This window comes from Streptomyces sp. NPDC017993, assembly GCF_044328065.1.
Classification (GTDB): Bacteria; Actinomycetota; Actinomycetes; order Streptomycetales; family Streptomycetaceae; genus Streptomyces.
This window is the reverse complement of record NZ_JBIRGO010000005.1, coordinates 170,183-227,853: the sequence shown is the minus strand read 5'-3', so window position 1 is coordinate 227,853 and position 57,671 is coordinate 170,183. Positions and strand designations below refer to the sequence as shown.

44 protein-coding genes (2 of these 44 running past the window's edge) are annotated in these 57,671 nt (G+C 71.4%); 28 read left to right on the top strand and 16 right to left on the bottom strand.

The genetic code is table 11. The annotated features are described in order from the left end of the window. Both ACH4FH_RS10595 and ACH4FH_RS10590 read right to left on the bottom strand, forming a co-directional pair. A protein-coding gene (locus ACH4FH_RS10595) for a GMC family oxidoreductase (protein WP_398555397.1) crosses the window boundary here: on the bottom strand, positions 1–375 show its 5' portion. It extends 1,191 nt beyond the left edge of the window; the window shows 375 of its 1,566 coding nt (coding positions 1–375); it begins with the start codon at positions 373–375; its stop codon lies beyond the left edge, outside the window. A 175-nt stretch (positions 376–550) separates the two neighbouring features. After that, positions 551–2,059 carry an aldehyde dehydrogenase family protein gene (locus tag ACH4FH_RS10590; protein ID WP_398555396.1) on the bottom strand — a complete coding sequence of 503 codons (1,509 nt, stop codon included), beginning with the start codon at positions 2,057–2,059 and terminating at the stop codon, positions 551–553. A gap of 365 nt (positions 2,060–2,424) precedes the next feature. Between ACH4FH_RS10590 and ACH4FH_RS10585 the strand changes: the two genes are divergently transcribed. Then, positions 2,425–3,057: a dihydrofolate reductase family protein gene (locus ACH4FH_RS10585; RefSeq protein ID WP_398555395.1), complete on the top strand. Its 633-nt coding sequence runs from the start codon at positions 2,425–2,427 to the stop codon at positions 3,055–3,057. A gap of 259 nt (positions 3,058–3,316) precedes the next feature. Continuing rightward, a complete protein-coding gene (locus ACH4FH_RS10580; RefSeq protein ID WP_398555394.1) occupies positions 3,317–3,526 on the top strand; it encodes a DUF5988 family protein in 210 nt (69 codons plus the stop codon). A 34-nt stretch (positions 3,527–3,560) separates the two neighbouring features. On the opposite strand, the gene ACH4FH_RS10575 is transcribed toward ACH4FH_RS10580, so the two are convergent. Genes ACH4FH_RS10575 through ACH4FH_RS10565 form a run of 3 tightly spaced genes read right to left on the bottom strand, consistent with a single transcriptional unit; the run spans position 3,561 to position 6,641 of the window. Beyond that, on the bottom strand, positions 3,561–4,424 hold the full coding sequence (locus tag ACH4FH_RS10575) for a hypothetical protein (protein WP_398555393.1): 864 nt from the start codon (positions 4,422–4,424) through the stop codon (positions 3,561–3,563). Between the two features lie 2 nt (positions 4,425–4,426). Next, positions 4,427–4,801, bottom strand: coding sequence for a hypothetical protein (locus ACH4FH_RS10570; RefSeq protein ID WP_398555392.1), 375 nt, complete (start codon positions 4,799–4,801; stop codon positions 4,427–4,429). Then, the gene (locus ACH4FH_RS10565) at positions 4,788–6,641 is read right to left on the bottom strand and encodes a hypothetical protein (protein WP_398555391.1); all 1,854 of its coding nucleotides are present in this window, start codon (positions 6,639–6,641) and stop codon (positions 4,788–4,790) included. The genes ACH4FH_RS10570 and ACH4FH_RS10565 overlap by 14 nt, the downstream gene beginning before the upstream one ends. Positions 6,642–7,115: 474 nt before the next feature. On the opposite strand from ACH4FH_RS10565, the gene ACH4FH_RS10560 reads away from it, so the two are divergent. Then, positions 7,116–7,706, top strand: coding sequence for a hypothetical protein (locus tag ACH4FH_RS10560; protein ID WP_398555390.1), 591 nt, complete (start codon positions 7,116–7,118; stop codon positions 7,704–7,706). A 37-nt stretch (positions 7,707–7,743) separates the two neighbouring features. Next, positions 7,744–8,694, top strand: a complete 951-nt coding sequence (locus tag ACH4FH_RS10555; protein ID WP_398555389.1) for a transporter substrate-binding domain-containing protein — start codon at positions 7,744–7,746, stop codon at positions 8,692–8,694. A gap of 134 nt (positions 8,695–8,828) precedes the next feature. On the opposite strand, the gene ACH4FH_RS10550 is transcribed toward ACH4FH_RS10555, so the two are convergent. The 3 genes from ACH4FH_RS10550 to ACH4FH_RS10540 all read right to left on the bottom strand — a co-directional run bounded on the left by ACH4FH_RS10550 (position 8,829) and on the right by ACH4FH_RS10540 (position 11,684). After that, positions 8,829–9,818: a malate dehydrogenase gene (locus tag ACH4FH_RS10550; protein ID WP_398555388.1), complete on the bottom strand. Its 990-nt coding sequence runs from the start codon at positions 9,816–9,818 to the stop codon at positions 8,829–8,831. Positions 9,819–10,338: 520 nt separating this feature from the next. Continuing rightward, positions 10,339–10,779 (bottom strand): DUF3017 domain-containing protein, encoded by a 441-nt coding sequence (locus tag ACH4FH_RS10545; RefSeq protein WP_398555387.1) that lies wholly within the window; start codon positions 10,777–10,779, stop codon positions 10,339–10,341. A gap of 50 nt (positions 10,780–10,829) precedes the next feature. Continuing rightward, entirely contained in the window at positions 10,830–11,684 is an 855-nt protein-coding gene (locus ACH4FH_RS10540) for a bifunctional methylenetetrahydrofolate dehydrogenase/methenyltetrahydrofolate cyclohydrolase (protein ID WP_398555386.1), read from the bottom strand. A gap of 232 nt (positions 11,685–11,916) precedes the next feature. Between ACH4FH_RS10540 and ACH4FH_RS10535 the strand changes: the two genes are divergently transcribed. Both ACH4FH_RS10535 and ACH4FH_RS10530 read left to right on the top strand, forming a co-directional pair. Continuing rightward, positions 11,917–12,714 (top strand): RDD family protein, encoded by a 798-nt coding sequence (locus ACH4FH_RS10535; protein WP_398555385.1) that lies wholly within the window; start codon positions 11,917–11,919, stop codon positions 12,712–12,714. A 270-nt stretch (positions 12,715–12,984) separates the two neighbouring features. Further along, complete coding sequence (locus ACH4FH_RS10530; RefSeq protein ID WP_398555384.1) at positions 12,985–13,557, top strand: hypothetical protein; 573 nt, start codon at positions 12,985–12,987, stop codon at positions 13,555–13,557. Positions 13,558–13,635: 78 nt separating this feature from the next. On the opposite strand, the gene purH is transcribed toward ACH4FH_RS10530, so the two are convergent. Together purH and purN are read right to left on the bottom strand one after the other, a co-directional pair. After that, on the bottom strand, positions 13,636–15,201 hold the full coding sequence (purH, locus tag ACH4FH_RS10525) for a bifunctional phosphoribosylaminoimidazolecarboxamide formyltransferase/IMP cyclohydrolase (protein ID WP_398555383.1): 1,566 nt from the start codon (positions 15,199–15,201) through the stop codon (positions 13,636–13,638). After that, complete coding sequence (gene purN, locus ACH4FH_RS10520; RefSeq protein WP_398555382.1) at positions 15,198–15,854, bottom strand: phosphoribosylglycinamide formyltransferase; 657 nt, start codon at positions 15,852–15,854, stop codon at positions 15,198–15,200. Before purN ends, purH begins: the two co-directional genes overlap by 4 nt. A gap of 280 nt (positions 15,855–16,134) precedes the next feature. On the opposite strand from purN, the gene ACH4FH_RS10515 reads away from it, so the two are divergent. Beyond that, positions 16,135–17,070 (top strand): hypothetical protein, encoded by a 936-nt coding sequence (locus ACH4FH_RS10515; RefSeq protein ID WP_398555381.1) that lies wholly within the window; start codon positions 16,135–16,137, stop codon positions 17,068–17,070. A gap of 92 nt (positions 17,071–17,162) precedes the next feature. On the opposite strand, the gene ACH4FH_RS10510 is transcribed toward ACH4FH_RS10515, so the two are convergent. Then, entirely contained in the window at positions 17,163–19,586 is a 2,424-nt protein-coding gene (locus tag ACH4FH_RS10510; RefSeq protein WP_398555380.1) for a DUF6350 family protein, read from the bottom strand. A 338-nt stretch (positions 19,587–19,924) separates the two neighbouring features. On the opposite strand from ACH4FH_RS10510, the gene ACH4FH_RS10505 reads away from it, so the two are divergent. Then, complete coding sequence (locus ACH4FH_RS10505; protein ID WP_398555379.1) at positions 19,925–20,884, top strand: hypothetical protein; 960 nt, start codon at positions 19,925–19,927, stop codon at positions 20,882–20,884. A gap of 110 nt (positions 20,885–20,994) precedes the next feature. Here ACH4FH_RS10505 and sucD read toward each other — a convergent pair whose 3' ends face one another. Both sucD and sucC read right to left on the bottom strand, forming a co-directional pair. Next, positions 20,995–21,879 carry a succinate--CoA ligase subunit alpha gene (sucD, locus tag ACH4FH_RS10500; protein WP_398555378.1) on the bottom strand — a complete coding sequence of 295 codons (885 nt, stop codon included), beginning with the start codon at positions 21,877–21,879 and terminating at the stop codon, positions 20,995–20,997. A 21-nt stretch (positions 21,880–21,900) separates the two neighbouring features. Then, positions 21,901–23,079 carry an ADP-forming succinate--CoA ligase subunit beta gene (sucC, locus tag ACH4FH_RS10495; protein ID WP_398555377.1) on the bottom strand — a complete coding sequence of 393 codons (1,179 nt, stop codon included), beginning with the start codon at positions 23,077–23,079 and terminating at the stop codon, positions 21,901–21,903. A gap of 724 nt (positions 23,080–23,803) precedes the next feature. On the opposite strand from sucC, the gene ACH4FH_RS10490 reads away from it, so the two are divergent. The 20 genes from ACH4FH_RS10490 to ACH4FH_RS10395 all read left to right on the top strand — a co-directional run bounded on the left by ACH4FH_RS10490 (position 23,804) and on the right by ACH4FH_RS10395 (position 54,019). Next, positions 23,804–25,651, top strand: a complete 1,848-nt coding sequence (locus ACH4FH_RS10490; RefSeq protein ID WP_398555376.1) for a phage tail sheath family protein — start codon at positions 23,804–23,806, stop codon at positions 25,649–25,651. Between the two features lie 31 nt (positions 25,652–25,682). Then, entirely contained in the window at positions 25,683–26,207 is a 525-nt protein-coding gene (locus tag ACH4FH_RS10485) for a phage tail protein (protein ID WP_398555375.1), read from the top strand. Between the two features lie 79 nt (positions 26,208–26,286). Next, positions 26,287–27,039 carry a hypothetical protein gene (locus tag ACH4FH_RS10480; protein WP_398555374.1) on the top strand — a complete coding sequence of 251 codons (753 nt, stop codon included), beginning with the start codon at positions 26,287–26,289 and terminating at the stop codon, positions 27,037–27,039. After that, positions 27,032–27,790, top strand: a complete 759-nt coding sequence (locus ACH4FH_RS10475) for a hypothetical protein (protein WP_398555373.1) — start codon at positions 27,032–27,034, stop codon at positions 27,788–27,790. The genes ACH4FH_RS10480 and ACH4FH_RS10475 overlap by 8 nt, the downstream gene beginning before the upstream one ends. A gap of 148 nt (positions 27,791–27,938) precedes the next feature. Beyond that, positions 27,939–29,132, top strand: a complete 1,194-nt coding sequence (locus ACH4FH_RS10470; protein WP_398555372.1) for a DUF4255 domain-containing protein — start codon at positions 27,939–27,941, stop codon at positions 29,130–29,132. 6 nt (positions 29,133–29,138) lie between these two features. Continuing rightward, a complete protein-coding gene (locus tag ACH4FH_RS10465; RefSeq protein WP_398555371.1) occupies positions 29,139–31,202 on the top strand; it encodes an ATP-binding protein in 2,064 nt (687 codons plus the stop codon). Next, a complete protein-coding gene (locus ACH4FH_RS10460) occupies positions 31,193–31,552 on the top strand; it encodes a hypothetical protein (protein WP_398555370.1) in 360 nt (119 codons plus the stop codon). Before ACH4FH_RS10465 ends, ACH4FH_RS10460 begins: the two co-directional genes overlap by 10 nt. After that, entirely contained in the window at positions 31,549–38,115 is a 6,567-nt protein-coding gene (locus ACH4FH_RS10455; protein ID WP_398555369.1) for a DUF4157 domain-containing protein, read from the top strand. The genes ACH4FH_RS10460 and ACH4FH_RS10455 overlap by 4 nt, the downstream gene beginning before the upstream one ends. Positions 38,116–38,176: 61 nt before the next feature. Further along, a complete protein-coding gene (locus ACH4FH_RS10450; RefSeq protein ID WP_398555368.1) occupies positions 38,177–38,506 on the top strand; it encodes a hypothetical protein in 330 nt (109 codons plus the stop codon). A 44-nt stretch (positions 38,507–38,550) separates the two neighbouring features. Then, positions 38,551–39,216: a hypothetical protein gene (locus ACH4FH_RS10445; RefSeq protein WP_398555367.1), complete on the top strand. Its 666-nt coding sequence runs from the start codon at positions 38,551–38,553 to the stop codon at positions 39,214–39,216. After that, a complete protein-coding gene (locus ACH4FH_RS10440) occupies positions 39,213–39,599 on the top strand; it encodes a hypothetical protein (RefSeq protein WP_398555639.1) in 387 nt (128 codons plus the stop codon). The genes ACH4FH_RS10445 and ACH4FH_RS10440 overlap by 4 nt, the downstream gene beginning before the upstream one ends. Next, positions 39,592–40,734 (top strand): hypothetical protein, encoded by a 1,143-nt coding sequence (locus ACH4FH_RS10435; protein ID WP_398555366.1) that lies wholly within the window; start codon positions 39,592–39,594, stop codon positions 40,732–40,734. Before ACH4FH_RS10440 ends, ACH4FH_RS10435 begins: the two co-directional genes overlap by 8 nt. An 87-nt stretch (positions 40,735–40,821) precedes the next feature. Further along, positions 40,822–41,349, top strand: coding sequence for a phage baseplate assembly protein V (locus ACH4FH_RS10430; protein ID WP_398555365.1), 528 nt, complete (start codon positions 40,822–40,824; stop codon positions 41,347–41,349). Positions 41,350–41,371: 22 nt separating this feature from the next. Beyond that, complete coding sequence (locus ACH4FH_RS10425) at positions 41,372–41,716, top strand: hypothetical protein (RefSeq protein WP_398555364.1); 345 nt, start codon at positions 41,372–41,374, stop codon at positions 41,714–41,716. After that, positions 41,713–42,099 carry a GPW/gp25 family protein gene (locus ACH4FH_RS10420; protein ID WP_398555363.1) on the top strand — a complete coding sequence of 129 codons (387 nt, stop codon included), beginning with the start codon at positions 41,713–41,715 and terminating at the stop codon, positions 42,097–42,099. The genes ACH4FH_RS10425 and ACH4FH_RS10420 overlap by 4 nt, the downstream gene beginning before the upstream one ends. After that, positions 42,096–45,290, top strand: a complete 3,195-nt coding sequence (locus ACH4FH_RS10415; protein WP_398555362.1) for a putative baseplate assembly protein — start codon at positions 42,096–42,098, stop codon at positions 45,288–45,290. The genes ACH4FH_RS10420 and ACH4FH_RS10415 overlap by 4 nt, the downstream gene beginning before the upstream one ends. Further along, positions 45,287–49,102, top strand: coding sequence for a putative baseplate assembly protein (locus ACH4FH_RS10410; protein WP_398555361.1), 3,816 nt, complete (start codon positions 45,287–45,289; stop codon positions 49,100–49,102). The genes ACH4FH_RS10415 and ACH4FH_RS10410 overlap by 4 nt, the downstream gene beginning before the upstream one ends. A gap of 73 nt (positions 49,103–49,175) precedes the next feature. Then, a complete protein-coding gene (locus ACH4FH_RS10405) occupies positions 49,176–51,371 on the top strand; it encodes a hypothetical protein (RefSeq protein WP_398555360.1) in 2,196 nt (731 codons plus the stop codon). A gap of 114 nt (positions 51,372–51,485) precedes the next feature. Then, entirely contained in the window at positions 51,486–53,099 is a 1,614-nt protein-coding gene (locus ACH4FH_RS10400; protein WP_398555359.1) for a DUF6519 domain-containing protein, read from the top strand. Beyond that, positions 53,099–54,019 carry a peptidoglycan-binding protein gene (locus ACH4FH_RS10395; RefSeq protein ID WP_398555358.1) on the top strand — a complete coding sequence of 307 codons (921 nt, stop codon included), beginning with the start codon at positions 53,099–53,101 and terminating at the stop codon, positions 54,017–54,019. The genes ACH4FH_RS10400 and ACH4FH_RS10395 overlap by 1 nt, the downstream gene beginning before the upstream one ends. A gap of 322 nt (positions 54,020–54,341) precedes the next feature. On the opposite strand, the gene ACH4FH_RS10390 is transcribed toward ACH4FH_RS10395, so the two are convergent. The 3 genes from ACH4FH_RS10390 to ACH4FH_RS10380 form a co-directional block, all read right to left on the bottom strand. Further along, positions 54,342–55,760: a hypothetical protein gene (locus tag ACH4FH_RS10390; protein WP_398555357.1), complete on the bottom strand. Its 1,419-nt coding sequence runs from the start codon at positions 55,758–55,760 to the stop codon at positions 54,342–54,344. Positions 55,761–55,853: 93 nt separating this feature from the next. Further along, positions 55,854–56,771, bottom strand: coding sequence for a hypothetical protein (locus tag ACH4FH_RS10385; protein WP_398555356.1), 918 nt, complete (start codon positions 56,769–56,771; stop codon positions 55,854–55,856). A gap of 133 nt (positions 56,772–56,904) precedes the next feature. Further along, positions 56,905–57,671, bottom strand: the 3' portion of a protein-coding gene (locus ACH4FH_RS10380; protein WP_398555638.1) for a VWA domain-containing protein. The gene runs 376 nt beyond the window's last position; 767 of the gene's 1,143 nt are visible here — the last part of the coding sequence; its start codon lies off the right edge, out of view — the gene reads right to left on this strand; its stop codon occupies positions 56,905–56,907.

Sequence of the window (57,671 nt, the reverse complement as noted above, 5' to 3'; positions counted from 1 at the left end):
GCTCTTGGCGTTCCAGCCGGCCGCGCCGGCCTCTTCCCACTCGTCCCAGTCCGAAGGCAGCGGCTTGAAGGAGATCAGGGTGTTGTGCGAGGAGCACCCGCCCAGGACCTTGGCGCGGCTGTGCAGGATGTGCGAGTTGCCGCGCGGCTGCTCGGTGGTCGTGTACTCGTAGTCCAGCTCACCGCCGAGGAGGCCGAGCCAGCGGCGCAGCGTCAGCACGTCGTCGCGGTCGATGTCGCTGGGGCCGCCCTCGATGACGACGACGCTGACGTTCGGGTCCTCGGTGAGCCGGGAGGCGATCACGGAGCCGGCGGTGCCGCCGCCGACGACGACGTAGTCGGCCCGGACGGTGCGGGAGGGGGATGAGGGGGGCATGGGGTGGTGCTCCTTTTGCACAGTGCGTGAGCGGCTGCGGTACTGCGTGCCGCGGGTGGCGGCGGATGCTGCCGGCCTGCGGGACCTGCGAGAAGTGCTGCTGACCTGCGGGGACGGGATGATCCAGAGGGCTGCGGGCGGGCCGGTTTGACCCACCCGCAGCCGACCGGAACGATCAGCCGGCGAACCAGCGGACGGCCTCGGGCCGGAGGTTCTCGTAAATGTGCTTGCTCTCGCGGTACTCGTCCAGACCCGTGGGCCCCAATTCCCGACCAATACCCGACTTGCCGAAGCCGCCCCACTCCGCCTGCGGGAGGTAGGGGTGGTAGTCGTTGATCCAGATGGTGCCGTGCCGCAGACGGGCGGCGACCCGGCGGGCACGGGCGGTGTCGGCGGACCAGACGGCGCCGGCCAGGCCGTATTCGGTGTCGTTGGCGAGCGCTGTGGCCTCGTCCTCGGTGGTGAAGGTCTCCACCGTCAGGATCGGACCGAAGGTCTCCTCGCGGATCACCTTCATGTCGCGGTGGCAGCCGTCCAGAACGGTCGGCGCGTAGAAGTAGCCGGTGACGGGCCGCACGTCGGACGGCTTGGGGCGGGAGCCGCCGCAGCGCAGCTGGGCACCCTCGGAGAGCGCCGAGGCGACGTACGCCTCCACCTTCTCCAGCTGCTGCTGCGAGACGAGCGGGCCGCACTCGACGCCGTCCTCGGTGCCGCGGCCGAGCTTGATCTTCTCGGCGCGGCGGGCGAGCTCGGAGACGAAGCGGTCGCGGACCGACTCCTCGATGATCAGCCGGGCACCGGCCGAGCAGACCTGGCCGCTGTGGATGAACGCCGCGTTCAGCGCCTGGTCGACGGCGGTGTCGAAGCCCTCTTCGGTGGCGCAGGAGTCGGCGAAGACCACGTTGGGGTTCTTGCCGCCGAGCTCCAGCGCGATCTTCTTGGCGCCGGACACCGCGGCCGCGCCCGCCTTCGTGCCGCTGACCAGGCCACCGGTGAAGGAGAACAGGTCCACGTCGGGGTGCTCGGCCAGCCGCTGGCCCACCGGCACACCCGCGCCGGTGACGATGTTGGCGACGCCGGCCGGCAGCCCGGCCTCGACGAGCAGCTTGATCAGGTGCACGGTCGACAGCGGCGTGACCTCGCTGGGCTTGATCACGAAGGTGTTGCCGGCCGCGAGCGCGGGCGCGACCTTCCAGCTGGCCTGGAGCAGCGGGTAGTTCCACGGCGTGATGAGCGCGCAGACACCGACCGGCTCGTGGACGACGACGCTGTGCACGTCCGGCGACCCTGCGTCGACGACCCGGCCGCCGCTCTCGTTCATCACCACGTCGGCGAAGTAACGGAAGGCGTTGGTGACGTCGTCGACGTCGACCCGGCCCTCTTCCAGCGTCTTGCCGGTGTCCCGGCTCTCGATCAGCGCGATGGTCTCGCGGTCGCGCTGCAGCAGCTCGGCGACCTTGCGCAGCAGCGCGGAGCGCTCGGCGACGGCCGTGCGGGGCCAGGCGCCGGCGCCGCCGTCGAAGGCGCGGCGCGCTGCGGCGACCGCCGCGTCGACGTCCTCGGCACCACCCTCGGACACCAGCTCGAGCGTCGTCGCGTCGGCGGGGTCGAGGACCTCCCGCGTGGCGCCGGATGAGGCGGGGAGCCACACCCCGTCTACGTGAATGGTCTCGATTGCCGCCACGTCTGTTCTGCCTTCCGCTTACGATGCGTTGCCACTGGTTCAACCAGCAACGGGAACCCCTCCCCCCTCACCCTCCACCTATGCCCAAACCTTCATGGAAAGTGACTCGACTCACTCCATGTGCGGCCGAATGTCCTGGTACGTGTCGTTGACAGTCGCGTCACCGCCGCAGGTGCCGGCGGCACCGAGCGGACCAACGGGCGGGCGCGCCCGCCCCGGAGAACACGGTCGCCGGCATCACCCTCCCGGCCGACGAGCTCCCCCGCGGGTGACCCGCCCCGGGCATTCCCGCCGCGTCGTCGCGCTGATGGCGACGACCGGCGCCATCATGAGGAGGAGCCGGGCCGACCGATGAGGAGCGGGTCATGACGCAGGTCTTCGCGGACATCTCGATGTCCCTGGACGGATACATCACCGGACCGAACGACAGCGTCGACAACCCCTTGGGCGACCAGGGCGAGCGGCTCCACGAGTGGGTGTTCGGCCTGAAAGGCTGGCGCGCCCGGCACGGCATGGAAGGCGGCAGGGAGAGCCGTGCGTCCGAGCTGATGGAGGAGGCGTTCAGCCGCTCCGGCAGCTTCCTGATGGGTCGCCGGATGTTCGACGCCGGCGAGCAGCCCTGGGGCGAGGAACCCCCCTTCCGGGGGCCGGTGTTCGTGGTCACCCACAGGGCCGGCGCGGAGATCGCCAAGCGCGGCGGCACCACCTTCTCCTTCGTCACCGACGGCATCGAGGAGGCCCTGCGCCGGGCGAAGGAGGCCGCGGGCGAGAAGGACGTGTCCGTCGCCGGCGGTGCCGCGGTGATCCAGCAGCTGCTCGCCGCCGACCTCCTGGACGAGCTGCAGATCCACCTCGTCCCCGTACTCCTCGGTGGCGGCGTCCCGCTCTTCGCCGCACTGCCCGGCCTGCGCGAGCTGGAGCCGACCCGGGTGATCGACTCCCCCGCCGTCACCCATCTGCGGCTGCGTCCGGCCCGCCGGGCGGACCCGACGCGCTGACCCGGCCCCGCCCGCGATCGCGATGTCGTTGCCAGGCATCTCGTCCAGGAGGTTCACGGCCCGCTCGCACACGTCCCCATTCCGCTTCTTGGTGTGGGGGGCGCGGCTGTCCCGGCAAAAGCTCCTCTTTTTTGCCGGCGACCCGGCTCACCGGGAGGGACCTGGCCCCCTCACCGATACGGCGGCTGAGCAGGGCTTGCCGGGTCAGCGTCGGCGAGCCGTCCCCGTGGGCCGGGATGGCTCGCGAGACACTGCGTGCATGGCTGGCAATGCACCGAAAGCAGTGCTCCAGGGTGGGCCCGAAGGGCTCCCGGAGCGGATCGTTCCGGTCGATCCTCCCGGAGCCGAGCTGAAGATCCCGTATCGCGGTGGCTATGAGCACTTCCGGGCCACCAAGCGGGAGTGGGACACCGCCGAGGGGCGGCTGCCCGTCTACGAGTGGTGGGAGCGCACGGAACTGCCCGGGTAGGACGTCGGTCCGTCAGCGGGCGTCCACAAAGGTGTCAGGCGGTGGGGGCGAAGGCTTCCAGGGCGATGCGCTGGGTCTTCTCCTGCTGCGGCCAGTCGGCGGCGAGGCCGAGGACGAGAACGGCGAACATGCGGCCGTCAGCGGCGGTGAAGGCGCAGTCGACGACCTTGACGCGCTCGCCCCTGCGGTCGCTGTCGTACGCGTAGACGAGCTGGGTGGCGTCCGGGCCCAGGGCGGGCGCACCGAGCGGTCCCAGGCTGACCTCCTCGTAACCGGGTTCGCCGGACCTGTCGCGTGATGCCTCCTCCAATGCCTCACGTGCGGTGGCCCCTCCGGTGATCTCGAAGATCTGCACCAGACCGCGGTCGTCCGATGCGGTGTAGAAGACCCCGTGCTTGTCCTCGCTGCGCTTCCAGCCCCGGGGGACCACGGTGGTGAAGTCCGCGCGGTCGTGGACGAGGCGATAGCCGTCCGGGACCTCGGTGCCGGACGGGGAGTCCTCGGGGGTCGGCGAGCCGGACGAGGAGGGATCACTTGCGCCCGAGGTGGCGCCCGCGACCGCCGGTGCGGATGCCTGGGTGCCCTGCGGGCCGGCGTCGGCCGGAGGGTCCCCGTCGCGGCCCCACAGCAGCCATCCGCCGCCCACGCCGATGGCGATCACGGCCACCGCGGCGCCCGCGATGAGCGCGGTCGAGTGGCGGGTCCACAGACGGCTGGGCGGGTGGGCCGGATCGTCCTGGGGCGACAGGTCGCCCTGCGGCGGGGGCGGCGGTGGCGGCGGGGTCGGCGCGAAGTCGGGGCGCGGCGGCATCGGGCCCGTATAGGGAACGGGCGGGGGCGTGCCGTCCTCCCAGCTCTGCGTCTCGTCGTTCCAGCGGCCACTGCTACCGCCCGCCATCGTCACCCTCCTACCAACGCGCCGACCGCCTGGCCGACGGCCGCCCCGGAGGCCAGCAGGCCCACGACGGCACCGGCGTCTGCCAGTGCGGCCCGCAGCCGGGCCAGCCGGCCGGGACCGGCCGCCCCGGTGTCGGCGATCTCCGTCTCGGTGTCGGCCAGTTCGGTGCGCAGCGCCTGCGTCTGCGGGCTCTCCACCACGACGGCCAGTTCGCCGCGCAACGCGCGGACGGCACGCAACAGCTCAGCCTGCGCCGGGTCCGCCGCGGCGGATCCGGCGCCTTCGTGGTTCGTCACCGTGTTGTTGTTGCCGATGGCGAACGCCCCCCGCACACTGCCGATGTGATTGCCGCCGCCCCGCTCGTCAGCTGTTGCCACGGGAGTTCCCTTCGTTCGGCGCGCTGCCGCCCCGGTCGTTGTTGGTGATGGTGTTGTTGTCGCCGATGCCGACCGCCCCCTGGGCGGACTCGACGTAGACGCCGCCGCTGGCGACATTGACGATCCGCTGCTCGAACTCATCGGTCTGATAACCGGCTTCGCGCAGTGCGGTGGTCACCCCGGCCGCCACCCGCTGCTGAATCGTCGTCAGGTAGCGGGTGATGTCCATGTCCTGGAAGAGGGAGGCGTCTTCGGACGAACCCAGCTCGCGCACGGAGACTCCGGGACCGTCGGGCAGCGACGCTCCGTACCCCTCGGTGCCCATCCCCCACCCCAGCAGCAGTCCGCGCAGCAGCGTGACCACCGCGCGTCCAGCGGAACCGGGCGTGCGGGCCAGCGCCCACACGGCCTTGCCGAACGGGTCGTGGTTGCGGTCGAGGTGAGCGAGCCGGTCGGCGTCCTGGAAGAGCTGCCGCAGCGGCCACAGCACATGCGGCGCGACCTCCAGCATCAGCATCCCGCCCTGGGTGTGCACCCGCACGAAGACCGTGGTCACGACGCCCTCGCCCCAGCCGCCGACCCGGATGCGCAGGAAGTGCCGTCGGGTCTCCCCGCCCTCCTCCACCGCGCGGGCCCGGTGGGCCTCGAACTCCTGCGGCGCGTACGGTGCGGCCTCGCGGGACGGCAGCCCCTCGGCCGGCAGGAAGACGCACTCGTCGATCTCCAGCCCGCGCAGCCGGTCGCGGACCGCCCCCGCCGACTGCAACGAGCCGTGCGCGGACGGCACCCGCAGCGCCGCCACCAGCGGGACGATGCGTTGCAGGATGGCGCTGTTGTCCAGCGGCGCGACCTCGCGGCCCGGGCGCGGCCGCAGCTCCACCGACAGGGACCAGGTCTTGTACGGGCTGCCGGCACCGCGGAACGGGTTCGCGGCGCGGTACATCACCAACGGCCCGTGCTGCTCAATGCGTACCCGATCCCGTAGCCGGCTGAAGCGGTTGCCCTGGGAGCGCTCCGCGGGGTCGGACATGACGTCGGGGAAGCGCGCCTTGGACAGTTCGCGTGCGAGCACCCTGGCGAACTGCCCGCGTTGCAGCCCCACCACCACGGCCATCAGCAGCGGCAGCGCGAGGGTGATCCACGCCTGTAGGAGGAGGGAGGTCTCGTGGCTGCCGCCCAGGGACGACGGGTCCAGGCTGCCGACCTGCGCGCCGCCGGGCCACCCGCCGCCGCCGGAGGAGCCGTAGGAGTCGTAGTCGGGCGTGTCACCGGTCATGAACGCCGGCAGCCCCGACGGGATGACCCATATGTTCGCCGGCCCCTCACCGCCGCTCACCCTGATGACCAGCGCCACGAGGAAGAAGGTCAGCGTCAGCCGCCCGTACCAGCGCAGCACGAAGGAGAGGAACCGCGCGATCCACTGCGGGATCGGCGCCCGGCGGATGGCACGGGCGAGGCCCATCAGCACGACGGGGAAGAGGTAGAACGACGCGAGGCCCGAGGACAACGGGACGGCCACGATCCACAGCAGCAGGATCAGCGCCGCCCAGCCCAGCTGGAGACGCCTGGCGCGCAGCGCGTGCGCCAGGACCCGGGCCGCGTCGATACCCAGGGACGGCGCGGCGAACCGCTCCTCATGGACGTACAGCTCGTCGATGACCGCGTCGCGGAACCCGTCGTCCAGGTAGGTGCCGGCGCACAGCAGCCGGGTGGCCTCACTGGCGCCCGGCGGGGTCACCGGGAACGGTGCGGGAGCCGGGCCGGCGTCCGGGCCGGTCGGTCCTGATCGCGGGGGCTCGTCGGGCTCGCCGGACTGCTCGGGCACACGTGTCTGCGTCACCGGTCTCCCCCAAGACACCAACAAGCCACCACTGCGAGCTGGTTGCGCGGACGTGGAGCCGGCAAGCGGCCGCTGTGCGGAAGCCGCAGCATAGGGGAGAACAACACTCCGTGTCAGCGCCAATGAACATGCGGTGACAGGGATCCGGGAGTTACGGTCAGCTCCAGCCGACGAAGGCCCGAAAATTCGCCGGTCCATGCGACGGATCAAGCCACGGTGGGGGCGGCAGGCCCGGCGCCCGGCCGCCCGAGTGCCTTCAACTCAACTTCTGTGCGGGGAACTTGAGTAACCGGTCTACCAATGTGGCAGCCTGTGACGGATTCTTGGATCTCGTCGCTCATGCGTCCCGGGGGAGGATCCGCATTGCCACGTATCCGACCGCGCGGGCCGAGACGGACCAGGCCCGCTTCCGCGTCCGCATCATCCACTTCCGCACTCTCGGGCACCGACGGGTTCAGCTGGCTGCGTGCCCTGTTGCTGGCGCTCGCCCTGAGCCTGCTGTTCGCCCTGGTGTTCCTGGTCCTGTTCGCGACCGGGTGGGGCTCGAACGAGGTGCGCGTCGGGCTGGTCGGAGGCGTCGCGGTGCTCTGCGCCGCACTCGTCGGCCTGCTGCAGTCCGTGACCCACGGCTTCCGGCTGTCCGAGATCGCCTTCGCCTTCGCGGTCCCCGTCGCCGCCCTCGTCGTCGTGTCCCTGCTGCTGGGGTCGGAGGAGGACTCCCGGCCGGTCCCCGTCACCGCCAAGACCCATCTGGCGGGCGGGCGGTCCATGACCAACGGCAGCACGGCGCGGGTCACCGTCGCCTCCGGAGCCGTACGCGACCGTCTGCGGGTCACCTTCGACGCGCAGGAGGCCGGCGACGCCTCCCCGTGCATCCCCGCCAGCGCCCTCCGCATCTGGGGGAACGACCTCGCGGACGAGGTGTCGGCGAGGCTGCGGTCGGAGACGGTCGTGCACCTCCCGCTGGACACGACGGCACCCGAGATCACCTTCGACGTCGCCCTGGAAACCGACGCGCACTGCCACGTGTCCATCGACGTCAAAGAAGCGAGCCTGCGCAACTGAACGGAGCGGCGCCCCACCCTGGCCTTCGGGAGGATTGATGACCGTAAAACCCCGGCTCCTGCTCATCGGGGTCTCCTGCCTGCTCGTGGCCGCCACCGCGTGCGGCCCCGGGGGCACCCCCGACGAGAAGAAGAGCGCCACCCCCCAACCGACCGTCGAGCCGCTGCTCAAGGGCGGCGTGACCGTCGCGGTGAAGATCGACCAGCCCGGGTTCAACGTCCACAGCCCCCAGGAGCACAACTACGCGGGCTTCGACAACGACCTGTCGGTCTACCTCGCCAGGAAGCTGAACTACACGGCCTCGCCGACCGATGTGGAGTCCAAACGCCGCGAGGAGGTACTGCAGCCCGGAGGGGCGGCCGACCTGGTCATCGCGACGTACTCCATCACCGAATCCCGGCTCTCCAAGGTCGACTTCGCCGGGCCGTACCTCAACACCCGGCAGGGACTGCTGGTCAAGAAGGGGTACACCGGGATCGAGAACCGCAACGACACGGCGGGCAAGGCGATCTGCACGGCCGAGGGCTCCACCTCCGACCCGAACAGCACCTCGATCAGCACCGACCCCGAGAAGACCCGCAAGGCCGTCAGGAACCTGCTGCACAAGGACGCGCGGGTGGAGACCCGCAAGGACTACCGGCAGTGCGTCGAGGAGCTGCGGCGCGGCGACTTCGAAGCCGTCTGGACGGACCGGGCGCTGTTGTACGGCTTCGCCGAGGTCTACGACGACGTGGAGGTCATCAAGGACTTCTCCACCGGCGAGCTGCAGCGCTACGGCATCGGCCTGCCCAAGGGCCATCCGAAGGACTGCGCAAGGCTGGTCGAGGGGCTGCGGGACTTTCTGCAGTACCGCTGGAAGGACGCCTTCCGCAGCCACTTCCCGAAGCTCGCCGAACTGGACCGCGACTTCGAGAACACCTACAAGCCCGACCCCGCACAACTCGACGGCTACTCCTGCCAGTCGGGCAAGTCCGGCAAGTCCGACTGACGAGGGCGGGGCGCGGGACCTCGTACGCACCGCTGTGACCCGCGCATCGGTCCGCTCGACCAGCAGAGCCCGTACGGTCGCGACCGGACCGTACGGGCTCTGCTGTCAGCGGCGGCGCGGGCCGCCGGGGTGGCTCAGAGGAGGCCGAGACCGCGGACCGCGTCGCGCTCCTCGGCGAGCTCCTGCACGGAGGCGTCGATGCGCTCACGGGAGAACTCGTTGATGTCCAGGCCCTGGACGATCTCGTACTTGCCGTCCTTGGTGGTGACGGGGAACGAGGAGATCAGGCCCTGCGGGACGCCGTAGGAGCCGTCCGAGGGGATACCCATGGAGGTCCAGTCGCCGTCGGCGGTGCCGTTGACCCAGGTGTGGACGTGGTCGATGGCGGCGTTGGCGGCCGAGGCGGCGGAGGACGCGCCACGGGCCTCGATGATCGCCGCGCCACGCTTGGCGACGGTCGGGATGAAGGTGTCGGCCAGCCATGCCTGGTCGTTCACGACCTCGGCGGCGTTCTTGCCGGCGACCTCGGCGTGGAAGATGTCGGGGTACTGCGTCGCCGAGTGGTTGCCCCAGATCGTGAGCTTGCGGATCTCGGAGACCGGGGTGCCGGTCTTCTTCGAGAGCTGCGAGAGCGCACGGTTGTGGTCCAGGCGGGTCATCGCGGTGAAGCGCTCGGCCGGTACGTCCGGCGCGGCGGCCTGCGCGATCAGCGCGTTGGTGTTGGCGGGGTTGCCGACGACCAGGACCTTGATGTCGTCCGCGGCGTGCGCGTTGATCGCCGCGCCCTGCGGCTTGAAGATGCCGCCGTTCGCCTCCAGCAGGTCGCCGCGCTCCATGCCCTTCGTACGGGGGCGGGCGCCGACGAGGAGGGCGACGTTCGCACCGTCGAAGGCCACGTTCGGGTCGTCGGAGATGTCGATGCCCTGCAGCAGCGGGAAGGCGCAGTCGTCGAGCTCCATGGCGGTGCCCTCGGCGGCCTTCAGGCCCTGCGGGATCTCCAGGAGACGCAGCTTGACCGGCACGTCCGCGCCGAGCAGATGACCGGAGGCGATGCGGAAGAGGAGTGCGTAACCGATCTGGCCGGCAGCGCCGGTGACGGTGACATTGACGGGAGTGCGGGTCATGGCGATCTCCTGCGCGATATTTTCTGGGGTTCCTGGGGGCAAGCCCCCGGACCACCATCTGGCGGTGGGTGTCCCTGCCCTTTATCGAGATCTCTCGGTATCAAGAGACCCGGCCGTCAGGCTATCGGACCCCTACCCGGCTCAGGCGACGGGCCGGTGTGGAACACCTCACCGGGTGGTCCTGGGACGCCCGTACGGCCGCCCGGGAGGCCCCTGCGGCCTGTCACGGCGCCCGGCGTGGTCCTGGGGCGCGACCGGTGGCGGCGGCCGCGGCACATGAAGCGGCCGCCCGCTCTTGGAGGGGGAGCGCGGGCGGCCGCCGGGTTGTGCCACACCCGTGGGGGGATCAGTTGGTCGCATGCCCGGGATCCCGGCGAACATTCCCCCCTGATTTCGCGCCGCTGCCGTGACGTGCCGTTCCGTCCGGCGAACGGCCGGTTCGCGCGGGTCGACGGCCGAATCCCGGCGCTCGCGGGGAGGGGCGGGGCGCGTTGGCGGCCAGGGGACCGTGCGCCGGTCCCTAGCGCACCGTGAAGTGGACGATGTCGTCCAGGAACGGAATGTGCACCCACGGCTTGGGCTGCACCATCAGCGACAGCATCACGATGACGAAGCCGAGCCCCCCGTAGGTCGCCATGTCGGTGAAGCGGGAGCGCACCGCCAGCATCCCCACCGAGGGCAACGCCCACCGCAGCACGGCGCCGGCCAGCAGCGAGAGGCCGATCAGCAGGCCTCCGATGCGGAAGGCGTCGAACGCCACGAGCAGCAGTCCGGCCGCGACGCCGCCCATGACGGTGAGCAGCGGCCACTGCCGGGCGGGCGCCGGGTAGTCGCCCGCGGCGGCGCGCCCGCCGCCCTCCGGCCGGGCGGTGTCCCGGGTCAGCTGCGGAAAGCGGCGCGAGCGTTGCGGGGCGGACGCTCCGTCCGAATGCGCTCCGTCCGAATGCGCTTCGGCACCCATGGCTGGCAGTCCCTTCAGGTGTGCGGTCCGAATGTCTGGTCCGGCACGGCTCAGCCGGCGGCGCGCTCGGCGGCCTCGACGACGTTGACGAGCAGCTGGGCGCGGGTCATCGGGCCGACGCCGCCCGGGTTCGGGGCGACCCAGCCGGCCACCTCGGTCACGCCCGGGTGCACATCGCCGACGATCTTGCCGTTCTCGTCCCGGCTGACGCCGACGTCCAGCACGGCCGCGCCCGGCTTGACGTCCTCGGGCTTGATGATGTGCGGCACACCGGCCGCCGCGACGATGATGTCGGCCTGCTTGAGGTGCGAGGACAGATCGCGGGTGCCGGTGTGGCACTGGGTCACGGTCGCGTTCTCCGACTTGCGGGTCAGCACCAGCGGCATCGGGCGGCCGATCGTGATGCCGCGGCCGACGACCACCACGTGCGCGCCCTTGATCTCGACGTCGTGCCGCCGCAGCAGCTGGACGATGCCGTACGGGGTACACGGCAGCGGCCCGGCGACGCCGAGGACCAGCTTGCCCAGGCTCATCGGGTGCAGCCCGTCGGCGTCCTTGGCCGGGTCCATCAGCTCCAGGACACGGTTGGTGTCGATGCCCTTGGGGAGCGGGAGTTGGACGATGTAACCGGTGCAGGCGGGGTCCTCGTTGAGCTCCCGTACGACCGCCTCGATCTCCTCCTGGGTGGCCGTCTCCGGCAGTTCACGCTGGATGGAGGCGATGCCGACCTGGGCGCAGTCGCGGTGCTTGCCGCCCACGTACCAACGGCTGCCGGGGTCGTCGCCGACCAGCAGGGTGCCGAGGCCGGGCTGCACACCCTTGGCCTTCAGCGCCTCGACGCGGGTGGCGAGCTCGGACTTGATCGCGGCGGCGGTGGCCTTGCCATCGAGAATCTGGGCAGTCATACCCCCCATCCTCCCGGATGGGGGTGGGTGGGTTCCAATCAGGGCGCGCAGGCGACAATGGATCATTGCACTTGGACAACGCCTCACGGCCTTGACTGGACAGACTCAACGCGCAAATAGAAGGATTGACGCGCAGTGCCGCAGGCATCGTCGGGGGCGGGCCAGTGAAACCTGTTTTTCCTCCGAGTCACGCCGCGTCGTCCCCCACTGACCCAACGGAGGAAAACAGCAGATGAGTTTCGGCGACCCGAACAACCCTTACGGCCAGCAGCCTCAGCAGGCGCCGCAGGCCCCTTACGGCCAGCAGCCGCCCGTCCCGCCGCAGGCGCAGCCCGGCTACGGGTACCCGCAGCAGCCCCAGGCCCCGCAGGCACCGCAGCAGCCGTACGGATACCCGCAGCAGGCGCAGCAGGCACCGCAGGCCCCGCAGCAGCCCTACGGCTACCCCCAGCAGCAGGGCTACCCGCAGCAGCAGGGTTACCCGGGCCAGCCCGGCATGCCGGGCATGGGCATGCCCCAGGGCTACGCGAGCTGGGGTGCGCGGGTGGGTGCTTTCCTCATCGACTACCTGATCGCGGGTCTGATCCCGATGATCCTGTACTTCGTCGCCCTCGGCATGACGGCCAGCGCGGCCTCGTCCTCCATCCCGGACACCTCCAGCTGCCCGCCCGGTGACACCCAGTGCATCAGCGACGCCTTCGACTCGGCCTCGTCGTCCGGCGGCGGCATGACCGGCGGCGCCATCGTGATGATCCTTCTCGCGGCTCTGATCGGCTTCGGTGCCGGCATCTTCCTGCTCTACAAGGAGGGCACCACCGGCCAGACCCCGGGCAAGAAGGCGCTGAACATCCGCCTGGTCCGCGAGGCGACCGGTCAGCCGATCGGCTTCGGCATGGCCTTCGTCCGCCGCCTGTGCCACATGCTCGACTCGCTCCCCTGCTCCATCGGTTACCTCTGGCCGCTGTGGGACGACAAGTCGCAGACCTTCGCCGACAAGGTCGTCGGCACGGTGGTCGTCCGCTCCCAGTGAGCCGGCAGCGGGCCGGCCGACCGATGGCCGGCCCCGCCGCTCCCTGTCCGGCCGTCGCGTGACGGCCGACGCGCTCCCTTCCCCGAAGGCCCCCTCGCAACAGCGCGATCGGGGCCTTCGCGGCGCTCTACGGGACACGTCCGCTGCATACGGGCCGGCCTCGGCTCCTGGATGGACGGCCGGGACATGCCCCGCAGATCATGACGAAGCCTGCCGGTCTTTCGTCGCCGTACGCTGACATCCGCTCAAGAAGCCCGAAGGACACCGCTCGTGAGCTACCCGAATCAGAACCCCTACGGTCCGCCGCCGGGCCAGCAGCCGGGCCAGCAGCCCGGTTACGGCTATCCGCAGCAGACCCCGCCGCCGTCACCGTACGGCCAGTACCCGGGCCCGGGCGGCGGGATGCCCGGTGTGCCCTACGTGAACGGGATGCCGGGCGGCGTGAAGGCGGCCCGCGTGATGCTGTTCGTGCTGGCCGGCCTCAACGTCATCGGCCTGGTCTTCGCCGTGATGGGCCTGGGCAGCGTCAGCAAGGCCGCGCACAACACCTCGCCGTACGACACCGACGAGACCGCGGCCATGCTCAACGTCGGCAAGGGCGTGCTGATCGCCCTGATCGTGCTGATCGTGATCTTCTCCGCCGCCGCCATCACCCTGGCCCTGCAGTTCGCCAACGGCGGCAACGGCGTGCGCATCGCCAGCATCATCTTCGGCATCGCCAACACCCTGGCGAGCCTGGCCACCTTCCCGATCGGCCTGGTGCACACCGCCTTGGGCATCATGGTCATCGTCTTCGTCTCCAAGGACGACGGCAACGCCTGGTTCAGCAGGCCGCGTTACTGAGCACCGCGCCCGAGCCAAGGGCGTCCGCGCCAAAGGGCCGCAACCCCCTCCGGGATTGCGGCCCTTGTGGTGTGCGGCTCAGTGGAAGAAGTGCCGGGTGCCGGTGAAGTACATCGTCACGCCTGCCTTCTTGGCGGCCTCGACGACGAGTTCGTCGCGGACCGAACCACCGGGCTGGGCCACGGCCTTCACGCCGGCCTCGGCCAGCACCTCGAAGCCGTCGGGGAACGGGAAGAAGGCGTCCGAGGCGGCGTACGCGCCGCGCGCCCGCTCCTCGCCGGCCCGCTGGACGGCCAGCTTCGCGGAGTCGACGCGGTTGACCTGACCCATGCCGACGCCGACCGTGGCGCCGTCCTTCGCGAGCAGGATCGCGTTGGACTTCACCGCGCGGCTCGCGCGCCAGGCGAAGGCCAGCTCGGCCAGCTCGACTTCGGACAGGGCCTCGCCGGCCGCCAGGGTCCACGTCGAGGGGGCGTCACCTTCGGCCTGGAGCCGGTCGGTGACCTGGAGGAGAGCCCCGCCGTCGATGGCCTTGACCTCGACTGCGTTCGACGGCGCGTCCGGGCAGCGCAGCACGCGGATGTTCTTCTTGCGGGAGAGCGCCTCGACCGCGCCGTCCTCGTAGCCGGGCGCCACGATGACCTCGGTGAAGATCTCGGCGACCTGCTCGGCCATCGCGAGCGAGACCGGTCGGTTGACGGCGATCACACCACCGAAGGCCGACAGCGGGTCGCACTCGTGCGCCTTGCGGTGCGCCTCGGCGACATCCGGACCGACGGCGATGCCGCACGGGTTGGCGTGCTTGATGATCGCCACGCACGGCTCGGACTGGTCGTAGGCGGCGCGGCGGGCGGCCTCGGTGTCCGTGAAGTTGTTGAAGGACATCTCCTTGCCGTGCAGCTGCTCGGCGTCGGCCAGCCCGCCCTCACCGTTGACGTACAGCGCGGCACCCTGGTGCGGGTTCTCGCCGTAGCGCAGCACGTTCTTGCGCTCGTAGGTGGCGCCCAGGAACTCGGGGAAGCCGGAGTCGTCGGCGGCGGCGTAGTCGTCCGCGAACCACGAGGCGACGGCGACGTCGTAGGCGGCGGTGTGCTGGAACGCCTCGGCGGCCAGCCGCTTACGGGCGGCCAGGTCGAAGCCGCCGTCGGCGAGCGCCTTGAGGACGTCGCCGTAGCGGTCGGGGTTGACGACGACGGAGACCGACGGGTGGTTCTTGGCGGCGGCACGGACCATCGAGGGGCCGCCGATGTCGATCTGCTCCACGCACTCGTCGGGGGTCGCGCCGGAGGCGACGGTCTCCCGGAACGGGTAGAGGTTGACGATCACCAGGTCGAACGGCTCGACGCCGAGGTCGGCCAGCTGCCGCTGGTGGTCGGTCAGCCGCAGGTCGGCGAGGATGCCGGCGTGCACCTTGGGGTGCAGGGTCTTGACCCGGCCGTCGAGGCACTCGGGGAAGCCGGTGAGTTCCTCGACCTTGGTGACCGGCACCCCGGCTGCCGCGATCCGGCCCGCGGTCGAGCCGGTCGACACGAGCTGGACGCCCGCGGCGTGCAGCCCCTGCGCCAGTTCCTCCAGACCGGACTTGTCATAGACGCTGACCAGCGCGCGGCGGATGGGCCGCTTCGTACCTTCGGTGGCGGTCACGAGATACGTACCTTTCGTCCCTCAATGCGGTAGCCGTGACGCGCCAGACGCCCCACGACCTCGACGAGCAGCGAGCGCTCGACTTCCTTGATGCGCTCATGGAGCGCGGATTCGTCGTCCTCGTCCCGGATCTCGACCACGCCCTGGGCGATGATCGGGCCGGTGTCGACACCTTCGTCGACGAAGTGGACGGTGCATCCGGTGACCTTCGCGCCGTACGCGAGTGCGTCGCGCACGCCGTGGGCACCGGGAAAGCTCGGCAGCAGAGCCGGGTGGGTGTTGACGGTGCGGCCGCCGAAGCGGGCGAGGAATTCCTTCCCCAGGATCTTCATGAAACCGGCCGACACCACCAGGTCGGGCTCGTACGCGGCGATCGCGGCGGTGAGTGCCGCGTCCCAGTCGGCACGGCTGTCGTGGTCCTTGACCCGGCAGACGAACGTCGGCAGACCGGCCTGTTCGGCGCGCTCCAGCCCCGCGATGCCGGCCCGGTCGGCGCCCACGGCCACGATCTCCGCTCCGTAGGCCGCCACCCCCTCTTCGGCGATGCCGTCGAGCAGTGCCTGCAGGTTCGTCCCGGAACCGGAGACGAGCACGACGAGCCGGGCGGGCGGAGCCGGTGCGTCCGGGCGGGGCGCGGTGGGAGAGGAGGCCACGGTGGGGGGTCTTTCTCGCGGGGGTGCTGCTGTCTGGCGGAGTGCGTACGTCCGCCTTGGCGGTTTGTACGGTCGTACGAAGCCATGGGTTGCGTGAATACGGGGAACCCTACGAAGGCGCCGACCGTCAGCAACGATACCGGCACACCGCGCGGCCCCCACGGGACGGGGGCGAGCACGGGAGGTAGCGTCAGGCGTAAGAACGCATGTTGTTCGTGGTAACCGTCCCTCGGCCCACCGGCCGGAGGGACGGCCAAGACAAGGGGAAGACTCACTCCAGATGCCGGACCGACGCCGCCGCGCGGCCCTCCTCCTCCCTCTGCCCGCGACCGCCCCCGGGGTGGTCCTCCTCCCGCGTGAGCGCAAGTCGTCGTCCTCCCCGGACTCCTCTTCCCCGGACTCCTCTTCCTCCGAGCCCACGAACGGCCCCCAGGGCTCCCCGGAGGGCAACGGCGCCGGGGACCGCCGCGGACCCGACGACCGGGACAATCCCTTCGCGCCCCCGCCGGCCGACGCCCCCGACCAGGAGTGGCGCCCGCGCCACTCCGCCCCGCACGGCCAGGGCGACAACGGTGAGCAGGAGCCGGGGCAGCAGGAGGAGCCGCCCCCCGCCTGGGGCAGCCAGTGGAGCAGCCGTCAGCCCGGCAGGCAGAGCGGCGGCTTCGGCTCCCGGCCGGGCAGCCGCAACGGTCAGCAGGGCGGTGGCCAGGGCGGGCCCGGATCCGGCGGCGGCCAGGGCAGCCCGCGCTGGGACCCCACCGACCCGGCGCAGCGGCGTGCCCGCTACGCACTGCTGGCCGGTATGTGGTCGTTCTTCTTCGTCCTCTTCAGCCTGCCGGAGATCTCCCTGCTGCTGGCGTCCCTGGCCCTCTACTGGGGGATCAGCGCGCTGCGCGCCAAGCCGAACACCGCGCGGTCGACGGCGGCCGCGACCACCGCGGCGATGGAGGGGCGGCCCGCGCCGAGCGCCACGCCGCCCGCTCCGGGACAGCCTGGCGGCGCACCTGTCTCCACCCGCCCGCAGACCACTGCCGCGATCGCCGGGCTGGTGACCGCGACGCTCGCGCTGATGATGGTGGCCGCGACCTTCACCGTTCAGCTGGTCTACCGCGACTACTTCACCTGCGTGGACGACGCCCTGACCCGGTCCGCCGCCAAGTCCTGCGAGAAGTTGCTCCCCGAGCAGCTGCGCCCGCTGCTGAGCACGGAGCAGTAGGGGCAGTACGCGCAGTACCAGCGGTACGCGCAGTAGGAGCAGTAGGAGCCCCGGCGGGTGAACAGCAACGGGACCTGGTCGCCCGGTGCCGTTCAGTCGCCGGGAGAACCGTCCCCCTCGGGCTGTGCTGCGGCCGGGCGCTCCTCGGGCCGGGCCTCCACGAGCATGCTGCCGGCTGGGACGGTGCCGCCCCGGGCGCCGGCGACCGGAGCCAGGCCGGACCGGGTACCGGCGACTCGGCGCCCCGGCTCGCGGACGTTGGTGTCCTCGGTGGCCGCGGTGTCCTTGATGTCCTCGGTGTTCTCGGTGCCGGCACCGAGCGCGCGCCCCTCCGGCTGCGGCTCCTTGTACGGGTCCCTGTTGTACGCGTCCGTGCGCGGCTCCGACGGTTGCCGCGACGCCTCATGCGGCGGGAAGTCGGCCATCAGGCCCCCGGAGGCTGCCCGCAGCTGTGACCAGCGGGCCGGGCGGGAGCCCGCGCCGCGCCAGGGGTCGTAGGGGTCCCCGGTTGCGCCCGGGCCGTAGGGATCGTCGAACGAGGGGGCCGCGGCCTCACCGGACCGCGCATCGGACTCGGCCGCGCCTTCGTAAGTACGTACGCGGGCAGGCCACCAGGTCCGGGGGTTGCGCCACGACCGGCGGCGGGGGACGGCACAGGTGGCGTCTTCGGGGCCGGGAGTCGAGGTCGGCGCGGCGGCCACACCCCGTGATCCGGTGGCGGCGCCCGGAGCGGTCCGCTCGGCGGGCTCGCGCGGCAGGGGCGGCCGGACACCTGCGCCCGGCCCGGTCGGCCTGCCGCTCGGCTCGTCCCGGCGGCGCAGGAACCACCGATGGCCGACGCGCTCCGAAGCCGGCTCGTCCGCGAAGGCGTCCCGAGGCGCGCCGCCATCTCCGGCCCGGCCGTGCGCCCATCCGGCCGATTCGGCCCCCTCGGCCCGTCCGCCCCGCTTCCGCCACCGGCCCTGTCCGCCAGGCCCGCCCGGTACCGCCTTCCGGCCGCCGCCCGTTTCCTCGGGGCCGTCGGTCCTTCCCAGCAGCTCCGGCGGCATGGTCCCGTGCAGGCGCCGGTAGGAACGCAGTCGGCAGACCCGCACGATGAGCGCGCCCGGAATGCCGATCGCGGCCGTCCAGCCGGCCGCCGCGAGGCCGGTGAGCCACCAGCTGGGGCCGAAGTCGGTGAGCGCGCCGGTGCCGAGAGCCCCGCCGGAGAGGGCTGCGAGCGCCGCCATCGCCAGGCCGCAGCCGATGGCGGCCAGGCTCGCCACGGATGCCGTCGACCGCCAGGTCCAGGGCGCGGCAAGGGAGCCGGGCGCCCCGACGGGACGAGCGGCGTATCGGGCGAGCAGCACCCCCGCGGCCGTCGGCGCCACGGCCACCGACCAGGTCAGCGGGCCGCCCGCGCCCGGGTCTGGCAGGCCGCTGAGCAGCGGGAAGTGCGGCAGCACCGGGGAGCCGGACACTCCGAGGGGCCCGACCACGCTGCCCGCGCCGACGGTGAAGCCCGGCCCCAGCCCGTACGCGGCGCCCCAGACGGCCGCGTTCGGCAGGAGGGTGAGGCAGAGCAGCACCACCGTGCCGCGGCCCACCCAGTCCGGTGCGAGCTGGAGGAGGTCCTGGCGTGCGTCCCCCGCGTGCAGGACGAGTGCGAGGAGGGTGAGCAGCACGCCGGACGCGAGCAGGGTGGTGACCGCCGCGGTGGCGGCTTGGAGCGCGAGGGCGAGCCGGGGAGCCGTGAGGACGGCCCGGAGACCGGCCGGAAGGTCGGCCAGGGCGCGGCGCACGCGATCGGGCAGAAGGTCCGCGGCAGCGTCGCCGAGGGTGCGCCAGGCGGTGATGGCCAGGGTGGCGATCGCGGCGCCCGGTACGGCCGCCAGGGCGCTGAGCGGCGCGGCGCTCAGCGGGCCGGTCGAGGCGTACAGCACCACCGTGACCGCGACCAGGAGGTAGCCGGCCAGCAGCGACCCGAGCAGGGTGCGCGGCGCGACCGTCGAATCGGCCGCGGCGGTGCCTCGGTTGCCTTCGGAAGCGGAGGTGTCGGAAGCGGGGCCCGCTCCGCGGTCGCCGTCGTGGTCACCCTCACGTTCGGAGTGGTCCGGCGGAGCGCTGCCGCACCTCGGCTCCCCCGGACCGGCCGCCCCGGAGCCGGGCCGGTCGCAGACCGCGGTCGCCAGGGTGTGCCGGGCGGCCCGGTGGAGCAACAGGACCGGCAGGACGGCGAGCAGCAGCGGCGTCACCGCGACCGGGGCCGGGGGGCCGGAGAGCGTCGCGGTGCGCACGAGGTCGCCGCCGTGGGCGAGCAGCCACAGGTCGGCCGCGAGGTGCAGGGTTCGGGTCGGGGCGCTGTCGGGGTACGGGGAGGCGACCCACAGCAGGAGGACGGCGACCACAACGGCGCCGAGCCCGAGGCCCGCGGCCGTCACCCCGCCCGCGAAGGCGGCACCGATCGCGGAGGACCGTTGGGCGGCAGTTCGGCCCTGCGAGGAGAACGTCGGGCCATGGTCGGTCAACTGGCTCACACCGTCATGCTGCCAACAACACCCCATTCATCCAGGTAGTGGGCAAATGCCGGACGTGTCGCGCAATATGTGCTTATGCGCGGTTCCGCACTCCTAGGTGGCGCGCGGTACGTCGACCCGTCGGACGTCGGTGGGGAGAGGCAGAGATGACTCAGCGCAAGCAGCGGCCGCCGCACAAGCGGCAGCGCCCCAAGCCGCCCCGGAACGCCGCAGCGGGGAAAGCATCGGAAGAGCCCGCCGCGCGGCCCGAGTCGCCACTCGACTCTCCGTCAGGGTCTGCCGACGCCCCATCAGGCGCCGTCACTCGGACCGCTGCTGAGACAGCATCAGTCCCCGCATTGGAGGATTCCGGCCACGACCACCTCCCGGCCGCCTCCGAAGAAGCCTCCACCGCCTCCGGGCACTCCCCCACCCTCACCGGCTCCGGGCAGGCCGCCGCCGCCTTCGACGCGCTCTACAACCAGCACGCCGCCACGCTGATCCGGCAGGCGTATCTGCTCATCGGGCGGCGCCGGCTGTCCCAGCGGGCCGTCGAACGGGCCTTTCACCTGGCGTGGCAGCGATGGCCCGAGGTGGCGAAGGATCCGGACCCGGCGGGGTGGGTGCGCGCCGCCGCGTATGAGTACGCGCTGTCGCCGTGGCAGCGGCTTCGGCCCTCGCGTCCCGGCGCCGAGAAGCCCGCGCGCAAGGCGCCCGCGCCGCCGCCCGCCGACCCCGCCGACCGTGCGCTGCTGGAGACCGTGCTGAGGTTGCCCGCGCCCTACCGTCGAACCCTGCTGCTGCACGACGGGGTCGGGCTGGGGCTGTATGAGACCGCGGCCGAGGTCGAGGCGAGTACGCCCGCGGCGGCCGGGCGGCTGATCCGTGCGCGGGAGGCCGTTGCCGAGGGGCTGCCGGATCTGGGGCTCGGCGCGCAGCCGCCGGTGCGGCAGGGTGAGATTTTGCACGCGAGGCTCGCCGAACTGGCCGCCGCGCAGCCGGTGGCGCCGCCGGCGCCGCGAACGGTCAGGATCCGCGGCGAGCGACGGGCCCGGCTCACCACGCGCGCGGCGCTCGGACTGACCGGGCTGGTCGCGGTGGCGAGCGTGTTCGCTGCGGTCACCGCGCCGGACGGCTACCGGAAGCCGAAGGAATCCGCCGCGACCGCGTCGGCCACGGCCACGGCCGGCGCCGGTGCCCCGGAGCGCTCGGACCACTCGGGCCCCCGGCGTACGAAGCCGGACGGGACGGACGGCAAGGGGAAAGCGGCCGTGCGGGGACTGCCCCCGGATGCCCGCCTCATCCCGGAGTTCCGCTAGCCGACCGGCGTCCTTCACCGCGGGAAACGTCCGCGGGCCCGTACCCACCGAAGGGGTACGGGCCCGCGGACGTACGCGCCGGACGGGTCCGGCGGTGCCGGGAGGCGCGGTCAGCCGACGAGGAGCTCGCGGGCCAGCCGGGCGGTCTCCGACGGGGTCTTGCCGACCTTGACGCCGGCGGCCTCCAGGGCCTCCTTCTTCGCCTGGGCGGTGCCGGAGGAGCCGGAGACGATGGCGCCGGCGTGGCCCATGGTCTTGCCCTCGGGCGCGGTGAAGCCCGCGACGTAGCCGACGACCGGCTTGGAGACGTTGGCCTTGATGTAGTCGGCCGCACGCTCCTCGGCGTCGCCGCCGATCTCACCGATCATCACGATCAGGTCGGTGTCGGGGTCCGCCTCGAACGCCTTGAGGGCGTCGATGTGCGTGGTGCCGATGACCGGGTCGCCACCGATGCCGACGGCCGAGGAGAAGCCGATGTCACGGAGCTCGTACATCATCTGGTAGGTCAGCGTGCCCGACTTGGACACCAGACCGATGCGGCCGGGCTTGGTGATGTCGCCCGGGATGATGCCGGCGTTGGACTGGCCGGGGGTGATCAGGCCGGGGCAGTTCGGACCGATGATCCGGGTCTTGTTGCCCTTGCTGCTCGCGTACGCCCAGAAGGCGGCGGAGTCGTGCACCGCGATGCCCTCGGTGATGACGACGGCCAGGCCGATCTCGGCGTCGATCGCCTCGACGACGGCGCTCTTGGCGAACTTCGGCGGAACGAAGATCACCGAGACGTCGGCGCCGGTCTTCTCGATCGCCTCGGCGACGGAGCCGAAGACGGGCACCTCGGTGCCGTCGAAGTCGACGCTCTCGCCGGCCTTGCGGGGGTTCACGCCGCCGACGATGTTGGTGCCGTCACCCAGCATGAGCTTGGTGTGCTTCATACCGGTGGCACCGGTCATCCCCTGGACGATGACCTTGCTGTCCTTGGTGAGGAAGATAGCCATGGTTGTGGTGTCCCTCGTCCCTTACTTCGCAGCCGCGAGCTCGGCGGCCTTGTCGGCCGCGCCATCCATGGTGTCCACGCGCTGGACCAGCGGGTGGTTGGCGTCGGACAGGATCTTGCGACCCAGCTCCGCGTTGTTGCCGTCGAGGCGCACGACCAGGGGCTTGTTGACGTCCTCGCCCTTGGACTTGAGCAGCGCCAGGGCCTGGACGATGCCGTTGGCGACCTCGTCACAGGCGGTGATGCCACCGAAGACGTTGACGAACACGGACTTGACGTCCGGGTCGCCGAGGATGATCTCCAGGCCGTTCGCCATGACCTCGGCGGAGGCGCCACCACCGATGTCGAGGAAGTTGGCGGGCTTGACGTTGCCGTGGTTCTCACCGGCGTACGCGACGACGTCCAGGGTCGACATGACCAGACCGGCACCGTTACCGATGATGCCGACCTCGCCCTCGAGCTTGACGTAGTTCAGGCCCTTGGCCTTGGCGGCAGCCTCGAGCGGGTTGGCTGCGGCCTTGTCCTCCAGGGCCTCGTGCTCCGGCTGGCGGAAGTCGGCGTTCTCGTCGAGAGACACCTTGCCGTCCAGCGCGATGATGCGGCCGTCGGCGACCTTCGCGAGCGGGTTGACCTCGACGAGGAGCGCGTCCTCGGCGACGAAGGTCTCCCACAGCGTCACCAGGACCTCGGCGACCTGCTCGGCGACCTCGGCCGGGAACTTCGCCTGGGCGACGATCTCGCGGGCCTTCTCGATCGTGACGCCCTCGACGGCGTTGACCGGGACCTTCGCGAGGGCCTCGGGGGTCTTCTCCGCGACCTCCTCGATGTCCATGCCGCCCTGGACGGACGCCATGGCGAGGAAGGTGCGGTTGGTGCGGTCGAGGAGGTACGAGACGTAGTACTCCTCGGCAATCTCCGGCGCGGTCTCGGCGATCATCACCTTGTGGACCGTGTGGCCCTTGATGTCCATGCCGAGGATGTCCGTCGCGCGGGCGACGGCCTCGTCCGGGGTGGCGGCAAGCTTGACGCCGCCGGCCTTGCCACGGCCGCCGACCTTCACCTGCGCCTTGACGACCGACTTGCCGCCCAGCCGCTCAGTGGCCTCGCGCGCCGCCTCAGGCGTCTCGATGACTTCACCGGCCAGCACCGGTACACCGTGCTTGGCGAAGAGGTCCCTCGCCTGGTACTCGAACAGGTCCACGCGCGTCCGTCCCTTGTCTTTTCAGAATCGCCGTAGTGATCGCGGGTCGTTCTCTGCGATGGGCGTGCCGCGAAGGGCAACGTGACGGCGCTGTCACAGGGGAGGCGTACACGGTGTCCGGATACGCGGCATGTCCGTCCCGCAGGTTATCGCCGCAGCACCGAGGTCCCTAAATCGCAGATCACACTCCGGCGGTGATTACAGTCACAGATCTTTCGGCCGACTTCTGCCCGCATCGGCCCCCGGCTGGTTTTCGACGACGCTCGGAGAGCCGGGCGGCGCCGGTGTCACGCGCCGTGCACTCCCCCGCCGCACGCCGTTCGGCCGCTCCTCCCGGTACGTCCCCGCGCGCCCCTTCTCGCGTGATTCCGGTTCGGGAGGTGAGGGAATCCGTTTGAGAAGAACGTGCGACGCATTCTCACAAAACCTCCCAACCGGGTGTCCGGAAAGGCCCCTTGACCCTCCAACTGTCAGCGTCGGAGACTGCGTTGAGCACTTACGCATCAGGAGTCACAAGCTTCGGGCTTGGGCCCGTGCAGGTCGGTCGGCTGACCGTTCCGCACCGGGTGAAGACGGGGGAACTTGATGGGTGGTGGGGGGATGCGCGACCGCGGGCAACAGGGCGGTCGTGGGCTCTTCCGCACCCTCTCCTCCCCTTCTTTCCGGGTCTTTTCCGGATTTCTTGGTGTCCACGCACTCGGTGCCTGAAGGGATTGGAGGGGGAATGCCGACACACACGACCTATCCCGGCGTCTATGTCGAAGAGCTTCCCAGCAGCATCCGAAGCATCACCACCGTCACCACGTCCGTGACCGCCTTCGTCGGACACACCCGGCGCGGGCCGCTCAACCAGCCGGTACGGATCACCAGCTTCGCCGACTTCGAGCGTCGCTTCGGCGGGCTGACGTCGCAGAGCCCGGTCGCCTACGCCGTCCACCAGTTCTTCGGCAACGGTGGCACCGTCGCGGTGATCGTCCGGGTCGCGAAGGCCGGCAGCGGCAAGGAAGCACACGTCACCCTGGAGTCCACCGAGGGCCACAGCGAGTGCCCCGTGCTGGAGGTGCACGCCAAGGAGCCCGGCGTCTGGGGCTCGGGCCTGCGGGTGGCCGTCGACCACGACACCCCGTGCCCGGACGAGACGTTCAACCTCCAGGTCCTGGACGCCCGCGGCACCGCCCGCGAGTCCTTCACCGGCCTGTCGATGGACCCGGAACACGGCCGGTACGCCGAGACGATCGTCAACTCCGGGTCGTCGCTGATCCGCGTCGGCGTCGTCGGCGAGGGCCGCCCGGACCCGTCCGGCACGGTCTCCAAGGCCTTCCACCACGACCTGCCCGAGCTGACCGTCGACCTGACGGTGAAGATCGGCGAGGTCGAGCGCGAGTTCACGCTCTACGACCCGGACTGCGACGGCGAGGCGCCGTGCAACGTCACCGAGCTCGCGCTGCTGCTGGAGCACAAGCTGCGCGCCCTGCCGGACGCCCCGGGCAAGCACGCCTTCGCGGGCGCCCAGGTCACCGCCTTCGGACGCCGCCTCCAGGTAGTCGCCGGCTCCACCGACCCCGACGACGTCGTGCGCTTCGTCGGCGAGTGCGCCAACGACCTGGGCCTGGAAGCCTCCGTCAACCCGCCGGTCTTCCCGCTCTGCGGCGGCGAGGACGGCGAGGCACCGGGCCCGCGCGACATCATCGGCAGCGAGGCCCGCAAGAGCGGCCTGCAGGCGCTGCGCGATGTGCACGACGTCAATCTGCTGGCGCTGCCCGAGCTGGCGTCGTACGAGTCCACCGAGGACATCGTCACGGTCCTCTCGGCGGCCGAGCGGCTGTGCCGGGAGCGGCGGATCTTCCTGCTCGTCGACGCGCCCGCCGCCTGGGGCAGCGTGGACGCCGCCCGTGCCGGCATCGCCGCCTTCGAGCCGGTCCGCAGCAACCACTCCGGCCTGTACTTCCCGCATCTGCAGCTCACCGACCCGCTCACCGGGCGACTGCGGTCCTTCCCGCCCTCCGGCGCCGTCGCGGGAGTCATCGCCCGTACGGACAGCGAGCGCGGTGTGTGGAAGGCGCCGGCCGGCACCGAGGCGCGGCTGGCGGGTGTGCACTCGCTCGCGGTCAAGCTCACCGACCGGGAGAACGGCCTGCTCAACCCGCTGGGCATCAACTGCCTTCGCACCTTCCCGATGGTGGGCCCGCTGGTCTGGGGCGCCCGCACCCTGGAGGGCTCCGACGCGCTGGACAGCGAGTGGAAGTACGTCCCGGTCCGCCGCCTCGCGCTGCATGTCGAGGAGAGCCTGCTGCGCGGTCTGCAGTGGGTCGTCTTCGAGCCGAACAACGAGCAGCTGTGGCAGCAGATCCGGCTGAACGCCTCGGCGTATCTGCACGCGCTGTTCGAGAAGGGCGCGTTCAAGGGCGGCACCCCGCGCCAGGCGTACTTCGTCAAGTGCGACAAGGACACCACGACCGACGAGGACATCGAGCGCGGCATCGTCAACGTCGTGGTCGGCATCGCGCCGGTCAAGCCCGCCGAGTTCGTCATCGTCAAGATCCAGCAGATGGCCGGCCAGTTCGACATCTAGGAACCCGAAGGAATGGAACCGAAGGAATCCGATGGCTGAGTTTCAGATCAACGCCCATCGCTTCGACCCGTACAAGAACTTCAAGTTCCTGGTCCTGTGGGACGGTCGTACGGTCGCGGGCATCAGCAAGATCAGTCCGCTGAAGCGCACCACCGAGGTCGTCAAGCACCGGCACGGTGGCGACCCCAGCTCACCGCGCAAGTCCCCGGGACGCTCGGAGTTCGAGGGCATCACCCTGGAGCGCGGTGTCACGCACGACCCGGAGTTCGACCGGTGGGCCAACAAGGTCTGGCAGGTCGGCGCCGGGCTCGGCTCCGAGGTGTCGCTGGCCGACTTCCGCAAGGACATCGTCGTCCAGGTCCTCAACGAGGCCGGGCAGGTCGCCGTCTCGCACAAGATCTACCGGGCCTGGCCGAGCGAGTACCAGGTGCTGGGCGAGTTGGACGCCAACGCCAACGCCGTCGCCATCCAGAGCCTGAAGCTGGAGTGCGAGGGCTGGGAGCGGGACTACGAGGTGCCGGAGCCGCAGGAGCCGTCGTTCACGCATCCCGCGTGAGTCCGCTCGTACGGCGGAGCACACCGCGTACGCAGCGTTGGCGCCTGCGCGGGCACGACGGCACCGGATGAGGTGAGGAATGGCGGTCACCGGGCCCGCGGATCTGCTGGCCACCTGGGAGGCCGGGCTGGCCCAGCAGGGCAGCGGCCGGGCTCTGCTGCTGCACCGGGCTGCCCGTCCCGAGGCCGGCACCGACGAACTGCTGTCGGTGCCCCTCGGGGAGCGGGCCGCCGACCTGTACGCGCTGCGCCGGGCACTGTTCGGCGAGCGCATGCAGGTCACGATCGGCTGTGCCGACCCGGACTGCGGCGAGGCGATGGAGTTCGAGCTCGACGCGGCCGGGCTCGGTGCCCGGCCACAGCTGCCCGAGGGCGGTCTGCGGGTGTCCGAGGGCGAGTGGTCGCTGGAGTTCCGGCTGCCGAGCCCCGCCGACCTCGACGCGGTCGCGTCCCGGGCCGTCGACGCGGAGGACGCCCGGCGGCTGCTGGGCGCCCGCTGTGCCGTGTCGGCGGTACGGGGCGGCCGGGCGGTGGCGCAGGGTGAGCTGTCCCGGCTGCCGGATGCGGTGCTGAAGCGGTTCGCGGAAGCTGCCGAGCAGGCCGACCCGGCGGCGGAGATCACGCTCAACGTCGCCTGTCCGGAGTGCGGCGCCGCCACCCCGGCCGAGCTGGACATCGCCGCGTACCTGTGGACCGAACTGGACGCCTGGGCAAGGGACGTGATGCTCGACGTCCATCTGCTCGCCTCGGCCTACGGCTGGAGCGAGCCCCAGATCCTGGCGCTGAGCCCGCTGCGGCGCCGCTACTACCTGGAGCTGTGCGCGGATGTCTGACGACTACTTCGGCCGGCTGCTGGCGCGGCACGTACCGCCGTCGCCCGCCGACCCGTTCGCGGAGGCGCCCGGCGACCGCCCGGACGGGTCCCGGCGCGTCCTCGTGCAGCCGCGCCTCCCGGGTCCGTTCGAGCGGGTCGAGGCGCTGCGGGGCGCGCCCGCGGAGCCGGACGAACCGGCGCCGCTGTTCCCGCAGGCCCCCCGGGCAACCCCCTTCGAGGGTGAACGGGTCCGGTACGAGCGGGAGATCAGGACCACTGACAGGGAGACCGTGCTGCGCACCAGGAGCGCGCGCGAGGACGGGCCGGACCGTACCGGGCAGCCCCTGCGGCCCTCGGCCGAGCTGCTGCGGCCCACCGCCCCGCTGCCTCCCGCGCCGCGCCCGTCGGCGCCCGACGCGGTCCGTCCGCAGCGGCGGGACGTGGCGCGCGCGTCCGAAGCGGACGGGTCCGCCCGGACGACGGCAGCGCCCCGCCTGCCGGGCAGGGCTGCCGCTCCTCTCGCGGCCGCGCCGACGCTGCGGCCGCGGACCGACGAGGTGCCGGCGGCGCGGAGTGCGGCGCGGGCGGCGGCCGGGCGGCGGGGACCGCGGGCCGCCGAGCGGGTGGTGCACGTACAGATCGGCCGGCTGGAGGTCAGCGCGGCCGGACCGGAGCGGCCGGCCGCGGACGGCCGGACCGGGCGCGCCGAGCGCCGCGGGCCTTCGATGAGCCTCGCGGACTATCTGGCGCGCGGGGAGAGGACGACGTGACGGGGAGCGACATGACGGGGAACGGCCCGGCGAGGGGCGGCCCGATGAGGGGCGAACCGACGGTGGGCGACTGGACGGTGAGGGTGACGGGCGGTTTGACGACGGTGCGTTCGACGACGACTTCGCAGGTTTCACAGGGACGGATCTCATGAGCAACGCACTCGCCGTCGCGACGGTCACGCAGGCCCTTGCGCTGCTGATCGAGCACAATCTGCACCCAGAGATCGACATGGCCGTCTCGGTGGAGACCCGTAAGCCGCCGGCCGACCCGCCGACGGACCCGACGATCACGGTCTTCCTCTACCAGGTCACGCACAACCCCTCGATGCGCAACAACGACCTGGCCACCCGCGCCTCGGACGGCACACTGCTCAAGCGGCCCGCCGCGGCGCTGGATCTGCACTTCGTGATCAGCGCGTACGGCGAGGAGACCGAGCTGGTCGGGCAGCGGCTGATCGGCAGCGTGGTGCGCACCCTGCACGAAATACCGGTGCTGCCCAAGGAGTTGATCGAGGAGGCGGCGCAGCGGCCGCATCTGGACGGCAGCGACCTCGCCGAGTCCTTGCAGCGGGTGCGTTTCACGCCCACCCAGATGGACGTCGACGAGACCTCCAAGCTCTGGGGCATGCTGCACAACACCCCGTACTCGCTCTCGGTCGTCTATCAGGCATCGCTGGTGCTGCTGGACGGCCACCAGAAGCCGGCGCCCGCCAAGCCGGTCCGCAAGCCGGAGGTCAAGGTGCTGCCGTTCGGGGCGCCGGGGGCGCCGGAGCGGCCGGCTTCCGGGCAGGGCGCGGAGGGTGCTCCGGCGGAGGCCGGCGCGAGCGCTTCTCCGGAGGCGCGGAAGGGTGCGTCAAAGCCCGCGACCTCCGGGAGCGCGACGAGCGGCACGAAGGAGGCGGGAGCCACCTCCCCGGACGCCACCTCCCCGGACGCCAAGTCGCCCGACGCGAAGCCGTCCGGCACGAAGTCCTCCGACGCCAAGCCCGCCCACCCCGACTCCGCCGACGCGAAGCCCGTCACCCACGACGGTTCGACCACCAACGTGCGGTCCACGGTGGCGAAGGCCGCGTCGTCCGGTGGTTCCCGTGGTGGCGGCGCACGTGCCGCGAAGAAGGCGGAGGGCGGCGCGGCAGGCGGCCGTGGCGGCGCATCGGGGGCTTCGCCCGCCCGTTCGCGCACGTCCAAGGCCGCCGGCGGGTCCAAGCGGGAGGGCGGCGTTCGCCCCCGTACGAGCGGTACGCACCACACGGACGAGGCGAGCGGTGCGGACACCGGCCGTACGGACGGGGCGGACCCCACCGGCGGAGCGGGACGCACGGACGACGGCAAGGAGAGCTGAGGCGCGATGCGCGGCACGGGGGCGGAGAAGGACATGGGCGGCGGCAACGGGCCGGGTGCGGCGAACGGCGGCGCGGCGAACGGCGGCGCGGCGAACGGCGGCGAGACCGACGGCAGGGATGCGGACGGCGCCGCGCTGGCCGCTGCGCTGCGTTCCGTCCTGGTGCGGCTGGACGCCCACGCCGCGCGTGCCCGCACCAACGTGCCGGGCAGCCCGTCCGAAGACCCCGAACCCGCGCCCTCCGCACCGTCTCCCGAGCCCTCCGACGACCCGCTCCCCACCCTCGACGCGCTGACCGCCTGCTTCGGTCTGAGCCCCTTCGAGCGGGAGATCGTGCTGCTCGCCGCCGCGGCCGAGCTGGATCCGACCACCGGCGCCCGCTGCGCCGCGGCGAGCGGCGACCCGAGCCGCACCCACCCCACCTTCTCGCTCGCCCTGGCCGCCCTGGACGCACCGCACTGGAGCGCGCTGACGCCCGTCGCACCGCTGCGCCGCTGGCGTCTGATCGAGCTGGACGACGAGACCCGGCTGACCACCAGCCGGCTCCGCCTCGACGAGCGGATCCTGCACTTCCTGGTCGGCTCCCCGTATCTGGACGCCAAGTTGCACGGACTGCTGCGCCGCACCGCCGCCCCCGGGAGCCTGCCGCCCTCGCACGACCGGGCCGCGGCACGGGTCGCGGCGGGCTGGGCGGGCACCGGGCCGGACGCGCCGCTGCGCGTGGAGCTGGTCGGCGGCGATCTGCGCACGCGCGCGGACATCGCCGCCACCGCGGCCCGCCGTTCGGGCCTTGGCCTGTACTCCATGGCCGCCGACGACGTACCGACCGACGCCGGCGAACGCGACCGCCTCGCCCGCCTCTGGCAGCGCGAGGCGATCCTGCTGCCCGCCGCGCTCCTGATCGAGGTCGGCGAGATGGACCGGGACCAGCACGCCGCGGCCGACGCGTTCATCGCGGGCGCGGCCGTACCCCTCGTGGTCTCCAGCCCGGACCCACGGCAGACCGGACAGCCGCGCGGCGAGCGGGTGACCGTGCCGAAGCTGGACACCGAGGAGCAGCTGGGCATGTGGTCCGACGCCTTCGCCGGCGTACCCGCGGTGACGGATCGCCACCTGCAATCCCTGGTGGCGCAGTTCCAGCTGCCGCCCCACGTCGTACGGGCGGCCGCCGCGACGGTCCGCCGCGATCTGCCCGGTACGGATGCCGCGGACGCCGGGGAGCTGGCCTGGCAGGCCGGTCTCACCGAGGCGCGGATGGGCCTGGACGAGCTGGGGCGGCGCATCGAGCCGCGGGCCGGCTGGAAGGATCTCGTCCTGGCCGAGCGGCAGTTGAAGATCCTCCAGGAGGTCGTGGCGCACGTACGGCAGCGCAGCACCGTCTACCAGGACTGGGGTTTCGCCAAGGCGCTGCGCAGCGGCCTTGGCGTCACCGCCCTCTTCGCGGGCGGCTCGGGCACCGGCAAGACACTGGCCGCCGAAGTCATGGCCAAGGAACTCGGCCTCGACCTCTTCATCATCGATCTCTCCCAGGTCGTCAGCAAATACATCGGCGAGACGGAGAAGAACCTGAGTCGCGTCTTCGACGCGGCGGAACGCGGCGGCGCCCTGCTGCTCTTCGACGAGGCGGACGCCCTCTTCGGCAAGCGCAGCGAGGTCAAGGACAGCCACGACCGTTACGCGAACCTGGAGGTCAGTTACCTCCTGATGCGTATGGAGGCGTACCGGGGCCTGGCGATCCTCACCACCAACATGAAGAAGGCGCTCGACTCCGCCTTCATGCGCCGCATCCGCTTCGTCGTCGACTTCCCCTTCCCCGGCGAGAAGGAACGCGCGGAAATCTGGAGCCGGGTACTCCCGAGCCAGGCCCCCACGAAGGGCATCGACCCGGCCCTGCTCGCCCAACTCACCGTCGCCGGCGGCTCGATCCGCAACATCGCCCTCTCCGGCGCCTTCCTCGCCGCCGAGGAGGGCGACCGCCTCCAGATGCGCCACATGCTGGCGGCCGCACGCACCGAATACCTGAAGCTGGAACGCTCCTTGACGCCGTCGGAGGTCCACGGATGGGTCTGAACGAGCACCGCGGGAACGCCCGCCCCGACGGGCCGGACGGCGGCATCATGCCCCGCCCGGCAGCAGCCGCCGAGCCCCCGCGCACCTTCCGCATCGACATCGGCGAACTGGTCCTGGACGGCTTCGACGCAGGCGTCGATCCGGCCCGCGTATCGGCCTCCTTCGAACGCGAACTGGCCCGCCTCGTCCACGAACGCGGTGTGCCCCTGGCGGCCGACGGTTCCCCGGTGTCCCTCGACGGGCTCGCGGGCCTGCCGCCCCTGCCGCGTACGACCTCACCCGCGCGCCTGGGCGAGGCCCTGGCCCGCTCGGTCCACGCCGGCCTCATGGGACGAGGTGAGCCCCGATGAGCACGTCCCACTCCTCCACCCAGGACAACAGCCAGTCCACCGCCGCCGAAAAGCGCCGCAAGCGCAGGGAACGAAACGCCAAGTCCCGCACCCCTGAACCCAAGGACATCGTCAGCGGCGCCGGACAGCCCCTCGACCTGAGCGTCCGCCGCGACCTCGAAGAACAGCTCGGCCACGACTTCAGCCAGGTCCGCCTGCACACCGACCGCGACTCCGGACAACTCGCGGACATGATGGGCGCCGACGCCTTCGCCGTCGGCCAGGACATCTTCTTCCGCGAGGGGACCTACCGGCCGGGAACGGCCGACGGCCAGCGGCTGCTGGCGCACGAGCTGCTGCACACGGTCCAGAATCCGCACGGGCTGGGCGCCTTGCGGGCCGGCCGCGACCTGGGGTCCGTATCCCTCCCCCAGGAATCCATCGAGCGGGAGGCGGAGTCGGCGGCGCAGGAGTCCGTGCTGGGAGCGCTGCGGGATTCGGTACGTGCGGAGGAACCGGCGGCGGAGGAAATCGAGGAGGGCCAGGCGACTCCTGGCTGGCTGCGGTACGCGACGGTCAACGCGGACCGGATGCGGCTGGAACAGATCGACCCGGCCACCTTGGTCGACCGCCTGACAAACGGCATCGTCCGGTCGCTGCGAGGGGACCCGGAGGACCTGTCGGGCCGCGTCCGTATGGAACTGGCCCGTATGGCGCCCGAGCTGCAGGACTCGGTGCTGGACCGGCTGGAGGTCCGGCTGCTCTCACCGGAGTACGAGCGGCTGCTGGGCCTGAGCGAGCAGGCGGAGGCCGCACCGCTCGGGCTGCAGCCGTTGAACGTTCCCGAGCCGGTACCGGACGCCATCGACCTGGTCGAGGACGAGCGACGGACGAAGGCCGCCCGTACGGAGGGCGAGAAGAAGTCCGCGGCCGCGCGGGACGAGGACACCAAGGAAGAGAAGAAGGAAGCCAAGGGTCGGGACGGCGAACGCGAGCAGGAGCGGACCCGCGCGCAGCAGGACACCTCGGTGGAGGAGAAGGAAGCCGGCGAGCGCAAGGCGCAGGAGGACGAGCGCGCCGAGGAGCTCGCGGATTCCAAGAAGGAACAACAGCAGGAAGAAGAGAAGCAGGGCGAGGAGCGCGAGAAGGCCGAGCAGGCCGACGCGGAGAAGGGCCAGGAGGGCCAGGAAGGTTCCGAGCGCACCAAGGAAGAGCGCAAGGAGCAGCGGGAGCGCGAGGAACAGGACCCGGAACAGGCCAACCGGCCCGGTGCCGACAAGCGCAAGCGCAAGGACGACGAGAAGAAGCCTGCTGACGGCGCCAAGCAGGAAGAGCTCGACAAGAAGAAGAAAGAACAGGACGGGGCCGTGCGCCCCGAGAAGGTCGACGAGCGGGCCGACCAGCGTGACAGCGCGCTCTCGGAGCACGGGCTGCACGAGAAGGACGAGGACGAGGGCGAGCCGCGCGAGGAGGAGCAGCCGCTCGGGCTGGAGGCAGGCGCGGAGAAGGAGGTCGACGGCGGCCAGGAGGAGAAGCGCGGCGGCGGCTCGGGCATGGGCGAGGCGGAGCTGAAGCCCGAGGACTTCGTACCCGACGCTGACCCGGACCTGTCCTCCGTACCGACCGCCGACACGCTGCAGCCCGGCGCGCCCACCCCTGGCATGCCGAGCTTCCCCGCTCCTCCGCCCACCAAGGCAGAGAAGATCCAGAAGGAACGGGAGAACGAGGCCGACGAGGAGGAGGACGAGGACGCGCCGGAGGCCGAGACCAAGGCCCCGGGCGAGGAGCGCGGGCCGGTAGAAGGCGAGGCACCGCAGCCCGAGCACGGTCCGGCGTCCGAGGCTCCCGACCGGAGCGAGAAGGACCTGCAGCCGGAGAAGCCGGTGGAGCAGGAGGTCGGCCCCGATCCGGACGCAGAGGAGCACCGGGACCCGGAGCAGGAGGCCGAGGGGAAGAAGGACCCCGAACAGCAGCAGGACCAGGACGAGGACGGGGCAAAGGCGGTCCGGCAGGACGCGGCCGACAAGGACGCGGAGCGGGACGAGGACTCGGGCGACGGCGAAGGGGCGCCGGACGCCAAGGAGGCCCAGGACGAACAGCAGGACAAGAAGGACCAGGACGAGCGGGAAGAGAAGCAGGAGGCCAAGGGGCAGCCAGAGGGCGCGGCGGCGGACAAGCCGTCCGGCGCTCCGGGCTCCGGCGCGGCCGGACCCGGGTCAGGCCCGGCGGCCGCGTCCTTGGCGCCGCCTGCCGGTGCGCATACCGAACGTACGTCCGCGGAGGACCGGCACCCCTCCCCCGCTGCCCGGCGCGCGGTGGGGCCGGTACGGAGCGAGAACGAGGCGCCGGCGCCGAAGAGCTCCGTGCCGAAGGAGGCCGGGCCGGGAGCGGCGCCCAGCGGCACGGTCGGCGCGAACGAGCCGGCCGCCCAGCCGAAGGCCGCGGCCGGACCGGGTGGGGCGCCGTCCGTCGCGCAGGCCGCCGTCAGCCCGGTGGGCGAACAGGCGGAGAACCCGGGGAAGATGGGCGCCCCCGCGCCCGAGGGTGCCAAGGCGCAGCCCGACGCGTCGCTGGAGAAGGACGGCGGTGGCTGTGCGCCGCCCGCTCCCGCGCCTGAGCAGGAGGAGAAGGGCGGCTCCTGCGGCGGGGGTGGGGGTGAACAGGCTCCCGAGGAGAAGAAGGAAGAACCGCCGGACGTCTCGGGTCAGGACCCGAAGGCCGCACTCAGTACCGTCAGCAAGCTCTCGCCCGACCAGGCGCAGGCCGCCATGCCCGGTGTGGACGCGGCAGCCGACAAGAAGGTCAACCAGGAGCAGAAGCGCCTGCAGGCCAACCCGCCCAAGCGCGAGCGGCCTTCGGGTGCGCCGCAGACCCAGTCCTCGCCTCCGGAGGCCGAGGCACCGGAGACGGCGGTCAGCGGGAAGCTGGAGAAGGTCGGGCCGGAGGACCAGGGCGAGAAGCAGCGGGCCAAGGGCAGCGAGAAGGCGAAGGGCGCCAAGCCCACCGACAACGTTAAGCAGCCGTATCTGCCCCCGACGAAGGACGGCAAGCTCACGGCCGACGACGCGAAGAGCGTCGAGGCCGCGGCGGACAAGGTGCCGACGACCGACCCCGAACTCCGTAACAAGACGGTCGGCCCTGCCCCCAAGATCAAGCTGGAGGGCGCGAGCGACCCGAAGCGCACGGACAAGCAGGCGGAGAAGCTCAAGGACAAGCAGGGCAAGATCCAGAACACCGGCCGGGCGGACGCGTCCAAGCCGATGGGCGAGGACAAGATCTTCCCCAACGCTCCCAAGGAGCAGTTGACCGGCAAGGCGTCCGGGCGCGCGGGCGGCGGCGGTGGCCGCCAGTCGGCAGGCGGTGGTGCCAAGCAGCACGTCGGCGTCGTCGCCAAACAGGAGCGTGGCGGCGAGCTCAAGAGCGGGGCGGCTCAGTCGCAGACCGACATGTCCGCCAAGGAGAAGGAACACCAGCAGGGCGAGCAGAAGTCGAAGCAGGAAAAGCAGCAGGAGATCGACAACGAGGTCGCGCGCAACTCCGAGCAGCAGACGGCGGAGCGCGGCCGGGCGGCCGAGAAGGCCGGCAAGGAGCGCCAGAGCTGGCGTGACGAGCAGGACAAGAAGATCGAGAAGTCCGACAAGGACACGGAGAAGGAGCACAAGGACGGCAACAAGAAGATAACCAAGGAGCGGGACGGCAAGGACAAGGAAGTCGAGGGCCGCAAGAACGACGACAACAAGGACATCGACACCAAGGCGGAGCAGGCAGAGAAGGACGCCGAGAAGAAGAAGGAAGAGAAGAAGGGCGAGTCCGACAGCCTCTTCGGCAAGATCCTCGACGCGGTCGGTGACTTCTTCAAGGGCCTGCTGGACGCCGTAACGGCGATCTTCGACGCGGCGCGCAACGCCATCAACAGCGTCATCGACAAGTTCAAGGAGTTCGCCAACAAGGCGATCGACGCGGTACGCGACTTCGCCATCAAGGCCATCAACGTCCTGGCTGACGCGCTCATCGCCATCGGCGATGTCCTGCTCGCCGCCTTCCCGGAACTCCGCGACAAGTTCCGCAAGGCCATCGAGGGCCTCCGCGACGCCGCGATCAACACCGTCAACAAGCTGGCCGACGGCCTCAAGAAGGCCGTCAACACCCTCCTCGACGCCCTCGCCGCCGGCCTCAACAAGCTCCTCGACGTCCTCGAAGCGGGCGTCAAGGCTGTCATCAAGGCCTACCAGGCCGTCATCACCGCCGCGATCAAGTTCGCCGAGGCCGCCATCGAGGCCCTCGGCAAGTTCGCGGCCCTGGTCGCCGACATCGCCCCGGACCCGGGCGGCTGGCTGAAGAAGGCCGGCAGCGCCGCCAAGACCGGCATCCAGGAACATCTCTGGGGCGCCATCAAGTCGGCCGTCAAGCAGTGGTTCGACACGAAGGTCGAGGGGATCCTCGGCCTGGGCAAGGCGGTCATCAACGTCCTGGTCAAGGGCTGCATGTCCTTGAAGCAGATCGGCAAGATGGCCTGGGACGCGATCGTCGCCTCCCTGCCCATGATGATCGCCTCCCTGGTCATCGAGAAGGTCGTCTCGATGATCATCCCGGCGGCGGGCGCGATCCTCACGATCGTCCAGGGCTTGATGGCGGCTTGGGACAGCATCAGCTCCATCCTCACCGCCTTCTCCAAGTTCTTCGCCTACCTCAAGGCGGTAAAGGCCGGCCCCGCCGCCTGCCTCTTCGCCGAAGCGGTCGCCGCCGGCGTCGTGGCCCTCCTGGACTTCATCACCAACTTCCTCCTCCAGCGCCTGGGTCGGGCCACCAAGGGCGTGGGCAAACGCCTCAAGGCCATGGCCCAGAAGATCACTGCGGGCTTGAAGAAGACCGGCAAGGGCGCCCGCAAGGCAGCTGGCAAGGCCGTCAACGCCGCAAAGGGCGCCGCCCGCAAGGCCGCCCAGGCCCTACGCAAGCCGGCCCGCCCCACCAAGCCGAAGGGCCCCCGAGTCCCGGACCGCCCCGGCGCCTCCACAGACCGCAAACCCGGCGGCGGCGCCCCCAAACACCAGCCAAAGACCCACCCCACCGGCCGCCCGACCAGCAAGACCCCGGACCCGGCGAAGAAGAAGCACGACGACGAGGCGGACACAAAGAAGGCGAGGGACGAGGCGACGTCCCCCAACAAGCCTCACGACAAGGAAACCCCGAACAAGCCGCAGGACAAGACCCCGGACAAGGACGGCCCAAACCAGAAGCCGGACAGGGACGGCGCGGACAGCAAGAAGGACAGGACTCCCGAAAAGGACGGCGCGGACAAGAAATCCGACAAGGACAACTCGGACTCCAAGAAGGACAAGAAGCCCGACAAGCCGTCCAAGAAGAAGGAGACCGACGCCCCCAAGCGCGCCAAGCCGCGCAAGCCCAAGTCCCCCTTGGGTCAAGCCCTGAAGAAGATCAAGGGCAAGGTCAAGTCCGCCCTCAAGAAGGTCCGCAACGCCGGGAAGGCCCTCGGCAAGAAGCTGCGCAAGTCCAAGGTCGGCAAGGCCCTCAAGAACACGGCTAAGAAGACACGCGACTTCTTCAAGAAGAAGCGCGACCATTTGCGTGACAATAAGAAGAGGAAGTACAACCAGAAGAAGCACCGAAACGAGGAGCAGAAAAAGAGAGAGGATTCGCCGGAGTCCAAGAAGAAGCGCGTCGACGACTCGATGTCCCGTGTAACGCGCCTCCTTACTCCACCGCTCAAGAAGGGGATTCCCCGCGCGGCATTTCGGGCGTCCCTCGCGGGAATGAAGGCTTGGTACCGCCTCACCAGCTTGGTGTCAAACGGTTCACCACACTTCAAGGTTCTCGGAAAGCTGAACCCGGAAGCAAAGGGGCCCGAGGGTGAGATTTCCCCGAAGAAGGTCGCTTACAGCCCGAAGGCACCGAAGGAAGACCCGAGCGCTGACCAGAGTAGGACCGACCCGGAGGAGGTGCACCGCAGGACGAGGGCCGCGCTGGAGCGGATGGATCGCGAAGGCGACCCGGACGTCGCGAAGAAGTCCCTCCTGGAACAGATAATGGAGCAGGCCAAGAATACCGCGGACGCGGACAGGGATGATGACCTGGCAGAGCTGCGTGAAGATGAACGCAAGCATCTGGATGACTTGCTCGATGCATACGACGCATCAGGACACAAGCGATCCGAGATAGACCCGAAGAAGGAAAAAGAAGAGAAGGAAGCAGAGAAGAAGAAGGAGGACGAGGACGACTTCCGCACCAAGGTCAACAATTCTAGGCATGTTCCCCCGCGCCTCTATAGTGGCGCTAAGCACTGGAAGGGAAATACCGAAGACAAGCGGAAGAAGGCCAGCGAAAATGGAGGGGCCGGACAGTTCACGGCATCCATCACCGAGGGAGAGGTGAAGCAAATCGAACGCGAGGCACTTCTGACAGGCAAACGTGTGAAAAAATCCGGAACGATATATGGCTGGAAGCGCTTTGGTCGACAGATAGGCTGGGCCAACGGGCAGCCTGCCTACGTACTGCGCGCAGAGATGACCGACCTGCAGAACAAGACGCCTTCCATCCACTCACACCCTCGTCTGGAGATGGACTGACATGACGCGACTTATGCCCCTAAGGATTCCCTCCGGATGGACTACTGCTTTTAACAAATTCATGGAACTCCCGGCCTTTGAGGGACTTTCCCGAGAGGATCGACAGGCATATCTCACCGAAGACCTGCTATCCCTGATGTCAACCGAGTTCGCCGGAGAGTATTGGCGCACCGAGCCAGACCCACTCATCCTAGATCTGGGCTGGTACACCCCCCTAGAAGGACCAGGCTTCTACCGACTAAATGTGATCCACGCTTCACGCGAAGAGCCAGTAATCAGTATGGAGAGTGGAGATCAGTACATCATCCGAGATGCCATCGATAACATCCTTGAACGACTCTCCGAAGGAACGCCGATCGAAGAGATTTCGCTTTCCGATTTTGATGGCTGATAACTATTCATGGACCCTTGTGGCGAAGTGCGGAGGAAACCGCTGTGACCACCTACGCCGACATCCCCAAACCCATCCGCTCCGGCCTCGTCATAGTCGACCCCGAGCGCGGCACCCCCCAGCGCATCATCGTGCTGCAGTTCAACCCGGACACTCTTGAGCGTTCAGTAGCGCCTCAAGCCGCCGGAGGAGAAGGCGGTGGTGGCGGAGGCGGGAGTGGTGGCGACCGTAACGAGGCGCTGCGGCTGAAGGGGCCGGCGCAGGAGTCGTGGAAGTTCACCGCCGAGATCGACGCCACAGACCAGCTCGACGTCGCCGCGCCCGACGGGATTCATCCCCAACTCGCCGTGCTCGAGATGCTTGTGCAGCCGACCACCGCGCAGTTGAGGGCTGCGTCCAAGCTCAGCAAGAAGGGGACTATTGAGATCAGCCCCATCGAGATGCCGTTGACGCTCTTCACCTGGGGCAGCAAGCGGGTCATGCCAGTCCGGCTGACCGAACTCTCCGTCAACGAGTCGGCCTTCGACGTCAATCTCAACCCGATCAGGGCCTCGCTCAGTATCGGGATGAAGGTGTTGACCGTGAGCGATCTGCCGGCCGGGCATCGCGGTGCCGAGTTGTATCTCGCGCATCTCGCGCAGAAGGAGCAGTTGGCTCGGCGGGCGCGGGGCGGGAGCCTGGCGCAGCTTGGGCTCGGGGGAGGGATCTGAGAGTGATCGAGCCGTATGAGAGTGCGTTGGACGATGTGCCGGGGGCGCATCCGTATCCGCGGAGCAGTCGGTATCACGATGTGGAGATCGGGGTGCATCGGGCCGCGGACGGCAGTGAGGTGAAGTACGCCAAGCGGAGGTTGCTGCCGCCACTGGAGCACGATGAGGACGAGACCGTGCCGCACATCGTCAGCGACGGGGAGCGGGCCGATCATCTCGGGCAGCGGTATTTCGGGGATTCGGGGCAGTGGTGGCGGATCGCGGACGCCTACCCGGTGCTCGGGCCGAGGGAGTTGACCGATGAGCCGGGCGAAGAGATAGCCGTGCCGTTGCCCGGTGGGTTCCCCGGTGGCATGGGCGGGCCGGGGGTGCGGAATGGCTGATGACCTGCCCGTGGGCGGCGGGCCCATTCACGTGTCGCTGTACATGGGGCCCAAGTTGGCGCGCCTGGTGCCGCAGGAGGTGACGGAGGCGCTGCTGTCCGCCCAGATCACCAGTACTGCGGGTGAGCGGAGCGGGTTCCAGCTGGCCTTTGACCTGACCAAGAAGGGGGCGATTATTCAGCGGCTGCTGCCCGAGGGGTTCTTCGACCCCAAGACGCGGGTCATCCTCACCGTCGCCGTGAAGGGGACGCCTGTGGTGCTGCTGGACGGGCTGATCGTGCGGCAGGAGGTGGGGGCCAGTAATCAGCCCGGGCAGACCACGCTGACGGTCACGGGTGAGGATCTGACGCTGCTCATGGACCTTGAGGAGCGGACCGACCGGTATCCGAATCTCGCGCCTTCGCAGCGTGTGGAGAGGGTTCTGTCGAAGTACGCGGATTACGGGATCGAGGCCCGGATCATTCGGGAGCAGGTGCCGCAGCCGCCGCGGGAGCAGTTGCGGGTCGACTACCAGACGGGGACCGATCTGCAGTACGTGAATGACCTGGCGCGGGCCAACGGTTACACGTTCTACCTCGACCCCGGGCCCGTGCCCGGGCGGTCCACCGCGTTCTGGGGGCCGGAGCAGCGGCTCGGGCAGCGACAGCATGCCTTGAACGTGAATATGGATGTGAATTCGACCGTTGATCAGCTGACTTTCGCTTATGACGGGACGGCAAGGGAAGAGCCGCAGGCTCGGGTGCAGGATCCCGTGACGCGGCAGGCGCCGCTCCTCGCGCAGCCCGATATCAGCCCGCTCAGGCCGCCGCTCGGCCGGCGTGCGTCGCCGGCGCTGAAGCGGAGGACGCTCTCGGGGACCGCGAAGAAGGATGAGGCGCTGGCGAAGGCGGAGGCTTTGGGGCGCGCCGCCACCAGTGCCGATGCGATCAGTGGGTCGGGGCAGTTGGACGTGAACCGGCACGGATATGTGCTGCGACCAAGGGAGTTGGTCGGGGTGCGGGGCGCGGGGGTCACGTACGACGGCGATTACTACGTGAAGAGCGTGACGCACAATCTCCGGCCGGGGTCCTACCAGCAGAACTTCACGCTGTCGCGGGAAGGACTGATCGCCCGCAGTGGCACCGTCCGGCCGTAACGGCCGTAACGGCCGCATCTCTCCTCCGCACCGCGCAGTACCCGACGTGCAGCACAGACGCGCAGCACACGACCAGGAGCAGCTCGTATGGCGCCAGCATCGAACAATCGCTTCCTCGGCAAGTTCCGGGGCCGGGTGGCGAGCAACAACGATCCGATGCGAATCGGCCGGATCACCGCCTATGTGCCCGACGTGCTCGGCGACGACGCGTCCACCTGGGCCATGCCCTGCTTCCCGTTCACGGGCGCGCAGGCGGGTCAGTACGTGATGCCGAGCGAGGGCGCGGGCGTGTGGATCGAGTTCGAGCAGGGAGATCCGAGTTTCCCGGTATGGACGGGGTGTTGGTACGGGTCCGAAGCCGAGTTGCCGGTGGACGCGCAGGCCGGGGCGCGGGCCGGGGCCGAGCCGGTGGTCATCGAGACGCAGGGGCATCACAAGATCGTGCTGTCCGATGTGCCGGAGGAGGGGATTCTCCTCCAGGCACCGGGCGGTGCGTATGTACGGATCAACGCGGCGGGCGTTCAGATCAACAACGGCCTGGGAGCGTCGATCCTGCTCCAGGGCGACCAGGTCGACATCAATGAGGGCCGGTTGACCGTGCCCAAGAAGCGATAGCGAAGACGGGGGAGCGAGAAACGTGTTGACCGGGAATCTCGTCCACGGCGGTGCCGTGATCAGCTGCCCGCACGGCGGCCGCGCGGTGTCCACCGCGGCCGCCGGCAGGAGCGTACGCGTCGACGGTGTGCCCTTGGCCACCGCCGCCGACCTCTTCACGGTCAGTGGCTGCCCACACTCCGTCGGCGGCCGGCCACAGCCGTGCACCAGCATCCGCTGGACGCCGGCCGCGGGCGAGGACGCCGTACGAATCGACGGGGTGCCGGTACTGCTCGACACCTCGGCGGCGATGTGTTTCAGCGCCGGGCTGGTGCCGCAGGGCCCGCCGGTCGTGGCGCCCGTCCATCAGGGGGTGTCCAGCCGATGAGGGCTGCGAAGAAAATACGTACCGAAGTGGCGTTCCCGTTCCGGGTCGACCGGCGGGGGCGTACCGCGCATGCCGATCACGACGACCATGTGCGGGATCTGATCGAGCAGTTGCTGTTCACCAGTCCTGGTGAGCGGGTCATGCGGCCGGACTTCGGCTGCGGGCTGCTGGATCTCGTCTTCACGCCGAACAGTCCGGAGCTGGCGTCGGCCGTGGAGTTGTCCGTTCAGGCGTCGTTGCAGCGCTGGCTGGGGGATCTCATCGAGGTCGAGTCGCTGGACGTGGTGAGCGAGGAGAACGTCGTACGGGTGTATCTGCGCTATGTGGTGCGCTCCACCGCGAGCCGGCGCGACGAAGTGTTCGAGGGGCGGGGCGAAATATGAGTGAGCAGCAGCTCATCAGCGGTGAGCTGGTGTGCCGGACCGATCAGCGGCGGGGGCGTATCAGGGCCGCGCGGCTGAACGGCATCGACGCGGTCGAGGTCGCCGACGACGGGGTGACGCTGACCGTCACGTTCCTGGGGAAGGCGCCGCACGGGCTGTGCCCGGAGAACGTACGGATCGACGGCGGGCGGCGGATCACCGGCCTGGAGGCGGTGGAGGTCAGCGTCGAGCGGGAGGAGGATCCCGAGCTGGACGACCGGCTGCATGTGGTCCTCGACCGGACCGGTGATACCTCCACCTACCGTCTCTCCCTGGTCGCCACCGATCCGTACGGGCGGCCGGGCACCGAGCCGTACGAGGGCTTCGACCAGCGGTATTTCGGTGCGGAGTTCCGTTTCCGGGCCGATTGTCCGAGCCCCTTCGACTGCGTCGACGAGACGGGCGCCGACTGCCCGGACACCTTCAGGCCCGCCCCGGTGATCGACTACACCGCGCGCGACTACGACACACTGCGGCAGCTGGCCTTGGACCGGCTGCGGCTGACGACGCCGGACTGGGTCGAGCGCAACCCCGCCGACCTGGGCATGACGCTGGTCGAGCTGCTGGCGTACACGGCCGACCAGATCAGTTACCAGCAGGACGCCGTGGCGACGGAGGCGTACCTCGACACCGCGCGGCGCCGGGTCTCGGTGCGCCGTCATGTTCGGCTCATCGACTATCCGATGCATGACGGGTGCAGCGCGCGGGCCTTCGTCGCGGTCGAGGCCACCGAGGAACTGGACCTGCTGCCGGGCGAGTTCCGCTTCGCCGCCGTCGACGTCCGTACGTACGGGCCGCACGACCGGCCCGAGGTCGGGACCGTCATCGACGACCGGGATCTGGCCGTGCTGGACGAGCGCGGGTCCGTCGAGGTCTTCGAGCCGGTGTCGGAGGCGCCCCTCTGCCTGCGCCCCGAGCACAACGTCATCCGGCTGTGGACCTGGGGCGACGAGGTGTGCGCGCTGCCGAAGGGCGCGACATCGGCGACGCTGCGCGACGAGTGGACCGACGAGGCGTGCGAGTCCCGTTCCTTGCGGCTCTCCCCCGGTGACCTGCTGTTGTTCGAGGAGGTGAAGGGGCCGCGTACGGGTACGCCCGGCGACCAGGACCCGAGCCACCGCCAGGCCGTCCGGCTGACCTCTGTCACCCCTGCCGTCGACCAGCTCGACAACCAGCCGGTGCTGGAGGTGACCTGGGCGCCGGAGGACGGGCTGACCTTCGCGCTGTGCCTGTCCACGCGGGGCGGCAGCGACTGCCGGCCGGTGGACGACGTGAGCGTCGCGCGCGGCAATGTGGCGCTCGTCGACCACGGGCGGTCGCTGACCTTCGGGGAGTGCCCGGAGGGCGTTCCGGAGACGGTGACCGTGCCGCCGGTACCGGCCGTGACCGGCTCCTGCGAGCCGCCCGCCTTCGGCTGCGGAGACGTCAAGGACGGCGGCAACGCCACCGCGCGGACCATCAACGCGCTGCTGGAGAAGACCACGTGCCATCAGTCGCTGACCGCTGACGACATCCGTGAGCTGTTCACGATCGTCGGCGAGGAGGAGACCGTACGGGCCGGGCTCGGCCTGGAACTGGCCGGGCAGCGGCGCGAGAAGGTGGTACCGGGGACTGCTTACGCGCAGGCCGAGGCGTTGCGCACGCTGCTCGCGCAGTCCGTTTACCCGGGCATCGGGCCGCGCTTCCGCCCCGTCCTGCACCGCTCCCCCGTCGCCCAGACGGTTCCCTTCCCGCAGCCCGCGCAGGTCGCGGCCGGGCAGGCGACGCGGCTGGCCGGCATCCGGGACCGGGTGCGGGCGCGGCTGGTGGAGCTGTGGCGCAGCGCCCGCGACCACGACGGGCTGTCGGATGAGGAGATCGCCGAGCTGACGGTCGTCTTCGGCCTCAAGGTCCTGGAGCGGCTGGAGCTGCGCCACCACCCCGTGCGGGCGTTGCGTGAGCTGCTGCACCGCGGCGACAGGCTGCTGCGCGCGAAGCTGCGCCGCCTGGACGTGCTGAGCGCGCGGGCCCACGCGGGTGCGGTGCTGGACGGCCGGATCGCCTGGGAGATCGCGCACACCTGGGGCCCCGCGTACGCGGTGGGGCTGCATCCGGACGAGCCGGTGCTGCACGGCCCGGCGTCCGCCCTGTTGCCCGATCCACGGGTCGCGCTCCCTGCCGTACGTCTGCAGGACGGGGAAGACACCTGGGTCCCGCGCCGCGACCTGCTCGGCAGCGGCCCCCGGGACCGGCACTTCGTGGGTGAGCTGGAGGACGACGGCCGGATCGCGCTGCGCTTCGGTGACGGCCGCTACGGCGCCCGTCCGGTGCCCGGCAGCCGCCTGACGCTGCACTACCGGCTGGGTGGCGGCACGGCGGGCAACGTCGGCGCCGAGGCGATCAACCACCTGGTGCTCAGCCGTGCTCCACGGCTGTCGGACGCCGGCGCCCCGATGCCGGTGGCGGGCGTACGCAACCCGCTGCCCGCGACCGGCGGCGCCGAGCCCGAGCCGATCGAGCAGGTCCGCCAGCTCGCTCCGCTGGACCTCAAGCGGACCCGGCTGCGCGCGGTGACCGCCGCGGACTACGCGGAGCTGGCCTCGGCGCTGCCCGGGGTGCAGCGGGCCGCGGCGGAGATCCGCTGGACCGGCAGCGTCCAGGAGGCGCATGTCGCCGTCGACGCGGCAGGGTCCGGCGAGCCGACTCCGCAGCTGCTGGACTCCGTCGCGTACGCGCTGGAGAGCTACCGGCGGATCGGACACGGCCTGGTGGTCGAGCCGGCCCGCACGGTGCCGCTGGACATCGAGATCGAGGTATGCGCCGCGCCGGGGCACCAACACGGCCAGATCCTGGCGGAGTTGACGCGGGTACTGAGCAGCCGGCGACTGTCCGGGGGCCGGCTCGGCTTCTTCCACCCGGACGCGCTGACGTTCGGCGAGCCGGTGCGGCTTTCCCGCCTGGTGGCGGTGGCCGCGGCGGTCCCGGGCGTGCAGAGCGTACGGGTGGTCCGGCTGGAACGGCTCTTCTCTCAGGTGCACATGGACGACATCGACAACAGAGCGCTGGAGGACGGTGTGCTGCGGCTCGGCCCGCTGGAGATCGCCGTGTGCGACAACGACCCGGAGCGGCCCGAGAACGGCCGGCTGGTCATCGAGCTCGGGGGTGCCCGATGAGTGCGACATGCGGATGCGGCTGCGGGGGCGGCACGAGCGATGAGCGCCGCGCCCCCGACGCCCTCTACAACCCGCCGGGCCGCTCGGCCCTGGACCACCGCGTCGGCGACTACGGCTCGTTCCTGGCCGGGATGCTCGACCGGCTCGCCTCGCCCGCCTACCCGGCGCTGCGCGGCCTGACCGTACGGACCCCGGACGACCCGGCGATCGGACTGCTCGACGCCTGGGCGGTCCTGGGTGACGTCCTGACGTTCCACTCCGAGCGGATCGCGGATGAGGGCTATCTGCGGACCGCCAACGAGCACCGCTCGCTGGCCCTGCTCGGGCGGCTGGTGGGCCACCGGCCGCGGCCGGGCGTCGCCGCCGACACCCATCTCGCGTACACCCTCGACAAGGACCCGCGCGCCGAGGACCTGCCGGTGGTCATCCCGCGGGGCGCGCGGAGCCACAGCGTGCCCGCCGCCACCGGCGAGGAGTCGCAGACCTTCGAGACCAGCGAGGATCTCACCGCCCGCTGGGCGTGGAACGAGCTGAAGGTGCGCAGGCGCCGCCCGGCCCTGATCACGGCCGAGGATCTGGCCAAGCGCGCGGAGCTGTACGTCTCCGGTACCTCCACCTCACTGCAGACCGGTGACCAGCTGCTCTTCGACTTCGGGAACAAGCAGCTGCTGCTGCCCGTCGCGAAGGTCCGCACGGACCGGGAGGAGGACCTCACCGCGATCGGGCTGCCGCAGTCCGCGCCGCCCACCCTGAAGGAGCTGGTGGACGAGCTGCGGCAGTGGATCACCGAGCCGGAGGACGGCGGGGACCCCGACGACCCGGACGAGCCCGGACCGCCCACCCCGCAGACCCCGAACCCGCGGCCGGTCAGCAAGCTGATCGCCACCTTCGACGCGCAGGTGCTGGCACCCCTCCGCAAGGACCTGGACGGCATCAAGACGCCCGCGGCCTTCGCCGAGCGGCTCGCCGCTCCGCATGAGCGGCTGGCCGAGGCGCAGGTGCTGGCCGAGGCGTACGAGGAGGTGGCGGCCTGGTTCGAGCAGCTGGCCGCCGTGGTCGCCGAACTCCGCGAGCGGGCGGGAGACTTGGAGCCGGCGCGGAGCGTACCGGGCAAGCCGAAGGCCGCGGGGTCGGCGCCCGAGCCGTCCGCCGCGCTGCGGGCGCTCGGTGCCGTGCTGCCCGCGCTGCGCACCAGCGTGGTCCGTCCGCCGTCCGGCGCGCGGGCCGTCTCGCGCGACCCGGGCCGGCTGTTCGCGCCCGGCTCCGACCTGACCGCGCGGCTGCTGTCCGCGCTGGATCCGCGGCTGGCCGACGGGATGTACGCGGCGTGGCGGCAGGCCGCGCCCGAGGTGCCCGCCGCGCTGCGCGCGCTGCTGGCGATGCGGGTGACGTCCGCCCCCTTCGGGTCGACCGCTCCGCTCAAGCCCGTTCAGGACGACAAGGGACGCGTCATCCGGCAGTCCGACTGGCCGCTGACCGGGGGCATCCTGACCAGCGTGCGGATCCTGTTCGACACGGCCGGCCGGGTGCCGGTGAAGGCGGAGTTCCAGCACACCGAGACGGGCAGTTCGGTGCAGCGCACCGAGAACCTGCCGTCCGACACCGCCTTCGACTTCGGCCCGGGGCGGGTGGAGCTGTCCACCCGGGTGGCCCAGGACCACGACCTGAGCTGGCTGGGCCGCCGCCCGTCCGATTCGCAGGAGGCCGGGATCACCGCCCGGCTGCTCTCGGGCCTGCCCGAGCGCACCCTGTTCGTGTCCCGGCCGGACGACGAGGGAAAGATCCAGGTCGCGATCCACAACGGGGAGACGAAGGAGTGGCACCTCGCCCCGGGCGACAGGCAGCAGATCCGGCACGGCGAGTACGAGGTGACCGTGCGCCGCGCCCCGGGCAGCGAACCGGCCGCCGTCGAGATCGGCATCGCGACGGTCCCGGCGCCCGCCAACCGCTACGTGCTGCCGCTGGAGTCGGTCCAGGACGGCGTCACGGTCGGCAGCTGGGTCGCGATCCAGCGTCCCCGCAAGGGCGCGGAGGGCCCGGACGGCATCCCCGGCGACAAGAAGCTGGCGTTCGTCACGACCCGCGTCAAGGCCGTGCGCACCGCCGCGTACACCAACTACGGCATCACCGGCCGGGGCACCGAACTGACCCTGGCCGACCCCTGGCTGGACGAGCACGACGTGACGCTCTCGGCGATCCGCGACACCACCGTGCACGCGGGCGGGCAGCCGCTGCGGATGGCCGACGAGCCGCTGGGCGAGGACGTGCACGGCAATGAGCTCGAACTGGGCTTGCTCCACGACGGGTTGCTGCCCGGCCGGCACCTCATCGTCTCGGGCGAGCGCACCGACATCCCGGGCTCGGCGGGGGTTCGGGGCACCGAGCTGGCGGTGATCGCCGCCGTCGAGCAGCGCCTCGATCCCGACCTGCCGGGCGATCACGTCCATACGACGCTCACCCTCACCGCCGACCTCGCCTACCGCTACCGCCGCGACACCGTCCGCATCCAGGGCAACGTCGTGGCCGCCACGCACGGTGAGTTCCGGGACGAACCGCTGGGCAGCGGCGACGCGAACCGCGCGAACCAGACGTTCGCGCTGTGGCAGTCCCCGCTGACCTGGCTGCCCGCGGACAACCCCCTGGGCGCCACACCCGAGCTGGAGATCCGGGTCGACGGGCTGCTGTGGCACCCGGTCGACAGCCTGGCGGGGCGCGGCCCGCGCGAGCGGGTGTACGTGCTCGGCGCCGCCGCTGGGGGCACCTCCCGGTCGAGCGGAGCCGAGAGCGGGGGAAGCCGTGCCACGGTGACCTTCGGCGACGGCAAGCACGGCGCCCGGCTGCCCACCGGACACGAGAACGTCCGGGCCCGCTACCGCTTCGGCACCGGGCAGGCCGCCAACGTCAAGGCGCACCGCATCACCCAGGCCATCACCCGGCCGCTGGGTGTCACCGGCGTCACCAACCCGCAGCCGGCGACCGGCGGCGCGGACGCCGACGGCCCCGGCCTGACGCGGCGCACCGTCCCGCTCGCGGTCTCCGCGCTGGACCGGCTGGTCTCGCTGCGCGACTACGAGGACTTCGCGCGCTCCCGGGCAGGCATCGGCCGGGCCTCGGCCCGCGAACTGTACGACGGGCGGCGCAAGGTCCTGCATCTGACCGTGGCCGGGGTGGAGGACAGTCCGCTCGGCGAGGACGCCGAGGTGCTGCGGGCGCTGCGCTCCTCTCTCGCCGAGTACGGCGACGCCCGGCTGCCGGTCCGGGTGGACGTACGTGAGCCGGTGCTGCTGCTCCTCATGGCGAAGATCAAGGTGGCGGCGGACCACGCCTGGCCGCTGGTCGAACCACGGGTCCGACGGGCCCTGCTGACGGAACTCGGTTATGCGGGACGTGAGTTGGGTCAGCCGGCGCGGCTTTCCGAGGTGCTCGCCACCGCGCAGGCGGTGCCCGGCGTCGACCACGTGGACGTCGACGTCTTCACCGGCGTCCCGGCCTCCGTCACGCCCGGCGAACTGGCCGGACTCGCGGACCGGTTCACCGAACCGCCCCCCGCCTCGGTGCCGTCCCGGCTCGCCACCTACGACGAGCAGGTCCATGTGGCGACCGAGGACGACCGGGAGACCCTGTCCGCCGTCGCCGCGCGCTACGGCATCGCGCTGTCCGAACTCCTGCGTCTGAACCCTGACATCACCGACACCCGTCCGCTGGAGAAGGGCCGCGCGGTCTGCGTCTTCCGCGGCATCCGCCCTGCCCAACTGGCCCTGTTCTCACCGCAGGTCGCGGACACGCTGATCCTCACGGAGGTAGCCCGATGAGCGAACGAGATGAGCGGATCATCGGGAAGTGCACGCCTCGCGCACGCGAGGCCGAGCGAAGCGAGGGAGTGGCATGAGTACGACCAGGGAGCCGGACGGGCTCGCGGAGCTGCTTCCGCAGTGGCACCGGCTGCGCGACGCGGAAGCCGGGGAGCCCCTGCGGGCACTGCTTGCGGTGATCGCCGAGCAGGTCGACCTGGTGCGCGACGGCGTCGCCCAGCAGTACGACGACTGGTTCGTGGAGAGCGCCGCCGAGTGGGTGCTGCCCTACCTCGGCGACCTGGTGGGCTACCGGCCGCTGCCCGGCTACGAGCGGGTGCTGGCGACCGGGCTGCGGGACGGCGGGCTGCCGGACTCCTCGCGGCGACGGCTCGCCGAGGCGCTGGCGCCGCGCCGCGACGTGGCGGCCACCGTCGGCAACCGCCGGCGCAAGGGCACCCTCGCGCTGCTGGAGGAGCTGTCGGAGGGCGTCGCCGGGTGGCCGGCCCGGGCGGTGGAGTTCTCGCGGCTGGTGGCACACCAGCAGCCGGTGAAGCTGTACGGCTCGGGCACCGAGGCCGGCAACGAGCGGCGACGCGGGCGCGGGCGCCTGGTGGACGTACGGGACGGCGCGGCCCTTGACCTGGCGGGCGGACCGTTCGGGACCATCGCCCGGTCGGTCGATGTGCGCAACGTCAACTCCCGCCGAAAGCAAGGGGGTTATACCCCTGCCGGGGTCGGCCTCTTCGTCTGGCGGCTGAAGCCGTACGCGGTGACGCACGCGCCCGCGTACTGCATCGACCGGGCCCGCAACCTCTACACCTTCTCGATCCTGGGCAACGACACCCCGCTGGTGACCCGGCCGGAGCCGGAGCCGTCCGCTTCGCACATCGCGGCCATCGACAACGTGCCGGCCGCGATCCGCCGCCGCCAGCTGCACGACCGGCTCGCGGACTACTACGGCCCCGGCAAGAGCTTCACCATCCGGCGAGACGGCCACGACACCCCGATCCCGCTGTCCGACGTCGTCGTCGCCGATCTCAGCGACTGGCGCTACCGGCCCAAGAGCGGCCAGGTCGCCGTCGACCCGGAGCTGGGCCGGCTGGCCTTCGGCTCGCGGTCCGCCCCGCGGCAGGGCGTGTGGGTGGACTACCACTACGCGTTCGCGGACGACCTCGGCGGCGGCGAGTACCTGCGCGAGGACCGTGCGGAGCGCGAACGTCACGCGCCGCCGCCGGACACGGCCGTCTACCGCGTCGGGCCCGGCCAGACCTACCAGCGGATCATGGACGCGTACGGCGCGTGGCAGCACGACCGCCGGGCCGGGCGGTGCGGCCCCGACGGTCTCATCGAGATCACCCACAGCGGCGCCTACCAGGAACAGCTGGACTTCGACCTGGACCCGGGCGACCGGCTGGAGCTGCGCGCCGCCGAAGGCACCCGGCCCGTCATCCGGCTCCTCGACTGGTACAGCAACCGGCCCGACGCGCTCAACATCCGTGCCCGGGAGGAGGATTGCGCTCCCGGTGAGCGGCCCCGGATCGTGCTGGACGGCCTGCTGGTCGCCGGCCGCGGCCTCAATGTCACCGGGCCGATGGGCTCTCTGGTGCTGCGGCACTGCACCCTGGTACCGGGCTGGTCACTGGAGCCGGAGTGCGACCCCGCCTCCCCTGAGGAGCCGAGCCTGGTCCTGGACCGGACCACCGCCTGCGTCGAGATCGACCGCTGCATCCTCGGCACCATCGAGGTGATCGGCGAGGAGGTGAGCACCGATCCGCTGCCGATCCACCTGCGCGACAGCATCCTGGACGCCACCGGCCACGACCGCGAGGCGCTGTCCGCGCCGGACTGCCGCCACGCGCACGCCGTGCTGCACGTCCACCGCTCCACCGTCATCGGCGAGGTGCACACCCACGCCGTGCAGCTCGCCGAGAACAGCATCTTCACCGGGCGGATGCATGTCGCCCGGCGAGGCATCGGCTGTATCCGGTTCTCCTACGTCCCGCCGGGGTCGCGTACCCCGCGCCGCTACCGCTGCCGGCCCGACCTGACGGGCCCGGCGGACGCGGCCCGGGTGCGGCCACTGCTGCGCAGCGAGCGCTACGGGACGCCGGAATACGCGCAGTTGGCGGCCGGCTGCGCCGAGGAGATCCGGCGCGGCGCGGAGGACGGCGCCGAGATGGGCGCCTGGCACGACCTCTACCAGCCGCAGCGCGAGGACAGCCTGCGGGCCAGGCTCGCCGAGTACACCCCTGCCGGCACCGACGCCGGAATCGTGTTCGTGACGTGACGCCCCGACCCGTTCGTGAGGTGAACTCCCCGCCCGGGGGACCCGATCCACCCACCGCCCGCGACCTTCCGACTCTTGACCTTCTGAGCATTCCGTACGAGGGGGACCCCTTCCATGCACGCCGATCTCTCCCGCATCACCCACCGGCCGGAGCGTCACTACTCCGCGGTCGTCGCCCAGCAGGGCCGCGTCCAGCTGGACGCGGACGCCAATGAGCAGACCGCGATCCAGCTGTTCCAGGCCCGGACCCTCGCCGCCGACCTGATCGGGCAGCACGGCGGGCCGCGCGGCGCCACCGGCTTCAAGATCGAGATGCAGGGCGGCAGCCGAGAGCTGGACGACCTGATCATCAGCGGCGGCCGCTACTACGTGGACGGCATCCTGTGTGACGCGACCCGCCCCGAGCCCGGCGTGCCGGTGCCCGCGGACGGCGCCGCCGACACGGGCGGCAAGGACGGCGCGGACGCGGACGCCGCCGACGAGCCGGCCGCGCCGCCCGCCACCTGGACGTACTGGGACCAGCCCGACGGCTTCCGGGACCCGGAACGCCCCGGCGACCGGCTGCCCACCCGGTTCCCGTACCTGGCCTACCTGAAGGTGTGGGAGCGCACCGTCACCGCGGCCGAGGACCCGGCGCTGCGCGAGGTGGCGCTGGGCTCGGCCATGCCGGACACCGCGGCCCGCACCAAGGTGGTGTGGCAGGTGCTGCCGCTGCCCGCCTCCGAGCTGGACCTGGAGGACGACAGCCCGCCGGTCGACGACGTACGCGCGGCGTTCGCACGCTGGGCGAAGAAGGCCGGCACCCCTGCCTCCCGTCTCGCGGCGCGCAGCGAACGCCCCGACCAGGCCGACGACGAGCCGTGCCTGGTCACGCCGGACGCCCGCTACCGGGGGCCGGAGAACCAGCTCTACCGGGTCGAGGTGCACGACGCGGGCACCGTGAAGGACGCCACCTTCAAATGGTCCCGCGAGAACGGCTCGGTGACCTTCCCCGTCGACGGCCTGGACGGCACCTGGGTGGAGTTGGCGACGCTGGGCAGCGACGACAAGCTGGACCTGAACGTCGGCGACCGGGTCGAGTTCGTGGACACCGCGTACACCAGTCGGGGCGAGGCGGAGCCGCTGCTGCGGGTGGAGGAGCTCGACCTCCCGGGGCGGCGGGTACGGCTCTCGGACGAGCCGGCGCAGGGCGTCGGACGGCGCCCCGAACTGCACCCGTTCCTGCGCCGCTGGGACCACCACGAGGGCACCCACAGGACCAAGGGCAACACGCGCACCGGCGGGCTCCAGCACGGCGCGCTGCGCGTCGAGGAGGGTCGCTGGCTGCCGCTGGAGGACGGCGTCGAGGTGTACTTCGCCGCCGGCGGCACCTACCGCACCGGCGACTTCTGGCTGATCCCGGCCCGTACCGCCACCGGTGGCGTCGAGTGGCCGACGGACCCGGCCCGCCGACCGCTGCTCCAGGCACCCGCCGGCATCGTGGTGCACTACGCGCCGCTGGCGTGGGTACAAGGTGAACAGGCCGCCCCCGACCTGCGGCTGGCCTTCCGGCCGCTGTCCGCGGGCATTCCGGCCGCGGACGAGGCGGCGCTCGCCGCCGAGGCCGAGGCGCGGGCGGAGGAGACGGACGGCGCCCCGACGGCGACCGAGGCCGCGGGCCCCGCGGTCAGCAGGTCCCAGACGACCGCCGCCGCCGAGGCGGCGGCGGACGAGGGAGGTGCGAGCTGATGGCCACACCGCTGACCGCGACCCGGCTGCTCAAAGCCCTGCGCGACGAGGGCCTGGTCGTGCACGAGGTCCGCAACTGGCGGAAGCACAACCGCAACTCCAAGGGCCCGTGGGGCCCGGTGAACGGCGTGATGATCCACCACACCGTCACCAAGGGCACCGCCGGCTCGGTGGACCTCTGCTACGACGGGCACCCGAATCTGCCGGGCCCGCTGTGCCACGGCGTGATCGACAAGAAGGGCGAGATCCACCTCGTCGGCAACGGCCGCGCCAACCACGCGGGGCTCGGCGATCGCGACGTCCTGCAGGCGGTGATCAACGAGACCGAGCTGCCGCCCGACAACGCCACCGACACCGACGGCAACCGCCACTTCTACGGCTTCGAGTGCATCAACCTCGGTGACGGAAAGGACCCGTGGCCGGAGGCGCAGAAACTCGCGATCGAGAAGGTCTCGGCGGCGATCTGCCGTGCTCACGACTGGACCGAGCGCTCGGTGATCGGCCACAAGGAGTGGCAGCCGGGGAAGGTCGACCCGCGCGGCTTCACCATGGACACGATGCGCGGCCGCATCAAGAAACGGCTGGCGAAGGCCGCGGAGGGCAGCGCCGAGCCGGGCGGCAAGGGCGAGGACACCGCCGGCTCCCCGCCACCGCCGAAGCCGCAGCACCCGCCGTACGAGCCGTTCCCCGGCAGCGGCTTCTTCCACGCGGGCGCACGCAGCGCGGTGATCACAGCCATGGGCAAGCGGCTGGTCGCGGAGGACTGCGGTCAATACAAGAGTGGCCCGAGCCCGGAGTGGACCGAGGCGGACCGCAAGTCGTACGCGGCCTGGCAGCGCAAGCTCGGCTTCTCCGGCCGGGACGCGGACGGGGTCCCGGGCAGGGTGAGTTGGGACCGCCTGCAGGTGCCCCACTCGTAGCGGCACGGGAAGAACCGGGCGAGCTGCCCCCTTTTTCGGGGCGGCCCGCCCGGTTCCGGAAAACACAAGGCCGGGCGGTCCTCCCCCACAGAGGTCCGCCCGGCTGTTCATGGGTGTTCCGGCCTGTCCGGACTCCGCGGTGACGCGTGAGCGTCCCGCGTGGCTGCCGCCGCAGCCGGTCGGCCGGCCCCGCGATGGGGCCGCCCGACCTGGAGCGTTCCGGTGCTGCCGGTGGTACGGCCGGGGCCCGCCGGACGGAAAGTGACCGTCCCGGGGGCTACGGCTGACGCGCCGCGCCGTACCGCTGTCCGAGGGCTCGGACTCAGACGCCCTGGACCGGGAGGGTCGGCTGCGCCGGGACGGCCGGACGAACCGGGAGGACCGGCAGGACGGGGAGGGCCGGGATGTTGGCGGCGTTGGTCAGGTCGGCCGGAACCGCCGGGAGAGCCACGGCGTGGGCCAGGGCGGCGGGCACGGCCGGGACGGCGGGGGTGGCCGGGAGGGCCGGGGTGGCCGGGAGGGCCGGGGTGGCCGGGAGGGCCGGGGTGGCCGGGAGGGCCGGGGTGGCCGGGAGGGCCGGGAGGGTGGCGACGTCGGTCAGGTTGGCCGGGACGGCCGGCGTGGCGGGCACAGCCGGGACGGCGGGGACGGCGGGCACAGCCGGCGTGGCGGGCACGGAGGGCAGGTTCGCGGGAACCTGAGCGGGCGCCAGGTCCTGCGCACCGGCGGCAGCGGTGGTGGCGACGCCCTGCGCGTCAGTCACCACAACGGTGACCAGGCCCTGGGCGAACGGGGAGGCATCCGCGGCCACACCCTGCACGAACGGAGTGGCGTCCGCCGCCACACCCTGCACGAACGGACCGGCGTCGGCCGTCACGTCCTGCACGAACACCTGCGCGCGGCCACCGACGGTGGTCACGAAGGGGGTGGTGTGGGCAGCGGCGTCACCGGCGAGCTGACCGGCACCACCGACGGCCCCCTGGGCGACCGGCACCACCTTGATGACGACGCGGCGGGCGACGGGCGGCAGCACATCGGCGGCGGCCTTGTCGACGGCCGGACGGACCGTGTTCAGACCGCCCTGGGCCTGGCTCGTCAGCTGCTCGGGGCGGACACCGGCACCGGCGATACCGGCGAGCAGGTTCTCGGCCGAGCCAGGAGCCTTGGGCAGCGCGGGAGCCTTGGGCAGCGCGGGCGTCGCCGGCAGCTTCGGGGCGGCGGGCAGACCGGCGGACGGCAGGCCCGGGGTTGCAGGCAGCGACGGGGCGGCGGGCAGCTTGCCGTCCGTCAGCTTGCCGGCCCGCTTCAGGGCGGCCTTGGCGGCCTTCTGCGCCTTGGCGGCCTTCTTGCCCGCGTCCTTGGCCTCTCGCAGGTCGGCGGCCTTCTTCACGTCGGCAGCCTTCTGCAGGTCCTGCACACCGGCCGGCGTGCCGGCCAGGGCACCGAGACCGTCGGCCGACGGCAGCTGCGGGGCGGCGGGCACGGTGCCGGTGGGCAGAGCGTCCGTCGACGCACCGTCGACGGCGCCCTTGGCCTTGTCGGCGGCCCCGCCCACGGTCTCCTCCGCGGTACCGGCCAGGTCACCGGTCGGCAGCCGCTTCGCGGCGTCCGTCACCGTGTCGGTGGCCGACAGATCGGGGCTGACGGGCAGCTCAGCCGCGTTCGCGGTGACGGAACCCAGGGCCCACAGGCCGGTGGCTGCGGCGGCGACAACGATGGAACGGCGAATGTTGGAGCGCATGATGAGGAAGTCCTTCGAATTCAGAGGGTGTTGACGGGCAGACCTGTCCCGCCCCCGCGCGGCAGGTCGGTTACAGACGCGGAGCGGTCTGCCCTAGCCCGGGAATTCGAGGATTTCTTCGGCACGCCGACGCGTCGGAGCGCCGTCGGCCGTGCGCACGCCACCCGGCAGCAGCCGGAAGCGCGGGGAATCCGCCGTCGACGCGGCGTTCTGGTCCCCGCCACGGGGACCGTGGCCATCGCCCGCGGTGTGCGAGGAAGGCGCCGGCACAGGGCCCTGCGGGGTTTGCCCCGGAAGGCCGTGGGACCCCTGGTCCCGCTGTTCCTGTACGGCGGGACGTGCCTGCTCCGCCGCGGTGCGAGGGTCGTGGGCCGCATCGGCGTACGCCTGCGCGGCGGAACCGGTTGCCCCGGCGGCCCGCGCACCGGCCGGCTGCTCGCCGAACGGGGCGCCGCCCTTGCCGGGGGTACCGTCGCCGGGCTGACCGGCGTTCTCGCAGGTCGGAAGCTGAATGGGCAGCTCCGTACCGGCCGCGTCCCGCAGTTCGCGTGCGACACCGGTCACCGGCGCGGCGACCGGGTCGGTGACCCGGGCGGCCTGCTCGGCGGCGGGCCGCACGGTCCCGGCGAACGCGCCGTCCGCGGCGTCCTTGTGCGCGGCCATCTCCGTCCGGGCCGTCTCGCGCTGCTGCGCGAACTCGGCCTCGGAGCGGGACAGTCGGTCCGTCGCCCCGTCCCGGGTGGCGGCCCGGGCCGGGGTGGACGTCTCGTCCGGGGCCGGAGCCCTGGTCGAGAGGTCTGCTGCGCTCTCATCGACGGCCTGGCCCTTGACCGGGGCGGCTGCCCCGGAAAGATCCTGCTTCGCCGTGCGGTCGTCGGCGTGCGCGCCGGGTCCGAAGGCGAAGCCGAGGGCGACGAAGCCCACCAGGAAGAGCCCCGCGAGCAGTGCGCGCCGCACGGCCACCGAGCGCGGCAAGCGCACGGCAGCAGGCAGGACGGACACAGCGGACACGGAGGGCCTTCCCATACGGACGGGGACACACGGGCCTACGGCCTCGGTGTCACTCGCGTCGCGGGCGATCGAGCGATCGGGCTGATACTTGCACGACAAGCCAGGTGCCGCGCAAGTCCTGCCGGTGCTCCTGTCACCGTTGCTCCGCCATGTCCGGTATGGGCAACGGCCGTTTCTCGAGGGCCGCCGCCATCACGTCCGGAAAGAGGTCCGGTGTGCACGCGAACGCCGGTGCGCCCAGGGCGCCGAGGGCCGCGGCATGGTCACGGTCATAGGCGGGTGCTCCCTCGTCGGAGAGTGCGAGCAGCGTCACGAACTGCACCCCGGACGCCTTCATCGCGGCGACGCGCTTGAGCATCTCGTTGCGGATGCCGCCCTCGTAGAGGTCGCTGATGAGCACGACGACGGTCTCGGCGGGCCGGGTGATGCGCGATTGGCAGTAGGCGAGCGCGCGGTTGATGTCCGTGCCCCCGCCGAGCTGGGTGCCGAAGAGGACATCGACCGGGTCGTCGATCTGGTCCGTCAGGTCGACCACCGCGGTGTCGAAGACGACCAGCCGGGTGTCGATGGCCCGCAGAGAGGCCAACACCGCGCCGAAGACCGAGGCGTAGACGACGGATGCGGCCATCGAGCCGGACTGGTCGATGCAGAGCACCACTTCCTTCTTCACCGACTGCGCGGCCCGGCCGTATCCGATCAACCGCTCGGGCACGACCGTGCGGTAGTCGGGGAGGTAGTTCTTCAGGTTCGCCCGGATCGTGCGGTCCCAGTCGATGTCACGGTGACGCGGCCGGCTGATCCGTGCGGAACGGTCCAGCGCGCCGGTGAGAGTGGCCCGGGTGCGGGTCGCGAGCCGTTTCTCCAGTTGTTCGACGACCTTGCGGACGACGGCCCGCGCCG

What these genes read in the sequence shown, in the direction of transcription:
- ACH4FH_RS10585 (WP_398555395.1), top strand. Translation starts at nt 2,425, where the DNA reads ATGACGCAGGTCTTCGCGGACATCTCGATGTCCCTGGACGGATACATC.
- ACH4FH_RS10580 (WP_398555394.1), top strand. Translation starts at nt 3,317, where the DNA reads ATGGCTGGCAATGCACCGAAAGCAGTGCTCCAGGGTGGGCCCGAAGGG.
- ACH4FH_RS10575 (WP_398555393.1), bottom strand. Translation starts at nt 4,424, where the DNA reads ATGGCGGGCGGTAGCAGTGGCCGCTGGAACGACGAGACGCAGAGCTGG.
- ACH4FH_RS10555 (WP_398555389.1), top strand. Translation starts at nt 7,744, where the DNA reads ATGACCGTAAAACCCCGGCTCCTGCTCATCGGGGTCTCCTGCCTGCTC.
- ACH4FH_RS10550 (WP_398555388.1), bottom strand. Translation starts at nt 9,818, where the DNA reads ATGACCCGCACTCCCGTCAATGTCACCGTCACCGGCGCTGCCGGCCAG.
- ACH4FH_RS10545 (WP_398555387.1), bottom strand. Translation starts at nt 10,779, where the DNA reads ATGGGTGCCGAAGCGCATTCGGACGGAGCGCATTCGGACGGAGCGTCC.
- ACH4FH_RS10540 (WP_398555386.1), bottom strand. Translation starts at nt 11,684, where the DNA reads ATGACTGCCCAGATTCTCGATGGCAAGGCCACCGCCGCCGCGATCAAG.
- ACH4FH_RS10535 (WP_398555385.1), top strand. Translation starts at nt 11,917, where the DNA reads ATGAGTTTCGGCGACCCGAACAACCCTTACGGCCAGCAGCCTCAGCAG.
- ACH4FH_RS10515 (WP_398555381.1), top strand. Translation starts at nt 16,135, where the DNA reads ATGCCGGACCGACGCCGCCGCGCGGCCCTCCTCCTCCCTCTGCCCGCG.
- sucD (WP_398555378.1), bottom strand. Translation starts at nt 21,879, where the DNA reads ATGGCTATCTTCCTCACCAAGGACAGCAAGGTCATCGTCCAGGGGATG.
- ACH4FH_RS10490 (WP_398555376.1), top strand. Translation starts at nt 23,804, where the DNA reads ATGCCGACACACACGACCTATCCCGGCGTCTATGTCGAAGAGCTTCCC.
- ACH4FH_RS10485 (WP_398555375.1), top strand. Translation starts at nt 25,683, where the DNA reads ATGGCTGAGTTTCAGATCAACGCCCATCGCTTCGACCCGTACAAGAAC.
- ACH4FH_RS10480 (WP_398555374.1), top strand. Translation starts at nt 26,287, where the DNA reads ATGGCGGTCACCGGGCCCGCGGATCTGCTGGCCACCTGGGAGGCCGGG.
- ACH4FH_RS10475 (WP_398555373.1), top strand. Translation starts at nt 27,032, where the DNA reads ATGTCTGACGACTACTTCGGCCGGCTGCTGGCGCGGCACGTACCGCCG.
- ACH4FH_RS10470 (WP_398555372.1), top strand. Translation starts at nt 27,939, where the DNA reads ATGAGCAACGCACTCGCCGTCGCGACGGTCACGCAGGCCCTTGCGCTG.
- ACH4FH_RS10465 (WP_398555371.1), top strand. Translation starts at nt 29,139, where the DNA reads ATGCGCGGCACGGGGGCGGAGAAGGACATGGGCGGCGGCAACGGGCCG.
- ACH4FH_RS10460 (WP_398555370.1), top strand. Translation starts at nt 31,193, where the DNA reads ATGGGTCTGAACGAGCACCGCGGGAACGCCCGCCCCGACGGGCCGGAC.
- ACH4FH_RS10455 (WP_398555369.1), top strand. Translation starts at nt 31,549, where the DNA reads ATGAGCACGTCCCACTCCTCCACCCAGGACAACAGCCAGTCCACCGCC.
- ACH4FH_RS10450 (WP_398555368.1), top strand. Translation starts at nt 38,177, where the DNA reads ATGGAACTCCCGGCCTTTGAGGGACTTTCCCGAGAGGATCGACAGGCA.
- ACH4FH_RS10435 (WP_398555366.1), top strand. Translation starts at nt 39,592, where the DNA reads ATGGCTGATGACCTGCCCGTGGGCGGCGGGCCCATTCACGTGTCGCTG.
- ACH4FH_RS10430 (WP_398555365.1), top strand. Translation starts at nt 40,822, where the DNA reads ATGGCGCCAGCATCGAACAATCGCTTCCTCGGCAAGTTCCGGGGCCGG.
- ACH4FH_RS10420 (WP_398555363.1), top strand. Translation starts at nt 41,713, where the DNA reads ATGAGGGCTGCGAAGAAAATACGTACCGAAGTGGCGTTCCCGTTCCGG.
- ACH4FH_RS10415 (WP_398555362.1), top strand. Translation starts at nt 42,096, where the DNA reads ATGAGTGAGCAGCAGCTCATCAGCGGTGAGCTGGTGTGCCGGACCGAT.
- ACH4FH_RS10410 (WP_398555361.1), top strand. Translation starts at nt 45,287, where the DNA reads ATGAGTGCGACATGCGGATGCGGCTGCGGGGGCGGCACGAGCGATGAG.
- ACH4FH_RS10405 (WP_398555360.1), top strand. Translation starts at nt 49,176, where the DNA reads ATGAGTACGACCAGGGAGCCGGACGGGCTCGCGGAGCTGCTTCCGCAG.
- ACH4FH_RS10400 (WP_398555359.1), top strand. Translation starts at nt 51,486, where the DNA reads ATGCACGCCGATCTCTCCCGCATCACCCACCGGCCGGAGCGTCACTAC.
- ACH4FH_RS10395 (WP_398555358.1), top strand. Translation starts at nt 53,099, where the DNA reads ATGGCCACACCGCTGACCGCGACCCGGCTGCTCAAAGCCCTGCGCGAC.
- ACH4FH_RS10390 (WP_398555357.1), bottom strand. Translation starts at nt 55,760, where the DNA reads ATGCGCTCCAACATTCGCCGTTCCATCGTTGTCGCCGCCGCAGCCACC.